The organism is Thermanaerothrix solaris (genome assembly GCF_032334255.1).
Taxonomy (GTDB): domain Bacteria; phylum Chloroflexota; class Anaerolineae; order Anaerolineales; family Anaerolineaceae; genus Thermanaerothrix; species Thermanaerothrix solaris.
On sequence record NZ_JAUHMF010000001.1, the window covers coordinates 1,263,644 to 1,320,784 of the forward strand.

The 57,141-nt window shown below is 54.5% G+C and carries 54 protein-coding genes and 1 pseudogene (2 of these 55 only partly in view); 28 read left to right on the forward strand and 27 right to left on the reverse strand.

What is annotated here, in order from left to right; all coding sequences use genetic code 11:
- On the forward strand, positions 1-817 hold the 3' portion of the coding sequence (locus QYE77_RS05865) for a vWA domain-containing protein (RefSeq protein ID WP_315624442.1). The gene continues 560 nt to the left of window position 1, outside the view; 817 of the gene's 1,377 nt are visible here — the last part of the coding sequence; its start codon lies off the left edge, out of view; the stop codon is at positions 815-817.
- Here QYE77_RS05865 and QYE77_RS05870 read toward each other — a convergent pair.
- Positions 814-1,941 (reverse strand): aminotransferase class I/II-fold pyridoxal phosphate-dependent enzyme, encoded by a 1,128-nt coding sequence (locus QYE77_RS05870; RefSeq protein ID WP_315624443.1) that lies wholly within the window; start codon positions 1,939-1,941, stop codon positions 814-816. The two genes, QYE77_RS05865 and QYE77_RS05870, sit on opposite strands and share 4 nt — an antisense overlap.
- Before the next feature lie 382 nt (positions 1,942-2,323).
- Between QYE77_RS05870 and QYE77_RS05875 the strand changes: the two genes are divergently transcribed.
- On the forward strand, positions 2,324-2,836 hold the full coding sequence (locus QYE77_RS05875; protein WP_315624444.1) for a LysM peptidoglycan-binding domain-containing protein: 513 nt from the start codon (positions 2,324-2,326) through the stop codon (positions 2,834-2,836).
- Between the two features lie 27 nt (positions 2,837-2,863).
- Here QYE77_RS05875 and QYE77_RS05880 read toward each other — a convergent pair whose 3' ends face one another.
- On the reverse strand, positions 2,864-3,184 hold the full coding sequence (locus QYE77_RS05880; protein WP_315624445.1) for an AzlD domain-containing protein: 321 nt from the start codon (positions 3,182-3,184) through the stop codon (positions 2,864-2,866).
- Positions 3,181-3,873: an AzlC family ABC transporter permease gene (locus QYE77_RS05885; RefSeq protein WP_315624446.1), complete on the reverse strand. Its 693-nt coding sequence runs from the start codon at positions 3,871-3,873 to the stop codon at positions 3,181-3,183. Before QYE77_RS05885 ends, QYE77_RS05880 begins: the two co-directional genes overlap by 4 nt.
- A gap of 94 nt (positions 3,874-3,967) precedes the next feature.
- Between QYE77_RS05885 and rsmI the strand changes: the two genes are divergently transcribed.
- Positions 3,968-4,696 carry a 16S rRNA (cytidine(1402)-2'-O)-methyltransferase gene (gene rsmI, locus QYE77_RS05890; RefSeq protein WP_315624447.1) on the forward strand — a complete coding sequence of 243 codons (729 nt, stop codon included), beginning with the start codon at positions 3,968-3,970 and terminating at the stop codon, positions 4,694-4,696.
- On the opposite strand, the gene QYE77_RS05895 is transcribed toward rsmI, so the two are convergent.
- Positions 4,693-5,418 carry a queuosine precursor transporter gene (locus tag QYE77_RS05895; RefSeq protein ID WP_315624448.1) on the reverse strand — a complete coding sequence of 242 codons (726 nt, stop codon included), beginning with the start codon at positions 5,416-5,418 and terminating at the stop codon, positions 4,693-4,695. The two genes, rsmI and QYE77_RS05895, sit on opposite strands and share 4 nt — an antisense overlap.
- 82 nt (positions 5,419-5,500) lie before the next feature.
- Between QYE77_RS05895 and QYE77_RS05900 the strand changes: the two genes are divergently transcribed.
- Positions 5,501-6,241: an RsmE family RNA methyltransferase gene (locus tag QYE77_RS05900; RefSeq protein WP_315624449.1), complete on the forward strand. Its 741-nt coding sequence runs from the start codon at positions 5,501-5,503 to the stop codon at positions 6,239-6,241.
- Here QYE77_RS05900 and QYE77_RS05905 read toward each other — a convergent pair.
- From QYE77_RS05905 to QYE77_RS05920, 4 genes are read right to left on the reverse strand one after another with little or no spacing between them, the layout of a single operon-like run.
- Positions 6,238-7,737 (reverse strand): tRNA pseudouridine(55) synthase TruB, encoded by a 1,500-nt coding sequence (locus QYE77_RS05905; protein ID WP_315624450.1) that lies wholly within the window; start codon positions 7,735-7,737, stop codon positions 6,238-6,240. The genes QYE77_RS05900 and QYE77_RS05905 overlap by 4 nt on opposite strands.
- Positions 7,734-8,555 (reverse strand): class I SAM-dependent methyltransferase, encoded by an 822-nt coding sequence (locus QYE77_RS05910; protein WP_315624451.1) that lies wholly within the window; start codon positions 8,553-8,555, stop codon positions 7,734-7,736. Before QYE77_RS05910 ends, QYE77_RS05905 begins: the two co-directional genes overlap by 4 nt.
- Entirely contained in the window at positions 8,552-9,379 is an 828-nt protein-coding gene (locus QYE77_RS05915; protein ID WP_315624452.1) for a class I SAM-dependent methyltransferase, read from the reverse strand. The genes QYE77_RS05910 and QYE77_RS05915 overlap by 4 nt, the downstream gene beginning before the upstream one ends.
- The gene (locus tag QYE77_RS05920; RefSeq protein WP_315624453.1) at positions 9,366-10,484 is read right to left on the reverse strand and encodes a tRNA-ribosyltransferase family protein; all 1,119 of its coding nucleotides are present in this window, start codon (positions 10,482-10,484) and stop codon (positions 9,366-9,368) included. Before QYE77_RS05920 ends, QYE77_RS05915 begins: the two co-directional genes overlap by 14 nt.
- Positions 10,485-10,627: 143 nt before the next feature.
- On the opposite strand from QYE77_RS05920, the gene hutU reads away from it, so the two are divergent.
- The 4 genes from hutU (at position 10,628) to QYE77_RS05940 (ending at position 14,138) form a co-directional block, all read left to right on the forward strand.
- Complete coding sequence (gene hutU, locus QYE77_RS05925) at positions 10,628-12,289, forward strand: urocanate hydratase (protein ID WP_315624454.1); 1,662 nt, start codon at positions 10,628-10,630, stop codon at positions 12,287-12,289.
- A gap of 2 nt (positions 12,290-12,291) precedes the next feature.
- Positions 12,292-12,651 (forward strand): hypothetical protein, encoded by a 360-nt coding sequence (locus QYE77_RS05930; protein WP_315624455.1) that lies wholly within the window; start codon positions 12,292-12,294, stop codon positions 12,649-12,651.
- Positions 12,648-13,541, forward strand: coding sequence for a hypothetical protein (locus QYE77_RS05935; protein WP_315624456.1), 894 nt, complete (start codon positions 12,648-12,650; stop codon positions 13,539-13,541). Before QYE77_RS05930 ends, QYE77_RS05935 begins: the two co-directional genes overlap by 4 nt.
- Positions 13,542-13,616: 75 nt before the next feature.
- On the forward strand, positions 13,617-14,138 hold the full coding sequence (locus QYE77_RS05940; protein ID WP_315624457.1) for a phosphoribosyltransferase: 522 nt from the start codon (positions 13,617-13,619) through the stop codon (positions 14,136-14,138).
- A gap of 12 nt (positions 14,139-14,150) precedes the next feature.
- Here QYE77_RS05940 and QYE77_RS05945 read toward each other — a convergent pair whose 3' ends face one another.
- From QYE77_RS05945 to QYE77_RS05955, 3 genes are read right to left on the reverse strand one after another with little or no spacing between them, the layout of a single operon-like run.
- The gene (locus QYE77_RS05945; protein ID WP_315624458.1) at positions 14,151-15,194 is read right to left on the reverse strand and encodes a glycosyltransferase family 4 protein; all 1,044 of its coding nucleotides are present in this window, start codon (positions 15,192-15,194) and stop codon (positions 14,151-14,153) included.
- Positions 15,175-16,344: a non-hydrolyzing UDP-N-acetylglucosamine 2-epimerase gene (gene wecB / locus QYE77_RS05950; protein ID WP_315624459.1), complete on the reverse strand. Its 1,170-nt coding sequence runs from the start codon at positions 16,342-16,344 to the stop codon at positions 15,175-15,177. The genes QYE77_RS05945 and wecB overlap by 20 nt, the downstream gene beginning before the upstream one ends.
- Positions 16,337-17,620: a nucleotide sugar dehydrogenase gene (locus tag QYE77_RS05955; protein ID WP_315624460.1), complete on the reverse strand. Its 1,284-nt coding sequence runs from the start codon at positions 17,618-17,620 to the stop codon at positions 16,337-16,339. The genes wecB and QYE77_RS05955 overlap by 8 nt, the downstream gene beginning before the upstream one ends.
- Before the next feature lie 136 nt (positions 17,621-17,756).
- Between QYE77_RS05955 and QYE77_RS05960 the strand changes: the two genes are divergently transcribed.
- The 3 genes from QYE77_RS05960 to QYE77_RS05970 are packed head-to-tail and all read left to right on the forward strand — an operon-like array spanning position 17,757 to position 24,660.
- On the forward strand, positions 17,757-19,490 hold the full coding sequence (locus QYE77_RS05960; RefSeq protein ID WP_315624461.1) for a response regulator: 1,734 nt from the start codon (positions 17,757-17,759) through the stop codon (positions 19,488-19,490).
- Between the two features lie 6 nt (positions 19,491-19,496).
- A complete protein-coding gene (gene polA, locus QYE77_RS05965; RefSeq protein WP_315624462.1) occupies positions 19,497-22,277 on the forward strand; it encodes a DNA polymerase I in 2,781 nt (926 codons plus the stop codon).
- A gap of 31 nt (positions 22,278-22,308) precedes the next feature.
- Positions 22,309-24,660 carry a tetratricopeptide repeat protein gene (locus QYE77_RS05970; RefSeq protein WP_315624463.1) on the forward strand — a complete coding sequence of 784 codons (2,352 nt, stop codon included), beginning with the start codon at positions 22,309-22,311 and terminating at the stop codon, positions 24,658-24,660.
- 49 nt (positions 24,661-24,709) lie between these two features.
- Here the strand turns inward: QYE77_RS05970 and QYE77_RS05975 are convergent, their stop codons facing one another.
- The 3 genes from QYE77_RS05975 to QYE77_RS05985 are packed head-to-tail and all read right to left on the reverse strand — an operon-like array spanning position 24,710 to position 27,817.
- Positions 24,710-26,440, reverse strand: coding sequence for a rhodanese-like domain-containing protein (locus QYE77_RS05975; RefSeq protein ID WP_315624464.1), 1,731 nt, complete (start codon positions 26,438-26,440; stop codon positions 24,710-24,712).
- A gap of 24 nt (positions 26,441-26,464) precedes the next feature.
- Positions 26,465-27,571 (reverse strand): hypothetical protein, encoded by a 1,107-nt coding sequence (locus QYE77_RS05980; RefSeq protein ID WP_315624465.1) that lies wholly within the window; start codon positions 27,569-27,571, stop codon positions 26,465-26,467.
- A 9-nt stretch (positions 27,572-27,580) separates the two neighbouring features.
- Complete coding sequence (locus QYE77_RS05985; RefSeq protein WP_315624466.1) at positions 27,581-27,817, reverse strand: hypothetical protein; 237 nt, start codon at positions 27,815-27,817, stop codon at positions 27,581-27,583.
- Between the two features lie 159 nt (positions 27,818-27,976).
- Here QYE77_RS05985 and QYE77_RS05990 point away from each other — a divergent pair, with 159 nt between their 5' ends.
- Positions 27,977-28,975 (forward strand): LysR family transcriptional regulator, encoded by a 999-nt coding sequence (locus QYE77_RS05990; RefSeq protein WP_315624467.1) that lies wholly within the window; start codon positions 27,977-27,979, stop codon positions 28,973-28,975.
- Here QYE77_RS05990 and QYE77_RS05995 read toward each other — a convergent pair.
- Positions 28,919-29,695 carry an SdrD B-like domain and LysM peptidoglycan-binding domain-containing protein gene (locus QYE77_RS05995; RefSeq protein ID WP_315624468.1) on the reverse strand — a complete coding sequence of 259 codons (777 nt, stop codon included), beginning with the start codon at positions 29,693-29,695 and terminating at the stop codon, positions 28,919-28,921. The two genes, QYE77_RS05990 and QYE77_RS05995, sit on opposite strands and share 57 nt — an antisense overlap.
- A gap of 258 nt (positions 29,696-29,953) precedes the next feature.
- Between QYE77_RS05995 and QYE77_RS06000 the strand changes: the two genes are divergently transcribed.
- The 3 genes from QYE77_RS06000 to QYE77_RS06010 are packed head-to-tail and all read left to right on the forward strand — an operon-like array spanning position 29,954 to position 34,033.
- The gene (locus QYE77_RS06000; RefSeq protein WP_315624469.1) at positions 29,954-30,949 is read left to right on the forward strand and encodes a hypothetical protein; all 996 of its coding nucleotides are present in this window, start codon (positions 29,954-29,956) and stop codon (positions 30,947-30,949) included.
- Positions 30,950-30,983: 34 nt separating this feature from the next.
- Positions 30,984-32,897 (forward strand): DNA topoisomerase (ATP-hydrolyzing) subunit B, encoded by a 1,914-nt coding sequence (gyrB, locus tag QYE77_RS06005; protein WP_315624915.1) that lies wholly within the window; start codon positions 30,984-30,986, stop codon positions 32,895-32,897.
- Positions 32,898-32,923: 26 nt separating this feature from the next.
- Positions 32,924-34,033, forward strand: coding sequence for an Ldh family oxidoreductase (locus QYE77_RS06010; protein ID WP_315624470.1), 1,110 nt, complete (start codon positions 32,924-32,926; stop codon positions 34,031-34,033).
- 35 nt (positions 34,034-34,068) lie between these two features.
- Here the strand turns inward: QYE77_RS06010 and QYE77_RS06015 are convergent, their stop codons facing one another.
- Positions 34,069-35,673 carry a glycoside hydrolase family 13 protein gene (locus QYE77_RS06015; protein WP_315624471.1) on the reverse strand — a complete coding sequence of 535 codons (1,605 nt, stop codon included), beginning with the start codon at positions 35,671-35,673 and terminating at the stop codon, positions 34,069-34,071.
- Positions 35,674-35,704: 31 nt separating this feature from the next.
- Positions 35,705-36,673, reverse strand: a complete 969-nt coding sequence (locus QYE77_RS06020; protein ID WP_315624472.1) for a hypothetical protein — start codon at positions 36,671-36,673, stop codon at positions 35,705-35,707.
- Positions 36,674-36,884: 211 nt separating this feature from the next.
- Here QYE77_RS06020 and nusA point away from each other — a divergent pair, with 211 nt between their 5' ends.
- The 9 genes from nusA to QYE77_RS06065 all read left to right on the forward strand — a co-directional run bounded on the left by nusA (position 36,885) and on the right by QYE77_RS06065 (position 46,392).
- Positions 36,885-38,828, forward strand: a complete 1,944-nt coding sequence (nusA, locus tag QYE77_RS06025; protein WP_315624473.1) for a transcription termination factor NusA — start codon at positions 36,885-36,887, stop codon at positions 38,826-38,828.
- A 25-nt stretch (positions 38,829-38,853) separates the two neighbouring features.
- Positions 38,854-39,195 carry an RNase P modulator RnpM gene (gene rnpM / locus QYE77_RS06030; RefSeq protein WP_315624474.1) on the forward strand — a complete coding sequence of 114 codons (342 nt, stop codon included), beginning with the start codon at positions 38,854-38,856 and terminating at the stop codon, positions 39,193-39,195.
- Positions 39,196-39,267: 72 nt separating this feature from the next.
- Positions 39,268-41,055, forward strand: coding sequence for a translation initiation factor IF-2 (gene infB / locus QYE77_RS06035; protein WP_315624475.1), 1,788 nt, complete (start codon positions 39,268-39,270; stop codon positions 41,053-41,055).
- A gap of 27 nt (positions 41,056-41,082) precedes the next feature.
- Entirely contained in the window at positions 41,083-41,505 is a 423-nt protein-coding gene (gene rbfA / locus QYE77_RS06040) for a 30S ribosome-binding factor RbfA (RefSeq protein WP_315624476.1), read from the forward strand.
- Positions 41,502-42,485, forward strand: a complete 984-nt coding sequence (locus QYE77_RS06045; protein WP_315624477.1) for a DHH family phosphoesterase — start codon at positions 41,502-41,504, stop codon at positions 42,483-42,485. The genes rbfA and QYE77_RS06045 overlap by 4 nt, the downstream gene beginning before the upstream one ends.
- A gap of 15 nt (positions 42,486-42,500) precedes the next feature.
- The gene (gene truB / locus QYE77_RS06050) at positions 42,501-43,415 is read left to right on the forward strand and encodes a tRNA pseudouridine(55) synthase TruB (RefSeq protein ID WP_315624478.1); all 915 of its coding nucleotides are present in this window, start codon (positions 42,501-42,503) and stop codon (positions 43,413-43,415) included.
- Positions 43,416-43,553: 138 nt separating this feature from the next.
- Positions 43,554-44,483 (forward strand): bifunctional riboflavin kinase/FAD synthetase, encoded by a 930-nt coding sequence (locus tag QYE77_RS06055; protein ID WP_315624479.1) that lies wholly within the window; start codon positions 43,554-43,556, stop codon positions 44,481-44,483.
- The gene (locus tag QYE77_RS06060; protein WP_315624480.1) at positions 44,473-45,888 is read left to right on the forward strand and encodes an FAD-dependent thymidylate synthase; all 1,416 of its coding nucleotides are present in this window, start codon (positions 44,473-44,475) and stop codon (positions 45,886-45,888) included. The genes QYE77_RS06055 and QYE77_RS06060 overlap by 11 nt, the downstream gene beginning before the upstream one ends.
- Before the next feature lie 21 nt (positions 45,889-45,909).
- Positions 45,910-46,392, forward strand: coding sequence for a DinB family protein (locus QYE77_RS06065; RefSeq protein ID WP_315624481.1), 483 nt, complete (start codon positions 45,910-45,912; stop codon positions 46,390-46,392).
- Between the two features lie 16 nt (positions 46,393-46,408).
- On the opposite strand, the gene QYE77_RS06070 is transcribed toward QYE77_RS06065, so the two are convergent.
- Complete coding sequence (locus QYE77_RS06070) at positions 46,409-47,020, reverse strand: inorganic pyrophosphatase (RefSeq protein WP_315624482.1); 612 nt, start codon at positions 47,018-47,020, stop codon at positions 46,409-46,411.
- Positions 47,021-47,223: 203 nt separating this feature from the next.
- Between QYE77_RS06070 and QYE77_RS06075 the strand changes: the two genes are divergently transcribed.
- From QYE77_RS06075 to QYE77_RS15345, 3 genes and pseudogenes are all read left to right on the forward strand, one after another.
- Entirely contained in the window at positions 47,224-47,574 is a 351-nt protein-coding gene (locus QYE77_RS06075; RefSeq protein WP_315624483.1) for a hypothetical protein, read from the forward strand.
- A gap of 220 nt (positions 47,575-47,794) precedes the next feature.
- The gene (locus QYE77_RS06080) at positions 47,795-48,040 is read left to right on the forward strand and encodes a hypothetical protein (RefSeq protein WP_315624484.1); all 246 of its coding nucleotides are present in this window, start codon (positions 47,795-47,797) and stop codon (positions 48,038-48,040) included.
- Positions 48,041-48,234: 194 nt separating this feature from the next.
- Positions 48,235-48,496 (forward strand): annotated as a pseudogene (locus QYE77_RS15345) (HEPN domain-containing protein); the annotation flags it as partial.
- A gap of 188 nt (positions 48,497-48,684) precedes the next feature.
- On the opposite strand, the gene QYE77_RS06085 reads toward QYE77_RS15345, so the two are convergent.
- Positions 48,685-48,951 carry a hypothetical protein gene (locus QYE77_RS06085; protein WP_315624485.1) on the reverse strand — a complete coding sequence of 89 codons (267 nt, stop codon included), beginning with the start codon at positions 48,949-48,951 and terminating at the stop codon, positions 48,685-48,687.
- On the reverse strand, positions 48,944-50,224 hold the full coding sequence (locus QYE77_RS06090; RefSeq protein ID WP_315623481.1) for a hypothetical protein: 1,281 nt from the start codon (positions 50,222-50,224) through the stop codon (positions 48,944-48,946). Before QYE77_RS06090 ends, QYE77_RS06085 begins: the two co-directional genes overlap by 8 nt.
- A gap of 456 nt (positions 50,225-50,680) precedes the next feature.
- Between QYE77_RS06090 and QYE77_RS06095 the strand changes: the two genes are divergently transcribed.
- Positions 50,681-52,060 carry a TrpB-like pyridoxal phosphate-dependent enzyme gene (locus QYE77_RS06095; protein ID WP_315624486.1) on the forward strand — a complete coding sequence of 460 codons (1,380 nt, stop codon included), beginning with the start codon at positions 50,681-50,683 and terminating at the stop codon, positions 52,058-52,060.
- A gap of 121 nt (positions 52,061-52,181) precedes the next feature.
- Here the strand turns inward: QYE77_RS06095 and QYE77_RS06100 are convergent, their stop codons facing one another.
- The 7 genes in view from QYE77_RS06100 to QYE77_RS06130 are tightly spaced (at most 19 nt apart) and all read right to left on the reverse strand, a layout consistent with a single transcriptional unit that may run on beyond the window.
- A complete protein-coding gene (locus tag QYE77_RS06100; RefSeq protein WP_315624487.1) occupies positions 52,182-52,796 on the reverse strand; it encodes a ribonuclease H family protein in 615 nt (204 codons plus the stop codon).
- A 19-nt stretch (positions 52,797-52,815) separates the two neighbouring features.
- On the reverse strand, positions 52,816-52,989 hold the full coding sequence (locus QYE77_RS06105; RefSeq protein ID WP_315624488.1) for a hypothetical protein: 174 nt from the start codon (positions 52,987-52,989) through the stop codon (positions 52,816-52,818).
- A gap of 12 nt (positions 52,990-53,001) precedes the next feature.
- Entirely contained in the window at positions 53,002-53,700 is a 699-nt protein-coding gene (ccsA, locus tag QYE77_RS06110; RefSeq protein ID WP_315624489.1) for a cytochrome c biogenesis protein CcsA, read from the reverse strand.
- A gap of 18 nt (positions 53,701-53,718) precedes the next feature.
- On the reverse strand, positions 53,719-54,408 hold the full coding sequence (locus QYE77_RS06115; RefSeq protein ID WP_315624490.1) for a heme exporter protein CcmB: 690 nt from the start codon (positions 54,406-54,408) through the stop codon (positions 53,719-53,721).
- Positions 54,405-55,142, reverse strand: a complete 738-nt coding sequence (gene ccmA, locus QYE77_RS06120; RefSeq protein ID WP_315624491.1) for a heme ABC exporter ATP-binding protein CcmA — start codon at positions 55,140-55,142, stop codon at positions 54,405-54,407. The genes QYE77_RS06115 and ccmA overlap by 4 nt, the downstream gene beginning before the upstream one ends.
- 5 nt (positions 55,143-55,147) lie before the next feature.
- Positions 55,148-57,070 (reverse strand): c-type cytochrome, encoded by a 1,923-nt coding sequence (locus QYE77_RS06125; RefSeq protein WP_315624492.1) that lies wholly within the window; start codon positions 57,068-57,070, stop codon positions 55,148-55,150.
- Positions 57,071-57,141, reverse strand: the 3' portion of a protein-coding gene (locus tag QYE77_RS06130; protein WP_315624493.1) for a zinc ribbon domain-containing protein. Its footprint extends 466 nt past the window's final position; the window shows 71 of its 537 coding nt (coding positions 467-537); the start codon falls outside the window, past its right edge — the gene reads right to left on this strand; it ends in the stop codon at positions 57,071-57,073.

Here is a 57,141-nt window from a genome sequence, read left to right on the forward strand (position 1 = left end):
TGCCATGCAGGCCCAATTGCGTCAGCATGCCGGTGAACGCATCCTCGACGCCATGGTCGAAAACCCTCGCCAGCCTTCGAATGACGGTTTGCTCAACCGCCCCTTACAGCACCTAACCCCGGATGAAATGCATCGTCTGCGGCGCGAGGTGCAACGCTTAGCCACCGCCTTGCGCACCCGCTTGGCGCTACGGATGAAGCGTGCTCGGAACGGTCAACTCGACCCTAAAGCCACCTTGCGCGCCAGCCTGAAGTACGGCCTTATTCCGCTTGAACTGCGTTATAAAGACCACGCCCTCAAGCCCAAACTGGTGGTGATCTGCGACATCAGCACCTCCATGCGCTTTTGCTCCGAATTGATGCTCAGCCTGCTTTACGCGCTCCAAGACCAAATCGGCCATACCCATGCCTTTGCCTTCATTGATCATCTGGAATACATCTCACCCGATTTTGAGCGTCTGCCCCCCGAAGAGGCCATTACCGAGGTGCTCCAACGCATGCCTCCCGGTTACTACAACACCGATTTAGGGTTTGCACTGACCGAATTCGATCACCACTACCTGCACACCTTAGACCAACGCACAACTCTGATTCTCGTGGGCGATGGACGCAACAACTACAACGACCCACGCGCCGATTTACTCGAACGCTTTGCCCGCCGGGCGCGCAAGGTAATCTGGCTGAATCCTGAACCACCCTGGTTATGGGGAAGCGGCGACTCCGACATGCTCCGTTATTTACCCTATTGCACCCACGTCTTTCAGGTCGCCAACCTGAACCAACTCACCGCCGCCGTGGATCACTTACTCACGCATTAAAGCGTTGGTAGGGATTTAGGTACTTGCAGAAACGATTCTAATAATTCCAATGCTTCAGGCACATAGCGCCGCCCCAACCCGATGCGGAAGTGATTGCCCCGATCTTCAAATAAGGAACCAGGTGCCAGTAACACGCCAGTCTTCATCACCAGGGCATCGCAAAATTCTTCGACATCCCCTTCTAGCAAACGCGGAAAAGCCACCGAGCCGGCCTGAGGCGGTACCCAGGCAAACTGATCGCTGTGGCGCTGAAAGAACTCCGTCCAATGCGCCAGATTTTGGCGCAGGATGTCCCGATTGCGTTCCAGCAGAATCTCCCGATGTTTGAGAGCCACCTCAGCCAGCACCTCAGCCGGTGCACTGTTGCAAATGGTGAGGTAATCCTTGACCACAGCCATCGCCTGGAGCACATCCGGGCGATGCGTGGCGATCCACCCAATGCGCAACCCCGGCAATCCGTAGGCTTTCGACATGACTCCAAGGGACACCGCATTGGGGTTAACATCACATGCCGCCGGCAACCGCCGAGTCGGTTCATATTCCAATTCCCGATAGACCTCATCCGAAAACAGGATCAACCCGTGTTTTTGGGTGATGCGATGGACTTCCTCAAAGACCTCACGCGGCATCAGATAGCCGGTGGGATTGTGGGGCACGTTGATCACCACCGCCCGCGTGTAAGGACGGATCAGGCGCTGCAAATCACGGGGATCGAGCGCCCAGCCCTGTTTTTCATCCGCCTGCCAGAAAGAAACCTGACATCCTAACCCACGCGCCACTTCGGCCAGGGATTGATAGCAAGGGGCATGCACAATGATGTGATCTCCCGCCTTCAATGTGGCGACCATAAAGGCAAAAATGGCCTCTTCTGCGCCACTATGCACCAAGATCTCATCCGGGGATATGGTGGTATATAAGCCGGCAATGGCTTGGCGTAAACTTGGCGCCCCCGCCGATTCGGTATAACCCAGGCGTAAATCCAAGCAACGGGCTTCCGCCTCGGGTTCCAGGGCTAAAATCTCGCGCACGGTGAAAGTCTCGCAGTCTGAGGCGCACAGCACATATTGCACATTGAACTCATAGCGGGCAAAAAAGCGTTCGAGTTTGAAGGGAGAAAGTTTCATAAAACTTGTACCTTTACGACAGGTTTTTAATTTTTTAATGAAAATGATCTATTATTGACATGACTGGACAATAGTATATTCTATGCCAATAATAATGCTCTTTCTTCAAGTTGCACTCGTTGCTGGTGCCACCTCAAACCTTGTTCTTGCCAACAATGCCTCACCTAAATACGTTTGTGATTATTGCAACCTTATCTTTGAGCCTGTTCAGTGTAACGCTTCCATTTACTGCCCAAGTATCCTGTGTCCAGATGCTATGATAAGGGGATATCATTGCTGTGACTGCCAAGGCCGCTGCTGGAATGAATCTCACTACATCTGCACATATGATTCTAATTGTCACTAACCCCCTTTTCCCATAGCTCTTAGGAGGAACAAAGTTATGAAACCGTATCATGCTTTACTTCTTATCTGCACTGCCCTCATATTATATGCCTGCCAACAAACTCCTACTCCAACCAATGTGGTCTCTCCCACCAGTTCTCATACTCTTGTGATAACCCCAACCCCCACCCCCACATTCCTCACCTACACCGTCCAGCCTGAAGAGACCATTTTTAGCATCGCCGAACGATTTGGGTTGCGCGCAGAAACCATCCTATGGGCTAACCAAGCCCAACTTCACGATAATCCCCACCGCCTCAAGGCCGGGATGGTCTTGCGCATCCCGCCGGTAGATGGTTGCTTCCATATCTGGCAATCCGGAGATACGTTGGAGCAAGTTGCCCAAACCTACGGGGTCAACATAGAAGAAATTGTGAATTGGGCAGCAAACGGCCTCGATCCACAAAACCCCGCTGCCTCGCTTGCGCCGGGCAAAGAACTCTTTATTCCGGGTGGGCGACCGCCTTTTGGTCAAGTCACGTTTCCCACCCCGGCAACCCCCCAACCGTGACAGCGGCCCTTGGGTGATTTGCTGTGATTATGCGCCAGGTAATAGCCATCGCAACAGCCAGTAGGCCACCATCCCTACCAGGATGGTCAGGAAGACATTACGGGTGCGATACGCCACACCAACCGCTATGGCTCCGGCCAGTAAGCGCGGATTAGAGAATGAAAGGGCGAGATGCTGATCATAGGTCACCAGTTCTGGGGTAATGATGGCGCTGAGCACGGCCACCGGGACAAAGTAAAGCGCCCGTTGTACCCATCCTGGCAATCTCAACCGCCCCCACAGCACAATAAACGCTAAACGGATCAGATAAGTTAATCCCCCCAGGATGAAGATAATAGCCCAAATCATTGTGTCCGCCCTTCCAACCATAAGCCCACCCCAATCGCCATCAGGCTGGAGAGCACCAGCCCCAGTTTAAACGGCAACCCCATCAACACCACGGCCAATCCCCCAGCCGCCAGTGCCGTTAGCCCATCAGCCCGGTGGCGTAGACCGGGAACCACCAGCGCGATAAAAGTCAATGGCAAGGCAAAGTCCAATCCCCAGGATGACGGGATGACCGCCCCCAGCAGAATACCCACGGCTGTGCTGACTTGCCAGGTTGCCCAAAGAGCCAGCCCCGCTCCCAGAAAGAACCAGTGCTCGCCATCCCGCTGCCCATTCTGGCGGTAATTTACAATTGCCACCGCATAGGCCTCATCGGTCAGCAAATAAGCCAAGAGCGCTTTCCAGCGCAAAGACAATCCCTGCACCCAGGGCGCAATTGAAGCACTGTAAAGCAGATGGCGCAGGTTGATCACAAAGCCGGTCAAGACAATCACCAGTGCCGGGGTGAGACTGGCGATCAACTGCACAGTCATGAACTGCGCCGAGCCGGCAAACACAACGCTCGACATCACCTGCGCCTGGAGAGGCGATAGCCCTGCCTGCAACGCCAAAACCCCGTAAATCATCCCAAACGGTGCAACCCCCAAAAGAAGAGGCACTTCACTGCGTACCCCAGCCCAAAAGCGTCCCCACGGTTTTGACTTCTGCATCGCTGTCCTCCTTCATGATCGGCTGCGGTTTCGCTATTGGGGCGTATTATACCTGGCCTCAACCGCAGTCTTAGGATTTGAGATACAATTCGAATTGAGCAACGTCATGCTTTACCTGGTCTCCACCCCTATCGGCAACTTGGGCGACATCTCATACCGCGCCTTGGACACCCTGCGTCAAGTGGATTATGTGGTCAGCGAAGATACGCGACGCACCGGTGTGTTACTGAAGCACTTCGATATCCACAAGCCCCAAATCTCATTCCGTGAAGAAAACGAGAAAAAGGTCCTCCCTCGCTTGATCCGCCTGCTACAAGAGGGTAAATCTCTAGCCCTGGTAACCGACGCCGGTACGCCGGGCATCTCCGACCCCGGTTATACGTTGGTGCGCGCAGCCATTGCCGCTAATATTCCCATCACGGCCATCCCCGGACCAACCGCACTCATCCCCGCCCTGATCCTCTCAGGTTTGCCGGTGCATTCCTTTACTTTTCGCGGTTTTCCGCCGCGTAAACCCAACGCGCGCCGGCGTTTCCTGGACGTGGATCGCGACAGCCCGCATACACTGATCTTCTACGAGAGCCCCTATCGCCTGCGGGAATTTTTAGACGATGCTCTGGCTGTCTACGGTGACCGACCCGCAGCCATTGCAAACGATCTCACCAAGATGTTCGAAACCATTTACCGCGGCAGCCTTTCGGAACTTAAAGCCCGTTTTGAGACCGAACCTCTGCGCGGTGAGTATGTCGTAGTCATTGCCGGCAAGGGCTATGCCGGGACGGCTTCAAACACAAGTGATTCCGAGGATGAAGCCACATCCTAGGTCAGTGCAAACGGGTTAAAGCGGGTATGGATGTCGTAGTAGTCCTCATGCTCTGCCCGCTTGAGCGCATTAACGACCTGGTAAGTTAGCGGCGTCATCACCACCTCAACCCCCACCTTGAACAAATAGTTGGTCAACGCCAAAGTACCAAAAAGCGACCACGGGAAAACACCCGTAAGAGTCGCTACCAGGATAAACACCGCCGTATCCACCCCTTCCCCTACCAACGTACTGCCGATGGTGCGCGTCCACAACCAACGCCCGCGCGTCAGCACTTTCATGCGCGCCAGGACAATGGAATTACTGAATTCACCAGCCAGGTAGGCGATTAGGCTGGCCAGGACGATGCCCCCGGTGAACATGCCTCCCAGAATCGCATCATAAGCCCGCTGGCCGGCATACTGCTCCCAAGTGGCCTCCCCGGGCAGCCTGCGGATGATCCAGAACATCAATGCGCTCAATCCCAGCATGGCAAAACCGGTCCAGATGACACGACGTGAACGGCGGAAGCCATAGACTTCGGTCAGGACGTCGCCAAAGATGTAACTGATCGGGAAAAGCAACGTCCCGGCATCAAATGCCAGGCGCACGCCGAAGATTGAGATACCCCAATCCACAATCTTAGCGGATGAAGCGATATTACTCACAATGAGCACGGTCACGAAAAGTGCCGTAATCAGATCCAGATACCGATAGGAACGCTCACCGTTCGTCTGTTTCATCAACTTACTCCTGAAACCAGCCAGCAAAAATCGCGCTCCAAGTATAATCCAAGTAGCCGAAATTTCCCCAGAGCAAATTCGCATGCACCGCTTTTTCCTCCCCCCGGAAAACATTGGCAAGTCCCGTGTTCGCTTTCCTGCCGAGACTGCGCATCAGATTCACGCTGTCCTGCGCTTGCGCCCCGGCCACGAGGTGATCGTCCTCAATAACGGTGGACAGGCATTTCGGGTCCGGCTGGAAGATATTCGGCCTGCCGCCGTAACCGGTATCATCCTGGATGAAATCCCCCTCACCGGTGAACCTAAAACGCATCTGACCCTTTTTATCGGTCTGACCCAACGGGAGAAATTCGAATGGGTGCTACAAAAAGGCACCGAGGTCGGCGTGAGTGCCTTTATTCCCCTGATCACTCGTCGCACCCTGGTGCGCGAGATCGAAACCGCACACAATAAACAAGGCCGCTGGCAGCGCATTGTGCAAGAGGCAGCAGAACAATGCGGGCGCGGGCGCATCCCAGAAGTGCATCTCCCGCTCGAACTGCCTCAAGCCCTAGATTATCCCTGGCCAGGCCCAACGCTTCGCCTTGTGGCATGGGAAAATGAAACCCAAAATGGATTGCGGCAAATCCTTCAGCACCTACCGGAGCAACCTCAACAAGTGGCATTGATGATCGGGCCCGAAGGGGGGTTGAGCCTGGACGAGATAACTCAAGCGCAAGAAGCGGGGTGGGTAACCTGTTCGTTGGGCACTCGAATTCTGCGCATGGAAACAGCGGCCATTGTAGGCGCTGCGCTCACCCTGCATGAACTCGGTGATCTCTAAACCACAAATGAGGTGCGTTGTAAGACTAAACGCCGCGGGAGAAGGTTTTTCAGGCGATCCCGCAATACTCGTCCTCGCCCCAGGATGCGCCCCCGTTCATCCGTAACCAACACCACCCGATTTGACGGCAGGGGCAGGGAAGGGACAAAAGGAACATCCTCACCCTGAAGCCAAGTAGCAACCCTGTCAGAGGGAAGTTGTACCCGCCCATGGGTACAAAAACGCCCAAAGCGCGCGATCCAATCATGGGTGGGCACCCATCCCTCTGGGGAATCCTCGGCCACCGCCAGGCCCAGGCTTAACACCGGCAAATCTCCAAAATGACGTTCAAACGCAAGCGGAACGGCATATAACGTTCCGTCTCGCCGGATCAGCCCGGCCTGATGGGCTTCCAAGATGGCTTCCAAATCCATCCCATACGCCTCACGAAAGGCTTCAGCGACTTGATTAACATTAGCCGCTTTCATCCAGCGCCATGATTCGCGGCGACGTGGCCGCGGTAACTGCTTTTCCTCGACAGGAAACGACGCTAACTTGCGCAACCGCGCGGCGAAAAATCCTGCCGTATGAAACCGATGCGGCCACAGTCGCACTGCATACTTCACTTGAGGGTGATAGGTATATCCCGGCACAGATTCCAAAGCCGGCGCAGGGGCCGGCAAACGATCTTCCACCGATTCAATCTCAAATAGCCCTGGATAGTGACGCAAGGCAAGGTCTAAAACGCCCTCATCCTCTTCAGGGGCTAACGTGCAGGTTGCATACACCATCTGACCACCCACCTTGAGCGCCCTCAGGCCGCTAAGTAGTAGTGCCACCTGCCGCTGAGCCAGGCGCTGTTGTTCGCCTGGCGTTATTGGGCGCATGGGATGGCTTTCCAATGGACGCAGAGACTGCATACTACACGGTGCATCAAGCAAAACGGCATCAAAGGTCTCCGCATACCACCCACCCCAATGTTCCCCCGGGAAACCCGTCACTGCAACATTAATCGCGCCCCAGGATTGCAAAACCAGGCGCAACGCCGTCAACCGATCCCGCGAAGAATCGTTGGCCAAGACCAAGCCGCGATCTTCCGTTCGCGCGATCAGGTGGGTCGTCTTACCGCCAGGCGACGCTGCCATGTCTAGCACCAGCGGGCGCGAACCGGCGGGAAAGTCAAACAACTCCACCGGCAACATTGAAGCCGCTTCCTGGATATAGTAATATCCCAAGCGATGCTCAATGGTCTGACTGATCGGTGTCGCGGCTTCCACCACCCACCACCCCATGGGGCAAAAAGGAATTGGCTCTAAACGCCAGCCATACCAGCCTGCCCAGGTGTAAACATCCTTGGGTTCAGCCTTGAGGGGATTAAGGCGGATCGCCGGAACGGGCGGACGTTCCAGTTCGGCCAGCAAGGCGTGCCATTCCTGAGGCGAGAGCAAAGGCCGTAAACGCGCCAGGGCATCTTCCAGAACTTGTGCCGTCGTGAGCGAGGCTTTTTTAGCATTCATCCTTTATCCACGCAGAAGACCACTTCGTTCTCAAACAGGACTTCTTGCACGTTCCAACCCAGCCCATCCAGGATGCGGTTCATCAGCCGCCGGTGGATGGGTAAGAGATCACGCTTTTGGCTCAAACTGCGCGTGGGAAGCGAGATTAGCAGCCAGCGCGCCGGGATTGCCTGGAGAAAAGGCCGCGCACACCCCGGCTGGCGTTCCTCAAAGCGATGAATTTCCTTGAAGAAAAAGGCCACCTCAGCCTGATCCCGAGGGGGTTCAACCAAAATATCTCGATGGAAGGCTTGGCCATGAATTCCCATCAATTCAAAGAAGCGGCGAATCAACTGTACACGAGGGTTATGGATATCAAAGGCAAGGTAGCGGATTTCGCGCGGCAAGCCCATCCAGGGCCAAGCCAGAGGATTCAGCCCACAGGCCAAATCTAGGATCGTGGCTGGCACGCCGGTTACCCCGAACAGGCGCTGATAAAACGCCTCCAGAAAAGGCAGCCGTTCACGCGTTGAGGCATGCTGTTGGAGCAAGTGCCAACAAACCTGACGCACGGCTTCTTCCCCTTGCCGTGCCGCGTTTTCTAACGCCTGCACTGCCTGAATATAATCCGGATCACCCAGATAAGGGGCAACAACTTGATGCAATATTCGTCGTGCTGCAGCTAATGCCTGGGCAGGTTTGGTATAACGTTTAAGAGCATGCGTCATAATATCCGTAAGTAGAGTCTCAGGCAAATCCAGAGCGCGATATTTGGGAGAATGGCGCGCCCATTGAACGAATTGCGCCACCCAGCGCTGCTCTTCCTGCACCGGCTTCATGACCCTGGCCTCCCCTTACGGATCAGGAATGCCAGTTCGGTGGGAAAATCATAACGCCAAATGGTCCAAGGTTTATCCGCCACCAATTCCTCAAAGTGACGGGCATAGTTAACCCGCATGCCCTTACCACGACCACCCAGGCTGAACGTAGGAAACGAGACCAATAGATACTCGGCCTGAAGCGTTTCCAGCAAACGCCGGCCCAGCGATTTATCAAGTTGTTCCAAGCAGGGGATGGCTTTCAGCAGAAAAACCACCTGAAACGGCTCTTCTGGAACTGCTGAGGTTAAGTCTCTTTGCTCCGCTTGACCTGCCAAATTCAAATGGACAAAAAAGTGGTTGAGAAACGCGACCATGTCGGCATAAATTTCCCACGCAACGATCCTTGCCCCCTCAGCCAGCGGAAGCCAGGGCATGGCTAGGGGATTTAACCCACTGGCAAGGTCTAGCAGGGAATGGATTTGGCCAACCGGTGCCAACGTCTGTTGATAGAATGCTTCCAGGTAAGGTAAGCGCTCACGCGTTGAAGCATGCAAACGCATCATCTCCAGGCAAAATACTTTCACTTCGGGGTGTGTCCGCTCCGTCGGAAGTGAACGCAATCGCTCCAGCCAAGCGGCGTAATCTATCGGTCGTTCTAAATACGAGGCCGCAACCTGGTGCAGTTTACTGCGCACGGCTTTAACGGCTTCGCGAGATGAACGCCCTTTAGCCAATTCCTGCTGAGCCAAAGCCCTGATCAACCCCTGCGCCAGGTGCTGATACCGTTCATAGGCCATGACCTGTCGCACCACATCCTCAAGTAATCCTTCATCCTGCGTCATGTTCCCCACCTTGGCGGAGCAGCGTGCTTAATTGGTGCATAAAACGCAAGTTGTGGATCGTCGCCAAGCGCTGATAAAGCCCATCTCCTAAAAGATACAAATGGCGCAAGTAACCTGCGCTGTAATGACGGCAACACAACGCATCACAATAGGGCGAAATAGGCTGATCTTGGCGTGTCAGGCGGTCGCTATCCATGTGCACAAACTCCCACCAAGACCCATCCTCGGGATCAGGTCGAGGGGGCCAGGATGTAAAACGATACAGTCGGCCATGGCGTGCATCACGCGTGGGCATAGCACAATCGAAAAGCCCGTAACCCAAATGATAACCACGGACCAGGTTTTGGGGATGACCGATGCCCAATGCATGCAAGGGAAACTGCGGGGGCACGCACTCGCGTACCCAAGCCAGAATTTCGGTCAACAAGCGCCCTTGGCGATCCAACGGCCATCCCCCAAAGCCAAAGCCATCAAAACCGATGTCTAACAACGCCTCGGCACACTGGCGGCGCAATTCTAATGAACCGCCCCCTTGGATAATGGCGAAAATTAAGGGTCGTTTGCCCTCCTTAGGGGGATGGTAATCCCACCAGCGCTGGTAAGCCACCTTGCTGCGCCGTGCCCAGGCTACCGTTAGATCTACTGCCTCACGCTGCGCCGACAGGGGGGCATCCACATGAGTACAAACATCCAGACAAAAGATCACATCACTCCCAAACCGCAATTGCCATTCCACCACCTTCTCAGGGGTCAAAAGAAATTTACGCTGACGCCCCTCCGGTAGATAATGAATCCCTTCAGCGGTGATCTTTCCCCGTTGAGGTTGTTGTTGGATTAGCGAATAAGCCTGAAACCCTCCCGAGTCGGTAAAGATTGGTCCGGACCAACCGCTCATTCGGTGCAATCCACCCAGGGCATTGACCACCATCGCCCCGGGTTTCTGCACCAAATGGAAGGTGTTCATCATTAAGGCAGGGGTCTCAATCGCCATTAAATCAATGGCATCTATCCCCCGTACAACCCCCCAGGTGGCATCGGGCAGAAAGGCCGGAAAACTCAAGCGGCCATGTGCTAATTCCAGAGCGTTAGGCAGGGCATCTTGCATCGTTTGGATTATGCCCTGAGATGGCTCAGAGGGCAAGGTTGACCTGACGCGCTCTTTCGGTTCTGATGTAAAATGAGTAATGTCCTCAATCAACCTTAATCGGGCCGGGAAAAACCTGTCCGAAAAATCCAGGAGGTAGGATTATGGCTCAACCGCGCGTTGTTCGCGCCCCGCGTGGTACCCAACTAACGTGTAAGTCCTGGCAGACCGAAGCTGCTTATCGCATGATTCAGAACAACCTCGATCCCGAGGTTGCCGAACGCCCGCAGGATTTGGTTGTTTATGGTGGACGAGGGCAGGCTGCTCGCAACTGGGAAGCCTTTGAAGCCATTTTAGCCTGCTTGCGCGACCTTGAGAACGACGAGACCTTGTTAGTGCAATCGGGCAAGCCGGTGGCGATCTTCAAGACCCATCCTGATGCGCCCCGTGTCCTGATCGCCAATTCTAACCTTGTTCCCCATTGGGCCACCCAGAAGCATTTTGACGAACTGGTCGCCAGAGGTCTGATGATGTTCGGTCAAATGACCGCCGGTTCATGGATTTACATTGGCACCCAAGGGATACTCCAGGGCACTTATGAAACGCTGGCAGCGGTTGCCCGCAAACGGGGCTGGCCTTCACTGAAAGGCAAATTCGTTCTCACCGCCGGCTTAGGAGGTATGGGTGGCGCTCAACCCCTGGCCATTACCATGAACGAGGGAGTTGGTTTAATTGTGGAGGTGGACCCCGCCCGTGCGCGCCGCCGCCTAGAAATCGGTTACGTGGACGAGGTTGTGAACGACCTGGAAGAGGCTATGACGCGCGTTGAAGAATGCCTGGAGAAAGGCGTCCCCCGTTCAATTGGGTTGATTGCGAATGCTGCTGATATTTACCCCGAACTGGCCTTGCGAGGTGTTACTCCCGACGTAGTCACCGACCAGACCCCTGCCCATGACGTCCTGATGTACATTCCTAGCGGGTTAAGCGTAGAAGAAGCCGCTGAATTACGCGTAAAAGACCCCGGTGAGTATGAGCACCGCGCAATGGCTTCCATGGCACGTCATGTAGAGGCTATGTTGGAATTTCAACGGCGTGGCGCCGAGGTGTTTGACTATGGCAACAATCTACGCCAGCGTGCTTATGATGCGGGGGTCAAAGAGGCGTTCAACTTCCCCGGATTCGTTCCGGCCTATATTCGCCCTCTGTTCTGCGAGGGGAAAGGCCCCTTCCGCTGGGTTGCGCTCTCTGGCGACCCCGAAGACATCTACCGCACCGATGAAGCAATCATGGAACTCTTCCCCGAGGATGAGCATTTGCACCGCTGGCTGCGCATGGCGCGGGAGAAAGTGCCCTTCCAGGGATTACCGGCGCGCATCTGTTGGCTGGGCTATGGAGAACGAGCCAAGGCTGGCCTTAAATTCAACGAGATGGTCGCCCAGGGAATCCTCAAAGCCCCGATTGTGATCGGGCGCGATCATTTGGACGCCGGTTCGGTAGCCTCGCCAAACCGCGAGACCGAGGGCATGCGAGACGGTAGTGATGCCATCTCTGACTGGCCCATCCTCAACGCCCTGGTCAATACCGCCGCCGGCGCGACCTGGGTATCGTTCCATCACGGCGGGGGTGTTGGAATTGGTTTTAGCCAGCATGCCGGGATGGTCGTGGTCGCCGATGGGACACCAGAAGCAGCACGGCGCTTGGAGCGCGTCCTGACCACCGACCCGGGAATGGGCATCGTACGCCACGCTGACGCTGGCTATCCCGAAGCCATTGCCGCCGCCCGCCGCCATGGTCTGCGTATCCCCATGCTCAAGGAGACCCCTTAGCGGTGCGAATCTGGCGTCTGCTGGGATTCCTGTTTACCTTGGCAATTGGACTAGGCCTGGGATTGTACCTGGGATGGGGTATCCTGGCTGCTCAGCCCAACGATACCTCACCGGATAGCCTGCGTGCGGATTATCGAGCTGACTATGTGCTTATGGTCGCCGAAATATACCAACACGAAGGCGATCCTGACGCCGCCATTCAGCGCCTAGCCTTGTTAGGCGAATCACCCCTGCGCCGTGTCCAAGAGGCTATCCTAACCGCCCAACAATTGGGATATGCGCGGCAAGATATCGAAACTCTGGCCCGGCTCTTCCAAGCCCTCCAAACACACCCTGTGCCCACTGTTACAGAGATGCCATGACCTTTGAACTAGATGATGACGATCTCCACGAAGAGGCACCTCCACAACCACCGCTGTATCTACTTACCGGTTTGATTTTGGGGCTACTGGTAGGAATATTTATTGCGCGGGTGGTTAGCCCATTACAGTATGTGGATACTGCTCCGGCCACACTGGCCGAATCCTACAAAACAGCCTACCGCCTGCTTATTGCACAGGCTTACCAGGCTAATGGCAATCTGGAGCGAGCACGTCAGCGCCTGTATTTGCTCGATGGTGATCAGGCGAAGGATATCCTATCCCGCCAAGCCCAACAATGGCTGGCCACGGGGAATAATTTGAATGCCGCGCGGGCGCTGGCCCAATTAGCAGCCGATTTAGAGCAACCTAACCCATCCACACCACCGATATCCGCCCCCACTCTTGAAATGGGTGCCATCTCAACCCCGCCACTTTCAACGCTTGACCTCCATCAGGCTATTGCCACACCTACGCCGTCCCCTTCACCCACATTAACCCCTACCCCTTGGCCAACATTTACGCCCCGACCTTCACCTACGCCGAATACAGCCGTTCAATCTCCTTTCAAATTGATTGAACAACGTCCATTGTGTGAACCTGGCGTTCCTCAAGGATTGTTGCAGGTTTTTGTGAGCGATCGCAACGGCCAGCCGTTGGCTGGTGTGCCCATCGTCCTGCTCTGGAGCAGCGGTCAAAACGTATTTTATACCGGCCTCTACCCGGCAATTAGCCCGGGCTACGCAGATGCCTTTTTAGAACCCGATACCGTATATGATGTCCGCGCCGGAGATTTCGGCGAGACCGTGCGTAGCCTCCAAGCTCCTCAGTGCAAAACGCCCGATGGACAAACTTTCATCGGTGGTTGGCGGTTAGAGTTCAGTCAACCGTGATGTGATCATTCAAAGAGGGCTATAATTAGTGCGCTACTTAAGATAACTTTATCTAATTTGAACAGGGAGCCAGGCATGCGGCGTGAGGTTTTGACCTGGAATGATGTTGAACAATTGATTGATCACCTCATCCCTCAATTTGAAGTTGAATTTGACGCTATGGTAATGATCACCCACGGCGGGATTATTCCGGGCGGATTACTGGCCGAGGCATTGAAAATGAGCATCATCCTCACTGCTTCGGTGGATTTTCCTGCCGAACTTGAATACGAGAATCTCAAGGAAAAAGATAAAGACAAATCGCGCCTTTTGGCCTGGCCTAAATTCTTGCAGTTTCCGGAAGATCATCTCCTGCGCAATCGCCGCATCCTGATTGTGGATGACGTATGGGGGTCAGGACGCACCATTACCGCGGTCAAGAACCGCGTCACTGGCGCGGGGGGAATTCCCTATACCTGCGTCTTGCACTTTAACCCCTACCGTAGTTTGTTTGGCACCGCTCGCCCGGATTACTATGCGGCGATCACGGATGCCTACATCGTCTACCCCTGGGAGATTACCCGTGGTACGCAAGGATTGATCCTGGGCGGTTTGTAGTGGCTTGACCCTTTATTCCAAAATGGCTTGAAACGCTTCCAGGTAGCGGGTGGTCATCATCTCCAACCCAAAGGCGGCCTCTGCCCGCTGGCGTGCCCCTCTTGAGAACGCCTCCCAACCGGCTAAGATTTCCCGACTGGCCGTAACCAGCGGCTCAACTCGAGGGGGCTGCAAACGCCAAGGGTCAGCACCGTATGGTACAACGCGTCCCGTCGAAGGGACGACGATTTCAGCCAGCGCCCCGGTATCGAATCCCACCACCGGCAAACCGCATGCCAGTGCCTCGATCACCGCATTCGGGCAAGCCGGATGTAACTCGGCAGAAAAGAGCAAGTGGGCCGAACGATCAAGGTAAGCAATCCGTTGAGCCGAGACAACCCCCGTCCATGTGAGGCTCACGTCCTGCGCCAGAGAGGTAACCTGTGCCCGCTCCGCCTCGGGCACGTCGCCGGCAATCCACAACTCCACCGGGCGCGTTTCCTGCGCTTGCAAGGCGCGCACAAAGTGAATCGCATTCTCCAAGCCCAGCGCACTGCCTCCGCGCAAGTGGCCTTCTACTACCATTACCCGCCAACGGTCGGCGGGGCGTTCATGCATACCATAAGGTGCAAACGTAGCCAAATCCACACCGTTATAAATGACTTGCTGCCAGCGCTCCCCACCCCCATAAACCCGTTGCCACCAGGTACGGGCAAACTGGCTTTGATAGATTACACCATCGGCCAAAAAGCGACGGATAAACGCCAGGTTGAGGTTTGCATACTCAGCCCGTAAGGCATAGCGCAGCCCCATGAACCGCCGCCGATGTAACCAATTCATACCATCCAAGCGCTGGAGAATGCGGATGCCGCGACGTCGCGCCCGCCATAACACATCCAAGTAGCGCGTTCCGCCAATCAAAAGGATAACCTGGCAATCCGGATCCTCGGGATTATGGTGAACCTCGACCCCCTGCGCCCGCAAACCGGCCATCAAGCGGCGCTGGAACGAGGTCGGACCGCCCAGGCTATCCAATTTCGGCCAAAGGCATACGTTCTTAATGGCCCTCGCTATCATCGGTCATGCTCAATCCAGGTTCTCGGAAAGCCAACAAGGCGCGAACAATCCGTTCCGCCGCATGCCCATCACCAAACGGGTTGGCCGCGCGCGCCATTGCGGAATAAGCCCGTTCATCCTCTAAAAGGCGCGCCGTCTCACGCACGATGACCTCTGTATCTGTGCCCACCAGTTTCAGGATCCCCGCCTCCACACCCTCAGGGCGTTCGGTGACGGCGCGTAACACCAGTGTTGGGATGCCCAGACTGCTGGCCTCTTCTTGGATGCCTCCCGAATCAGTAAGCACCAGCGTCGCCTGACGCATAAGATGCACCATGGGCAAGTAGTCCAGTGGCGGGATTAGCGTGATATTGGGCACCCCGGCTAAACGCTCATACACCGGACCTTGTACATTGGGGTTGAGATGAACCGGATAAATAAGGTGAACCGAGTCGGCATAAGACTCGGCAACCTGGCGCAAAGCCCGACAGATATTTTCAAGCGGACGGCCAAAGTTCTCGCGCCGATGGGCGGTTACCAGGATGAGCCGTTTTCCCCCGGCACCGATCCCCAGGCGATCCAACAGGGTGCGAACTTCAACCGGCATGGGTTGACGCACAATCTGGTTCAACGCATCAATGACCGGATTGCCGGTCACCACAATCCGCCAATCCGGCACGCCCTCGGCTAGAAGGTTGCGCCGGCTGTGTTCGGTAGGGGCGAAATGGAGATCCGCCACTACACCGGCGATACGGCGATTGATTTCTTCGGGGAAGGGCTGCCATTTATCGCCGGTGCGCAAACCGGCTTCAACATGTCCCACGCGAATCCGGCGGTAATAACACAATAGCGCCGTTGTCATCACCGTTGTGGTATCGCCCTGGATCAATACCCAATCCGGACGTAACGAATCCAATACCGGATCCAAGTGGGTCAGGATATCCGCCGTTAATTGGGCCAGAGTCTGATTCGGGCGCATCAGGTTCAAGTCAATATCCGGCTGAATGTTGAATACCGCCAACACCTGATCCAGCATTTGACGATGCTGGGCTGTAACCACAACCCGCGATTCAATGTCAGGGTGCGCCGCCAGGGCTTGAACCACCGGCGCCATCTTGACCGCCTCAGGTCGGGTGCCAAAAATAGAAACCACACGCAATTGCTTAGACATCCCCACGCCCAACTCCCAAACGCCACACCTGAAAGCCGGCCTTTTGCCACTGAGTCTGATCCCAGCCGTTCACCGCATCAAACACCAGACGCGCCGACGTTTGCGTCCGCACTTCCTCCGGGTTCAACTCACGCAGACGAGTATGACCTACCAACAAGAGCAGGATTTCGGCATCTTGTAGGGCATCAGCAAGCGCGGTCACCGTGGGGACAGCGGGAATTTGGGCTTCGGGCTTGAAAGGCTCAAAGGCCCGCACTTGGGCCCCGGCCTGCACCAGGCGCAGTGCAACTTCGATGGCAGGGCTCTCACGCAAGTCGTCCACATCCGGCTTGTAGGCCAGCCCCAATACCGCCACTCGACGTCCTTCCAGACGCCCCAAGGTACGTTCCATCCACTCAACGACAAAATCGGGTTGGGAGTCGTTGACTTCCCGCGCGGCGCGAATCAGGCGCGTGAGATCGGGGGCAACCTCAACCAAAAACCAGGGATCAACGCTGATACAATGCCCGCCCACCCCCGGCCCAGGGCGCAGGATATTAACCCGTGGATGGCGATTGGCCAGGGCAATGGCCTCCCATACGTCAATCCCCAACCGATCTGCCAGCCGGGCAAATTCATTCGCCAGGGCAATATTGACATCGCGGAAGGTGTTTTCCATCAATTTGACCATTTCCGCGGTTGTACAATCCGTTAACACGATGTCACCGCGCACGAAGGTGGCATAAAGATCGCGCGCCGCTTCTGCCGAAGCCCGATCTATCCCTCCAACCACGCGGGCGTTTTCAATCAATTCCCTTAAAATTTGCCCCGGCAAAACTCGCTCAGGTGAATAAACGAGATAAAAATCACGCCCGGCTTTTAGCCCCGAACGTTCCAGAATAGGCGCCACAACCTGGCGAGTGGTCAGGGGAGGTGAGGTGGACTCCAGGATCACCAAATTCCCGCGTTGCAAGTAGGGCACAATAGCCTCACTGGCCGCACGCACAAAACGTAAATCGGCACGCTTATCCTCTAGAAACGGCGTCTGAACGGCAATGATGAAGGCATCCGCAGGTTCCGGAGTATCCTGCACCACCAGATTACCCGAACGCAGAGCCGCCTGCACCAATGTGCGCAATCCTGGCTCATAGAGGTGAAGTTTGCCATTCTGTAACCCCTGAACAATCTGAGGGTTAACATCTACCCCCACAACTTGAAGCCCATGGGTTGCCAGGGTGCTGGCCGTGGGTAGGCCGATGTATCCTAAACCCAACACACATACTTTTTTGAACTTCACGCCATTTTCCTCAATTCAAAAATTGCCGAGCCAGCCTTGAATTATCCCATAACCCAGAGGGGTTGCCAAGATAAGGAGAGAAGTTTTAGGGGGATGGCGCTTGCCCAGCCTTTTCAGCCGTGATAGACTTAAAAATATGCTCGCGGACGTAAAGAAAGTTCTTGTTTACAGCCCCCAACTCGAATTTTCCGAGTATCTTCGCCTCAGCCTGGAGGAAACCGGTCTTTATCAGGTGACCCTTTGTGATTCTGCCTCAGAACTCGCCGCTCTTATCGCTCAACCCGTCTTCGATATCCTCGTTGTGGATTTTCCCGGCGGCGACACCAGCCTGGGGGAAACGCTGGAACAGTTTACCCGGAACCTTCCTGATGTCCCCCTCCTGCTCTTTCCACCCGAAAATAACCCCCATCACCGGGAAATTAATGCCATTTCTGCCTGGGCTTACCTTTCCAAACCCTTCTACCTACCCAACCTGTTACTGGTCATGGAAACTCTTTCTAGAGGCGAGAAAATTTTTTCTCCCTCTCCTCAGATGCCTAAGGCATTAGAAGTACTTCAACAACAATTGCAATCCTTTGTGGATCAGGAAGATGCCCTCGCCGCCTGGATACTCAGCGCTGGACATCCACTTGCCGAAGCAAAACACCTCGAAAGCGATCTAAGCCAAGATGTGTTAGCATGGGCAGAACAACGGTGGCAACGTTTGCTGAACAATGGTGAATGGTTGCATTATAAGAAGTCCACAAGTCCAGGTGGTGTGGTTCTGCTTTATGCTACTCCCATTACTTCCCAAACGTTGCTCCTGGTGGCTTATCCCACGATACTGCCCCTGGCACAAGCCCGTGCCAAAGGGTGTTCATTAGCCACCGCCCTTAAAGCCTCCCCCTGGTTGACGTCTGAACTGGTGTTAGCCGAAATCCAGTCTCCTTCCGCGGAGATTCTGCCTGTTGAGGACATAACCTCGCTCCATGATCTTCATGCTTCGGATGACGACGCACTGGTCAACATCCTGGATGAGGAAGCCTGGTCTACTTTAGAAGAGGAGGAAGAGGAATCCCCGCCCCCGGATTTTAGCCTGCTTGAACAATGGCTACGTGAAGCCCCTCCCCCCAATCCCTCTCACGCCGTGCCAGAAGAAAGGACGAATATTCAGCCCGATTGGCTGCCCGAAACAGCCATTGTTCCTGAAACCTCTCTTTCCACAACCGCTCCTTTCGATAGCGACTCTGAAGCCGAGGCAACCTGGGAGTTCGAAGCGGGTGAGGTGGAATTTGAAGCCACCGAAGAAGACCACACAGGTAACTTCGAACCCCCTGCGGACTTCCTTGAAGCCCTGGCAGTAGCAACCGAATCCCTGTCTTCCGCTCCACCCGACACTATGCCACCTCCCATAGGGGATGAAATTGGAACCTCGACCTTAGCGCTCACGGTTGAAGATACCCAACCTCTTTCATTGCCCTCCTCTGTTCCATCTCTTGAGGCGAAGGATCTCCTATTGACTTACACGGCGGTACTTATTACCTCATCCCCAAACGCCCTCCAAAATCCGCGCGCAACAACCGAATTATCCCGCTGGATGCCGCGCTGGTGCCAACGCCTAGGCTGGGCACTCAAACGGTTGGTCATAACCCCTAATTACCTGCTTTGGACGGTTACGGTTCCTTCGTCAATGCCACCCAGCCGTATGGTTGAGGCTGTTCGCCACCATAGCGCCTGGCGGCTTTTCCACCACGTTGGTGAGGCCATAGCCGAACAAGAGCCTGAGTCGTTCTGGGCGCCAACACATCTGGCGCTGGCCGGGGAATCGCCGCCTTCAAATGGCGAAATTGATGCCTTGATATCCCTCAATCGCTCCAACCCCAGAGGATAAAGTCCTATGCCCCCCACATTATATTTGATTGACGGTCATGCTCTGGCTTACCGCACCTACTTTGCCATCCTAAAAGGCGGTCAGCATTTGATGACCACCAAAGGCGAAATTACCACCGGCATTTACGGTTTTTGCAGTGTTTTGTTGCGTCTGCTGGATCAGGAACAACCGGAATTCCTGGCTGTAGCCTTTGATACCGGGCGGACTTTTCGCAACGATCTATTTGCCGATTACAAGGCTACCCGTGCCAAAATGCCGGATGAACTGCGTCCACAGATTGACCGCTTGCACGAAATGGTCGAGGCATTTGGCTTGCCCATCCTGGAAAAAGAAGGCTATGAGGCGGATGACGTCCTCGGAAGTGTAACCCAGCAAGCGGTCGCCAGCGGCCTGGGGGTCAAGATCATTACGGGCGACCGTGACCTGCTTCAACTAGTCAATGACCGGGTCATCGTCAACCTGGCCGGAAACAAACTCTCTGAAGCCAAGGATTATGGCCCTCAAGATGTTGTCGCTTTACTGGGCATTTACCCCTGGCAGATTGTGGACTACAAAGCCCTGGTGGGAGATACCTCAGATAATATCCCCGGTGTGCACGGCATCGGTGAGAAAACAGCCGTTGAATTATTAAAACAATTTCCCACGTTGGACGATATCTATGCGAATCTCGATAAACTGCCCCCACGCATTCGGACGCTCTTGGAGAAAGGACGCGAAGCAGCCTACCTTAGTCGCGATCTGGCGCGGATCCGCACGGATGTCCCCGTTACCCTGGATTTAGAGCGTGCCCGTACCCAAAATTTAAACTTTGCCGCTGTGGAGCAGTTCTTCCAAGAATTAGAATTTCGCAGCCTTATCCCAAGGCTCAAAGCCTTGCAACAGAAAACACCGCCGGCCAGTACACAACTCTCGCTCTTTGGCCTGCCCCTTACCCAGGTTGGCACCCCCGCTGCACCTGAAACGCGTTATCACATCGTCAACTCCCCATCCGCTCTCGATGCCCTCTGCGAACGCCTAGAACAAGCCACAGACATCGCCTTTGACACCGAGACCACACATCTGGACCCCCTGCGCGCCGAGTTGGTGGGGATTTCATTGGCCATAGAACCCGGTGAAGGCTACTATATTCCGCTTGGTCACGTTGGTAGTGAACCTCAATTGCCTTGGGAACTCGTGCGTGAACGCCTTCGCCCCTATCTTGAACATCCCCGCAAACCCAAAGTGGGGCATAACATGAAATACGATCTGCTGGTGCTGGCTGAGCACGGCCTGTGGGTCTCCCCGCTTAGTTTCGATACTATGATTGCCGCTTGGCTGCTCAATCCCGAAGGATATAACTTCAACCTCAAAGGGTTGGCCGAAGCCTATCTGGGAATTCAAATGACCCATATCGAAGAATTAATCGGCAAAGGCAAGCAGCAACGTTCTATGGCTGAAGTCCCCGTGGAAATGGTCGCCCCCTACGCCGCCGCCGATGCCGAAATATGCCTGCGCTTAAAACCATTGCTCGAATCACGCCTGAAAGAGGTCAATGGTTTGCGCCTGTTTGAAGATATCGAAATGCCATTGGTGCCGATATTAGCGCGTATGGAACAGGCTGGCATTGCGCTGGATGTGCCCTTCCTGCGCCAGATGTCGCGGGAATTGCAACAGCGAATGGCTGAAATCGAAAGTCAGATTTTTGATATTGTGGGTTATCCCTTCAACCTTAATTCCACCCAACAACTTTCACGGGCACTCTTTGAAACCCTCCGATTGGAGCCACCGGACCGGCGCAAACGCACCAGTAGCGGGCACTACTCTACCTCGGCCGAAGTGCTCGAAGAGATGCGCTCGACCCACCCGATCATCGAAATGATCCTAGAGTACCGCGAGCTAGCCAAACTCAAATCCACCTACGTAGATGCGCTGCCCGAGCAGGTCAATCCAAAGACCGGTCGTGTGCACACATCCTTCAACCAAACTGGCTCGGTCACCGGCCGCCTGGCTTCGTCGGATCCTAATCTGCAGAACATCCCAGCGCGCACCGAAACCGGGCGGATGGTGCGGCGGGCTTTTATTGCCGCGCCCGGCAAAGTGCTCATCTCGGTGGATTATTCCCAAATTGAACTGCGCATCGTTGCCCATATCTCCGGCGATGAAGCCATGATCAACGCCTTTCTGGCTGGACAAGATATTCATGCCGCCACCGCTGCCGCGATTTACGGCGTTCCCTTAGACCAGGTGACCAAGGAACAACGTCGTCATGCCAAAGCAATTAACTTTGGCTTGATTTACGGGATGAGCCCCTATGGGCTAACCCGCACCACCGACCTCACCCTGGCCGAAGCCGAAAATTTTGTCCAGGCCTATTTCAAACAATTTCCCCGCGTCAAGGATTATATCGAGAACACGCGGGCGCTGGCCGCCCGCCAGGGTTATGTTGAAACGCTCTTAGGGCGTCGGCGTTACTTTCCCAATCTTAAAAATCCCCCTAACCCTGCCGTCCGTCAGCGTGAAGAACGCGAAGCCATCAATGCCCCAATCCAGGGCACAGCCGCCGATATCATGAAAATTGCCATGGTGCGCCTGCCATCGGCCTTGGAAGGGGCCGGACTATCTGCTCGCCTGCTACTGCAGGTACATGACGAACTGGTGTTAGAATGCCCCACCGAGGAGAAAGAGAGCACCGCGCGCGTGGTGAAAAACGTAATGGAGAATGCCTACACGTTAGTGGTGCCCCTTCTCACTGAGGCGCGGTGGGGTATAAACTGGGGCGAAATGGTTGCATTTGAAAATTTAAGTTGAGATACCGACAATAAGTAAGAATGAGGGAAACGTGGCCGGGAATCGCGAACTTTATCACCACGAAATGAACGAAGGGCATTCAGCCGCCTGGGACCAGAACTGGGAACTGGCCGCTCAGCATTACCGCCGCGCCTTGGAAGAATTCCCCGAAGATCCGCAGGCGCTCAGCAACCTGGGGTTGGCCCTTTTCGAATTACAACAATTCGATGAAGCCCTCACCGTTTACCAGCGCCTGGCCACGCTTCAACCCGAAGAGCCGCTGGCCTACGAAAAAATGGCCCGCATATATGAGCGGCTGGGACGACTCAAAGAGGCTGTGCGGCTGGGTCTGCAGGCAGCAGACCTTTACCTCAAAAATCGCGAGGTTGAAAAAACCATCACCAACCTGATCCGCGTGCTTAGCCTGCAACCCGAGAACCTGACCGCGCACAGTCGTCTAGCGCTCATATACGAGCGTCTGGGGCGCAAGGCAGAGGCCGTAGAAGCCTACCTGGCAATGGCCAGTATCCTGCAACAGAACAACGATGTAGCCAAGGCAATCCAAACTGTGCAGCACGCCTTGAAACTACTTCCCGGGAGCGCCGAAGCCACCCAAGCCCTCCAAGCCCTGCGCACCGGCACGCCGTTACCTAAGCCCGCTCGTCCCCGTGGCGGTACCGGGCCGGTGCGCCTGGCCGAAATCCTGCAAGCAGATGCCGAAGATGAAGAGCGCGCACCCCTAGATCCCATTAGCGAAGCGCGCCAGCAGGCCTTGATCCAATTGGCAACCTTGTTATTTGACCAGGCTGAACATGCCGCCACCTCCAGCACGGCCTCTTCGTCACGGCGAGGTCTGAGTGCCCTAACCCGCGGCAGTGGCACCGTGCTTCCCACCAACCAAACCGACCTGACACGGTTGCTACTTCACCTTAACCAGGCCATCGAATCCCAAACCCACGGCGACGATGCCCAAGCCCTGCAGGAACTGGAACGTGCAGAAAAGTTAGGGCTGGTGCACCCGGCCCTTTCCTACAACTTGGGATTATTGCTAGCCGAACGCGACCCCGCCCGCGCTCTGCAATACCTTTATCGTGCCACGGCTCACCCTGATTTTGCGCTGGCAGCCTTCCTATTAATCGGACGGGTGGCTTCTAAACTGGGCAATTTGAGTGAAGCCGCAGTGGCTTTCTTGCAGGCCTTGCGTTTGGCGGATGCCCAAACCGTCCCTCCCGCTCAGGTGGATGCCCTGAACCAGACTTATGAATCCATTATCGAGGCACAACGGAGCGAGAAAGACGCCCAAAAACTTAAGGCATTGTGCGAAAGCATTGAAAGCCAATTAGCCCAATCCGGCTGGCGCGAGTTACTCCAAAAAGCCCGCCAGCAATTGCAACAACAAGCGCCTGACAAAACGTCTCCCCCACCCCTCGCCGAGATGTTGCTCGAAACCCGTAGTACGCAAGTCATTGAAGCCCTTGAGCACGTACGCCAACTGGCAGCCCAACAAAAACTCTACTCGGCCATGGAAGAAGCCTTCCGCGCGTTAAGTTTTGCACCCACCTATCTCCCTTTACATGTCCAAATCGGCGACCTGATGATGCAAAAAGGGATGACCCAGGAAGCGGTCAACAAATACCGTCTGGTAGCGCGCTTATATCATCTACGTGGCGAAACCGGCCAGGCGGTGACCTTGCTTCAGCGCAGTGTGCAAATGGCACCCATGGAACTTTCGATCCGCCACTACCTCATTGAACTGCTACTGCACCAAGGGCGTACCGATGAGGCGGTGCAGGAAACCATGGCACTGGCAGACATGCATTATCACCTGGCAGATCTTGATCTCGCCCGCCAGACTTACTTGAAAGCCCTCCGCATCGCCCAGCAATCACGGGAGTATCGCCAGTGGGCCCTGCTCATCCTGGGTAAGGTCGCCGATCTCGACCAGCAACGCCTGGATTGGCGTCAGGCCGTAAATACCTATGAACAAATGCGAACGCTAAAACCCGACGATCGTGACTTACGCGCAAAGATTGTAGATCTCTATTTTCAACTGGAAGAAGATACCGCCGCCCTCAATGAAATTGACAACTTTATCCATTTTCTTATCAGTGCCAATCGTATTGAGGATGCCATCCAATTCCTGCAGGATTTGATCCTCGAATATCCTACAAAAAAGTTGCTTTTACGCTATCGCCTCGCCCATCTTTACCGTCAGATTCAGCACGTGGATCACGCCGTGGCTGAACTCGATGCCATTGCCGATGGCTACATTGAACTTGGTGACACCCAGCAGGCAGTGCGCATTGTGCGTGAGATCATTGCCCTCAATCCCCCCAACAAAGCCGACTATGAATTGGCTTTACGAAAATTGTTGAATAGCCTCCCCCCCTCCCCCCGGGAATAAAAAATTGGGTGGGGTAGTCCCCACCCAATTTTTCCACCCATCCATACACTTACTTCACAACGGGTAATTGGGCTGCAATCCAGGCATTAATGCCACCGGCGAGGTTGCTGACATTCGAGTACCCAATCATCCGCAGCGCCATCATGGCCAGCGCCCCACGATGACCGGACTTGCATAACACAACAATCGGTGTCGCCTTGTCCTGCGGTAACTCGCTCATACGGGCAAAGAGCTCGTTGACCGGAATGTGGACAGAGCCTTCAATGTAGCCATCCGTTTTCAATTCATCCGCGGTGCGCACATCCAAGATAAAAGGCTTATTCGCCTCCCCCAAGGCTGCTTGCAGATCAGGGGCTTTGATGGTGTAGAAGTTTTCCGGCAAGTTGCTAAGAAAATCGTCCAGACCTTTGAAAAGCGCCTGATTTTTGATCTCCGGTGCCGTACCTGCTGTTGGCGCTGCGGGCACATTTCCAGTCACCACCGGCAAATTGGCTTTCTTCCAGGCATTCAAGCCACCGCCCAGATTACGCACATCGGTATAGCCTAACAGGCGCAGTGCTGCCATGACCAGCGCACCGCGATGACCTGAAGCACAGTAAATCACAATCGGCTGATCCTGAGCCGGGAGTTTATCCAGATTCTTCAAAACCTCACGCACAGGAATGTGAATCGCACCCTCGATGTAGCCATCCTTCTCCAGTTCGGCGGCTTCGCGCACATCCAGCAAGAAGGGCGGTTTATCAGCCAGGGCTGCATTCAGATCAGCCGCAGAGATGGCGTAGAAGTCTTTGGGCAGGTTGGTCAGAAAATCGTTCCAGGTCGCGTTCCAATCCACCGCACCTTCGACGGGCAACTGCGCCGCTTTCCAGGCGTTCAGGCCACCGGCCAGATTAACTGCCTCATAACCCAGCAGACGCAACCCCATCATGATAATGGCGCCGCGGTGCCCCGATGCACAATAAATCACCAGCGGCGTGTTGGTAGGCAGTTCATTGAGATGGCTCATGAACTCACTAAACGGCAGTTGAATCGCCCCTGCGATGTACCCTTCAGTTTCAACCTCTTTGGGGGTACGCACATCAACTAGAACTAACGTCTTGCCCTCAACCATATCGGCATTGAGTTTATCCGCCTTGACGGTATAGAAACCCTCGGGCAAGTTGCTTAAGAAATCGTTCAACGTCTGATAAAGGGCTTGGTCTTTGATTTCCGGTGCCATCCCGGCCTGAGGCGCAGCAGGCATCGAGCCGGTCACCACTGGAAGATTGGCTTTCTTCCAGGCCCCCAGACCACCTCCCAGGTTGCGGACGTTGGTATAGCCCAGCAATTTGAGCGCGGAGAGAACCAGCGCACCACGATGCCCAGACGCACAGTAAACGACAATAGGCTGATCAGGTGCAGGTAACTTATCCAGGTTCTTCAGCACTTCGCGCACCGGAATATGCACTGCCCCCTCGATGAAACCGTCCTTCTCGATCTCAGCCGCCTCGCGCACGTCGAGCAGGAACAGTGGCTTTTCAGCGAGTTCCTCGTTCAATTTGACTGCGCTGACCGTACCAAATCCTTTTTCTGCCGGAAGATCAGCGATTAACTGCGTCCACAGCGCTGCAATATCCGGCTTAACTTCGACCGTGGGACTAGGAAGCGCCGTCGGTTCCTGAGTCGGTGCTACAGTTGGCTCAACGGTTGGCGTGACGGCAGGTGCAGCAGGCGCACAGGCACTCAGTACCAGGCTGAGCACAACCAACAAAATGAGAGGTGTGGAAACCTTACGAACCATTGTAAAATCCTCCAAAATATAGATTTACTTTATAAAGGGGAGTGTGGCAGGTACATCTTCAACAATCACGTTGCGATTGGCCTCCAATTCTTCGGGTTTGACTTTATCAGGGGTCAAAAAGAGTGAAGCATTCCCATGGCACGAGTTACACGAGCGGTTTTGTGGGGTCTGACGTTGAATATTATGCGGTGTGGTGTAGGTCCAGGTTGGTAATAAATTGTAGTTAGGCAATAGATCCGGGCCGTAATATTCAAAACTGGTCGGTGCAACCGGTACGTGGCGCAGAAGCACATACTCATACGGCCGTTCACGACTGGGCCAGGGGTTGCGCCCAATCATGAAGGAAAGGTAGGTGGCCTCGGTCTTGAAAAACGGATTTCCCGTTTTATCGCTTATAGCCACATGGCAACCATCGCAACTGGTGTATTCCACAGCATGACAAACCTGGCAGGCCACCTTGTCGCCGTGAATGGTATGTTGAGGGATAGGATCGTCTGCCCGGCCTACTTGAGCATGACAATCCTTACATGCCGGTTGTTGTTTACCCCAGTAGCGGTGTTTGGCAGCGTCACCCTCGGCGGTGTGCAAGTCGTCTCCAGAATGGCAAGCCATGCAGTTCATGCGGCCTTCGCGGAAGTGAACATCGCCGGGAATGTCCTCATGTTTGCCTAAATATTCTGCGCCCACGCGAGTGCCATGGCATGCCGTGCAGGTGCGCGTCATCGGGGGCGTCTTCTCAACCTGGTGCCCATTAAGCAAACCACCACCCACGGATTTGGGCTGGCTGATATGACAATCACCACACGTCGTATGGCAGGACGAACAATGGTTCTGCATGGCGGTTTGAAGAGCGGGGTGATTCTCGGGCAAACTGCGAGAATAGACAACCGTCCGATAACCCTGCAGAGAGGCATGCAAACTGGTGGAGAAACCATCCACAATTTCTCCGTGGCAGGCCCCACAAATGCGACCGGCGTCCTGGCTGGGATCAGCGATCAAACCGCTGTGAGCCGTGTCCTTATCCGGCGATTGCCGTCCACCATGGCAAGCAATGCACCCCGCCCGCCCATGGATAGAGTTAATGAAGTCCGCATTGACCAAAACTTTCTCCCAAGGCTCCAACGGAGCCACATCACCCCCTCAACCCACCCCTTCAGACTCGCTGGGCGCCTTTTCTTCAGGTTTAGCGGTTTGTATGAGTGCATTCTTATCGGTATGACATGATACACAGTAATCTACCGAACTCTGGGGGGTATAAACTGCCGCAGGAAGAGTCGGTGTGGGCACTGCGGTAGGCGCAGGGTTAGCCTGAGCCGCACACGCTCCCATTAACATCCCTATCCCGAGCACAATGATTACCTTTAGCATCCGTTGCATGTTCTCTCTCCCAAGTGGGACAAAATCCTTTTAATCTCCCCTTCATTTTACGGAGTTGACCTCAAAACAATTAGTGCCTTTTATCACAAATACTGCAACGAATTGATTATGGCTTATAATTAGAAAAACTTATCACAACTCAGGGAGAGAGACCAAATTATGCTCAACCCCTACCAATTACAAGTCTTCCTGACCGCTGCCGAAACACTGAACTTCTCCCGAGCCGCAGAGAAACTTGGCCTTTCTCAACCCTCGATCACCCAGCACATTCATCAGCTGGAAAGCCAGTTAGGGGTTACCCTATTCATCCGCAAAGGGCGCAAAATGGCCCTCAGCGAAGCGGGTATGGCCTTGATTCCTCTGGCCCGGCAAATCTTGTTGGTGAACTCGCGGGCAGAAGAATTGATGCAGAGTTTACGTGGCGAGGTCATCGGGCATCTGACCATTGGCTGTAGCACCACACCGGGCAAGTATCTGCTCCCACTCATCCTGGCGCGCTTCATGACTCAACACCCACGGGTGCAAGCCACCGTCCATGTAACCCCACGCGCGCTGGCGCTAGAAATGCTGCGCAAAGGAGATGTAGATTTCGCTTTCTCCAGTAGTTTTGACGAATTGGATCGGCACATCGAATTTCGGCCTTTCTACCGCGAACCGGTGGTGCTGATCGTTCCCCCTGAGCATCCGTGGGCAGCCCAAGGCGAAATTTCACCCCAAGACCTCACGAACGAGTGCTTCGTTATGCGTGAGGAAAGCGCAGGAACTTACCGTGTGGTCCGCAACGCCCTGGCTAGACACGGCTTGCATGTACACGACCTACGCATCGTCCTGACATTGGGAAACTCAGAGGCTATTGTGATTGCCGTGCAAAGAGGGATCGGCGTAGGATTTGTGCCTCATTCCGCCGTTGAGCAGGTGGGAAAGGGGAAAGTTGTGATCGTTCGGGTGCGTGATATGGAATTAACCGAGGATATTTTCTTTTGCCGCTATCGCCTGCATCCCTTGGGTAGCGCGCAAGAAGCTTTCTGGAATTTCTTGGCTCAAGTAACGCCAGAGGACCTGGCTATCCAAACACCTGAACGTGGATTATGCGAAGAACGCTCAGCGGCGCAGCAACAGGCGGGCATAGATCCCCAACCCAATCCCCACTACCAGTAAAATGGCACCTAAAATGGCCAACAACGGAGAGCGAGGGGTTTCCGCCACTTCGCCGGGCTGGGCGCGGGCGCTGAGTTGAGCCCCAAAGTCCAGCGTAGTGGTATCCCCGGCGCGCAAGGTCAACGCGTAATTCATGCGTGTGGTGGGGTTATACCCTTCCGGGACCGCAATGCTGATGTTGTAATCACCCTCTGGTAATTCATCAAAGCACACTGGATCTGTTCCGCTCTGACTTGTCCCCTCACGAGAAATCTTTCCCAAGCGGTCAGTAATGCTGATCGCCCCACCGGAGATGCCTTCCTCGCCATTTTCAACCTGTGCATTACCGTTTATGTCATTGAAAAGGAACACACAAATGCGGCCGTTCCCCTGGAAAGGTGTGGGGGAAGGCAGGATCGGTGTGGGTGTTGCAGTAGGGCCAAAGGGAGTAGGTGTTGGGGCCACAGTACCCAGCAGAAGGCTTTGCCCTTCGCGCAATGTGCAGTTTGCATCCAGGCCGTTCAACAAGCGGAGATCGTCAATCGAAACCCCGGTGAGCAGTGAGATTCGGATACAAGTATCTTGGGGTTGAACAATGTACAAAATTCGACCATCCGGCAAAGCAGTTGGGGTGGCATAACTCACCTGCGCCGGTGGATGTGCCGCTGGGGATGGCCAAACCGCTGCCATCAAAAGAATGGAAAGCCCTGTTAGAAGAAAAAGTCCAGTGATGCGTCTCATGGGTGCGTTGGGCAAATTATATCATACCCCCTTAAAAGCCTTTTAAATGATAATGACGGTGTTGCAAAAACCTCGGCATCCAAGAGATAGCGTACTACGGTAAATCACCTTAGAGAATTGGGCACACGATGCTGGGATGACATTGGAATACTTTAGACCCATAATTGTAAACCCGAGTACGAAAATCACCACCACAGAAAGCTGTCGGCGATTCTTTTAGCAGGATCGGGATAAGGCCTGTGGTAAAATGTAACACGTATGGCTGGTCTTCAGGAATCCGTTCAAGAGCAACCGCCAGGCATCATGGCGGCTTTTATTGCCGGTTTTAATACCGTGGCAGGGCATCTCTATTTAATCCTGCTACCGTTAGGGGTGGATTTGATATTGTGGTTTGCGCCGCGCTTGCGCATCGAGCAGTTACTTACCCCCTACTTTCAAACGGCAACCACGCTCCTGGAGCGCTCGGGGACGCCAACCACCCCTGTACCCCTTAGCGAATTGTGGCAACCCCTGCTTAAAGGGATTAACCTGTTAGGTTTACTCAAGACCTTTCCCATCGGGGTGCCCAGTTTGCTCACCGGGTTCTCAGACGCCACGCATCCCCTGGGAACTGCACCCAACGTGCAAATCAGCAGCATGGGAGCGCTATTAGGGGTTAGCATAGGGTTGATGGTAGTGGGTTTTACCCTGGGCTGCATTTATTTTGCCTTGTTGGCTAGTGCTACGGCTGAGGATAACCGCATCAACTGGCAACTGTTCTTTACCCGACAAATGCCCTCAGCACTATTATTTTGCGTTCTGTTTTACCTTATCCTCGCCCTCATGAGCGTACCAAGCCTATTTATCTTGGGGTTCGTTTTATGGCTACTGCCCGGGGCGGGAAACATTGCCTTCTTCGTGGTCACCATACTCATTTTCATGGTCTTGTTTCCCTTGATTTTCACCCCTCACGGGATATTTGCTTTGAATCTCAAACCCATCCAGGCCGCCCTTAAAAGCATGGTCTTGGTTCACCCGTTTTTACCCCGGTTGCCCCTATTTGTCCTTGTGGCGTTAACTTTGGGCCAAGGTCTGGATTTATTATGGCGCTCCGCTCCACCCGACTCATGGTTAACCCTGGTGGGTATCCTCGGACATGCGTTTATCTACTCCGCCATTCTCGCCGCCAGTTTCATCTACTATCGTGGCGGCATTCAATGGATGGAATTTTTAGTTCAACGTACGACAGCCAAGATGACGGCCGAAAGCAAATGACGTTACAAGGTATTTGGAGGTAAGCGTGGCACAGATGAGTGCAACGACAAGTTATGGCGCTAAGGACATTCAGGTTCTAGAGGGACTTGAAGCGGTACGCCGCCGCCCGGGGATGTACGTCGGCGGTACCGATTTGAAGGCATTGCATCATCTCGTGTACGAGGTGGTAGACAACTCCATTGACGAAGCCCTGGCCGGGGCATGCAATCGCATTGTGGTGACCATTCATCCCGATAGCAGCGTTACCGTAGAGGATAACGGGCGCGGTATTCCGGTAGATATCCACCCCGAAAAGAAAAAATCGGCCCTGGAAGTGGTAATGACCACCTTGCACGCAGGGGGAAAATTCGGTCATACCAGTTATAAGGTCTCCGGCGGCTTGCATGGCGTGGGCGTCTCTGCCGTGAACGCACTTTCGGAATGGTGCGAGGTTCGAGTCAAGCGCGAGGGCAAAATTCACTTCCAGCGTTATGAGCGTGGTATTCCGCTAGAACCGGTTAAGGTCATTGGTACCTGTGCCCCCGAAGACACCGGCACCATCACCACGTTCAAATTTGACCGCGAAATTTTCAAAGGGGATGTGGATTACAAGTTTGAGACGCTGGTACAGCGCTTCCGCGAGATGGCTTTCGTCACCCGCAAGGTCGAAATCCGGCTGGTGGATGAGCGTACCCAGCGTGAGATGACCTTTTATTTTGAGGGTGGGATAATCTCGTTTGTGCACTACTTGAATCGCAACCGCGAGGTACTTCACCCCGTTTTCTACGTCGAGAAAGAGGTTGAGAACATCGGCATTGAGGTCGCCATCCAGTACACTGACGCTTACGCTGAATCGGTGTATTCCTTTGCCAATACCATCAACACGATTGACGGTGGCACGCACCTCACTGGATTGCGCACTGCCGTTACCCGCGTCCTCAATGATTATGCCCGCCGCAATGGTCTGCTCAAAGACTCTGACCCTAACTTCACCGGGGATGATACGCGCGAGGGCATGACCGCCATCGTCAGCATTAAGCACCCCGACCCGCAATTTGAAAGCCAGACCAAGGTCAAACTGATGAATCCCGAGGTACAGACCTACGTTCAGCAGGTCGTGGGTGAGGCGCTGGCAACCTTTCTCGAAGAAAATCCGGCAGCCGCCAAAGCCATCATTCAAAAGTGCCTGACCTCTGCCCGCGCCCGCGATGCGGCACGTAAAGCGCGCGATTTGGTTATCCGCAAATCGGCATTGGAAAGCCTGACCCTGCCCGGTAAACTGGCCGATTGCTCGGAACGCGATCCTCAGAAGACCGAACTCTTCATCGTTGAGGGCGATAGCGCAGGTGGCTCGGCTAAACAGGGACGAGATCGCCATTTTCAGGCTATCCTACCCCTGCGGGGAAAAATTCTCAACACCGAACGTGCCCGCCTAGATAAAATCCTCTCAAACAATGAAGTTAAAGCCCTGGTTTCGGCTTTGGGCACCGGGATCGGCGAGTCCTTTGATCTAAACAATCTGCGCTACGGGCGTGTCATTGTTATGACGGATGCCGATGTGGATGGCAGCCACATCCGCACCTTACTGCTGACCTTCTTCTTCCGTTACATGCAACCTTTGATCGAAAACGGTCACCTCTTCATCGCCCAGCCCCCGCTCTACCGCATCGCCTACAAGGATCTTGTCCGCTACGCTTATACTGAAGCCCAGAAAGACCAGATCCTCAAAGAGTTGGGCATTCCCGCAGAGAAAGCCTCCATCCAGCGCTATAAAGGCTTGGGCGAGATGAACCCCCAACAATTGTGGGAGACCACCATGAATCCCCAAAATCGCACCCTGATGATGGTGACAATTGAGGATGCCGCAGCCGCCGACCGCACCTTTGACATGCTGATGGGCGAGGCAGTACCTCCTCGAACGCGATTCATCCAAACGCACGCACGACTGGTGAAAAATCTCGATATTTAGCCGTAGGGTCTTACTGGAGGTTGTCCATGCCACGGGTTTTGCTTTTTCGGGCTGAGGCGCTAAAACACTACATGGAGCGCTTTTTTACCCACTTGGGCGTCCCCGCCGAGGACGCCCAAATTGCTGCCGACGTGTTGCTGGCTGCTGACCTGCGCGGAGTTGCCTCACACGGCATCATTCGTCTTCACACCTACTATGGCAACCGGATTCGCAAAGGATTGATTGATGTCCGCTCTCCCCTGCGCGTGGTACGTGAATCACCTGCCACGGTACTGTTGGATGGCGGACAAGGCTTAGGGCAAGTGGTTGCTTATCGCGCCATGCAACGTTGTATTGAGAAAGCGCAAGAGGTGGGAATGGCCATGGTTACGGTGCGCAACAGCAACCACTACGGCATTGCCGGCTACTACGCCATGATGGCCCTTCCCCATGATATGATCGGAATCAGCCTGACCAATTCACAGCCACTGGTGGCGCCTACCTACGGCCGTAAAGCCATGCTGGGCACAAACCCCATCGCGGTCGCCGTACCTGCCGGCCAGGAGCGCCCCTTCGTCCTGGATATGGCGACCAGCATTGTCCCGATTGGCAAGATCACCGTCTATGACAAAGCCGGGTTACCGATTCCCGAGGGCTGGGGAATTGATGCCCGAGGCAATGTGACCACCGATCCTAAAGCCGTGTTGCAAGGTGGCGCCTTGCTTCCCCTGGGCGGCACCGCTCTAATGCGTGGCTATAAGGGATATGGGTTGGCCATGGTGGTTGACATTCTATCCGGCGTGCTCTCGGGTGCAGCATACAGCATTGATGTAGCCCGTCCCGGTGAGGGCCAGGCGGCGAATGTTGGCCATTTCTTTGCCGCCATCCGCGTGGATGCCCTGCGCCCGGTGGATGAATTCAAAGCCGATATGGATCGTTTGATTCGCATGATCAAAGACTCCCCCAAAGCTGAGGGTGAAGAACGCATATATATCCACGGTGAAAAAGAATTCGAGAACGCCGAAAAGTACGCCCGTGATGGTGTGCCCTTGCTGGTAGAGGTTGTCAAATCGCTCCGTGAAGGGGGTGAACAAGTCGGGGTGCCGTTTGACTTGGAGCCACTGGGCGAGCGCGAGGCCGATCTAGACAGTGAGTAGCCAGTATTTTCTCATAGGCTCACACCAATTGCGTCCTAAGCCTCGCGTTCTAGAATTACTGCTTCATCGCCGCGCAGAGTGAGGAAACCATCCCGCGGCATGAGCGGCTCATCCCTGGTTGAGATCAGTGGCCGCCAGCGAAAGGCACTCAGCGTTCTCCCCATGGCTAAACGCACCGGGCGCGAACTGAAATTAAGCGCCACCAGGATGGTTTGATGCTCATCTTGACGTAAATAGGCCAACAAGCGCCGTGGCTCAAATGTCAGCGGCTGGAAAAGACCGCGTCTTAGCGCCGAATTTTCCTTCCTTAACCTCAGTAGACTCCGATAGTAATTTAGCAATGAATGCGCATCTCGGCGTTGGGCTTCCACATTGCGGTGACGATAATTAGGATGAACCGGAAGCCATGGGTGGCCAAGGGTGAAACCCGCATGAGGCGAATCATCCCACTGCATGGGTGAACGGCAACCATCACGCCCTTTGTAAAACGGCCAGTAACGTTTCCCAATGGGATCTTTGATTTCCGATCGCGAAACTCGAATGTCGCGCATGCCGATTTCTTCCCCATAATACATGAATGGCGTACCCCGCAGAGTTAATAACAGGGTTGCCGCCACCTTGAGACGCGCATCGTCCTCGCCGCGTCCATAGCGAGTAGCAGCACGGGGATTATCGTGATTATTAAGCACGTAGGTTGGCCAGGAGTCATCCCCAAGAGCTTGCTCCCAATCCTGGATCGCACGCAAAAACCGCTCCGGCCGCCAAGGGGAATGAAGAAACGTAAAGTCAAACGTCGCGTGCAATAAGCCAGGAGCACAATAGCGGGCGGCCTTTTGGGGGGTGCTCAGAAATGTTTCTCCCACCGCATATCGCTCGGGATAAGCATCTAAGATCTGACGTATTTCACGCAATAGAGGGAACATTTCCGGCTGGTCAATATCGTAAATATGCTGCTGGCGGTCAAAAGCACGTAACCCTAAACGAGGGGGGTTATCCGGAAAATCAGGATGCTTGAAATACACATTGAACACATCCAGGCGAAAGCCATCCACTCCCCGCTCTAACCAGAAGCGGAAGACATCAAGGAGGGCCTCGCGCACTGTTGGATGACGCCAGTTTAAATCAGGTTGTTCCTTGTAGAACATATGAAAGTAGTACTGGCCACGTTGAGGTTCATACTCCCATCCCTTGCCCCCAAAAACCGAAGCCCAATTGTTGGGCGGTCCACCGCCGGGGCGGGGATCGCGCCACAAATACCAATCGGCGTATGGATTATCGCGAGATTTTCGTGATTCCTGAAACCAGGGATGTTGATCTGAGGTATGGTTGAGCACCAGATCTAGAATAACTCGAATGCCACGGCGATGCGCCTCAGCCACGAACCGATCAAAGTCCTCCAGACTCCCAAAGCGGGGATCAATGGCCAAGTAATCGGCAACATCATAACCGAAATCCACATCTGGAGAGGGGAAAATGGGTGAGAGCCAGATTGCGTCTATGCCCAAATCGGCCAGGTAATCCAAGCGCGCTGTTATGCCCGGCAAGTCCCCCAGACCATCACCATTGCTATCCGCAAACGAACGGGGGTAAATCTGATAAATGACCCCATCACGCCACCAGAGAAAGTCCGTTGAAGGCATGTAGGTGTTTCCTCCATGAAGGAATTTTTATCTATGGCTCCCATTGAAAATGAATGAGCGCAAAGAGATAAGGATTATTCTCCACGTATTCCACTCCTACCAACCAAATGCGCCAATCCAAGTCTATCCCCGGCGTTCCTGGTTTGAAAATTTTATAAACGTTGATGTTACGATAACGCGCCGGCCAGGCATACTCTTCCGCAACGCCACCAACGGTGCGGTCGTTACACCGGATCTCATGCGGATTTTGGATCGCATCGCGTAAGACCGGTAGGACAGCCTCCTGGAAGGACCCCCGAGTATCTAACCCGCTGGCCGGATTGGCACCCCAATTATGAACATAGGTGCTGTTAAAAACCCACCGCGCATGTGCCGGATCAAAGTTGATAACGCGACCACTACGCCAAAGCCAGATATCTACCCCATGGACAGGGCTGACCAGCGTTGCCAACAGACGGCCATCGGCCTGGCGTATGGCTTGTTCGAACTGCTCAATCAGGCTCGCGGTTTCGGCATTACAAAAAGCCTCTGGTGGCACATACTGGGTCAAAAAGCGTCCGTTAACCCAACCCCGGAGCGGGGATTCCGAGAGCCACTCTATCTCTTCCCAGGTGATATTTTGCGCCTGGGCTCTCTGGCCCGTCAAATGGATTTGGGTTGCGTCATAGGGTAAGGTGCCAACCACATCATAGTTCACCCCTGGTCCAGAATGAACACTCAACCCCTCGTCAGGCTCCACCCCTACTACAGCATAGGTATACAAACCCTCCGTTGTGGGTGTTGGCTTAGGCAGAGTTGCGCTAGGTGTCGTAGATGGAATGGGCACCGTTGTTGGTGTGATCACTGCGGTAGTAGCCGCAGGTGTTGGTAACAATGGCGATGTCGGTGTAGGTGCTGGTAATGAAGCCGTGGGAGTAGAGACAGGTGTACGCTGGCATCCCACCAGAACCATCCCCGCGATCAATCCTCCAAGGACAACGTAAGTGTAAATGGCTTTCATTCGACCCTCCTCTCATGAACCCAAACCCCGTTTGTATTATAAATAGCAACGCTGCCCTTGTCACCCCTAAAGAGATGTGTTAAAATGTAAAGCGTCAATGCCGCCACAGAAAGCGCAAGCACTGAAAAGTGGGCCAGTCCCACTTTTCTGCTTATAGTAGTACCTATTCATCCTAATCCTGTTACGTGAACATTTGGGAGAGCGAGCAAGCATGAAGAACGAATTTACCCTGGCCTTCAATGAGGTTCTGGAAGAGAAGCAACTGCCGAAAGAGGTTATCCTCAAGGCGCTGGAATCGGCCATGGTCTCGGCCTACCGCAAAGCCGTGAACGCTTCCGGTGCTCAGCACATTGAAGCCAAAATTGACATCGAGACCGGTAAAGTTACCATCTTGGCCGAGAAGGAAGTGGTGGAAACGGTTCAGGATCCCCACACCGAAGTCTCGCTGGAAGAGGCGCGCAAGATTGACCCTAATGTGGAGATCGGTCAGACGATCATCGTAGACAGCACCCCTAAGGACTTCGGGCGCGTTGCAGCGCAGACGGCGCGGCAGGTCATCCAGCAACGCATTCGGGATGCTGAACGCCAGATGCAATTGGACTACTACCAGAAGCAACTGGGTGAAATCGTTAGTGGCATTGTTCAGGCCGTCACCCCCCAGGGATTAACGATTGGGCTGGAATTGCGCGCCGAGGGCACCATGCCGCGCAAAGAGATGATCCCGGGCGAGCGCTTCCGGGTGCATGATCGTGTGCGCGCATTGGTGGCCGAGGTTAAGGATACACCGCGTGGACCCCAGATAATCCTCTCGCGCACCCACAAGAATTTTCTACGCCGCCTGCTAGAAACCGAGGTGCCTGAGATCTATCATGGCATCGTTGAAATCCGCTCTATTGCTCGTGAACCCGGCGAGCGGGCTAAGGTAGCCGTTTCCGCCACGCAACCCGGCGTGGATCCGGTCGGCGCCTGTGTTGGAATTCGCGGCGTGCGTATTCAGGCTATCGTGCGCGAACTTCACGACGAGAAGATTGACGTCATTGAATGGAACCCGGATCCGGCGGTGTTCATCGCCAAAGCCCTCAGCCCGGCCCGGGTGACTGGGGTGTACCTGGATGAGAAGAACCCACAGGGCAAGACAGCCACCGTGGTTGTCCCCGAGGATCAACTCAGCCTGGCCATCGGCCGCGATGGTCAAAACGCCCGTCTGGCCGCGCGCCTGACCGGTTGGCGTATTGACATCAAGAGCCTGACCGAAGCCGCTGCGGATGCACTACACAAGTTGCAAAAAGACCCGGCTTACGCCGTATTGGCTGAACAACTGGCCGACCAGATCCCCCAAATCGAAGATATGCTGGCGCGCAAGGCTGAAGGACGCCCGTTAACGCCTGAAGAGTACGACACCTTAAGCCGTTTTGTGGACCGAGTTGAGCGCCGTGTCATTGCAGGTGTAGGAGCCCCGGAGACGGCGACGAAAGCCCTGGCCAGCGATAAACTGGCAGAAATTAAAGCCCAAATTCCGCCGGAAGCCTTCGAAACCAACATTCTGGACAGCGGCCTACCTGAACACGTGGCTTACATCTTGCAAGAGGCCGGTTATACTACGGTAGGCGAAATGGCGGTGCAGATGAAAGTGCGTCCCGAAGAAATCTTCCGCCTCAATGGTATTGGGCCTCGTGCCATGCAGGAAATTAACAAATTGATGGCACGCTTAGAAGAACAAATGCGCACGGCCGAAGTTGCGGTTGAACCAACAACCGAGACCGAGGTTGAATCACTCCCAGCGGTTGAAGCCAGTGTTGAGGAAACTGTCGTTTCCGAACCCTTAGCAAGCGCACCTGAAATTGAAGCCACTCCTGAGATTGAACCTGTGGCTGAAACAACCGTTGAAACGCCAATGGAAACCTTTGAGGAAGAACCTGAGGAAGAGATTTCCTTCGATCAACTCTTCACCCTCAAGAGCGATATCTTCAGCAAGGTAGCGCTCGATGAAGACGAGGAAGAGGAAGAAGAGATCACCGCACGGAGTAAAGGGAAGAAAAAAGCCAAAAAGAAAAAGAAACCCGTGGCGTTGGAATATGATCCGGATCGGGATCAGATGGTGATTCGTAAGAAACACAAACGTGAAGACGAAGATTGGGATGAATGGGAACTCTAAAAAACGTGACGGAGGGTAGAGAGCGGTGGCTAAAGCCAAACCCCGGCGCACCAAACATGTACCCCAGCGCACCTGCGTGGGATGCCGGGAGGTGCTCCCTAAACGCAGCCTGATTCGCCTGGTACGAACACCTGAAGGGGTCAAGGTAGATCCTACCGGCAAGGCGCGGGGGCGTGGCGCTTATCTTCATAACCAACGTTCCTGTTGGGAGCGGGCACTCAAAGGTGCCCTGGCTCAGGCGCTGCGGACAGAAATATCTCCCACCGACCGGGAGCAGTTATTGGCCTTTATGGCAACTCTCCCCGAGGAAGAGGTCACCTCTCAACCCCATACTGAGTCCCGCGATTCAGGAGCACCGCCTGGGTAGTCACATCCCCCGCGGTGCCCACCCCGATCGCTCGACCACCGCAGGAAACCAACTAGAAAGAGAGGATTGTCTATGAGCGATAACGGGTCGAAAACCATCGAACTACCGGCAAGTTTGACCGTCCGCGAACTGGCCCAACGTATGCAGGCCAGCCCGATACAGGTCATTCGTATCTTAATGGATAACGGTGTCATGGCCAACATCAACCAGATGGTGGACTTTGACACCGCCGCAATCGTCGCCTCAGAATTGGGCTTTGAAGCCAAACTCGAGGTGCATGAAGTAGAAGAAGAGAAAGAAACCGGCGAGGTGCCTCTGTGGCGACAGTTAATTGCTAAGGAAGATCCGCGCTTTTTACAACCGCGCCCGCCGGTGGTAACGATTTTGGGCCATGTAGATCATGGTAAAACAACTCTTTTGGATGCAATTCGCCACACCAATGTGGCCGCAGGCGAGGCAGGCGGCATCACTCAGCATATTGGCGCCTATCAAGTGGAGCACAAGGGGCGCCTGATCACCTTCTTAGACACCCCAGGACACGCCGCTTTTACCGCCATGCGTTCACGCGGAGCGCAAGGGGCCGACATTGTGGTTTTGGTTGTCGCCGCTAACGATGGCGTGATGCCCCAAACCAGAGAAGCCATCGCCCACGCCCGCGCTGCACGCGTGCCAATCATCGTCGCCCTCAATAAAATTGACCGCCCCGATGCCAATCCCGATTTCACCAAGCGCCAGTTAGCAGAAGTTGGGCTGGTTCCGGATGAATGGGGCGGGAATACCATTGTTGTGCCAGTTTCGGCCAAATTAAAGCAAGGAATCGAAGATCTGCTGGAAGCCATCCTATTGGTCAGCGATAGTCTGGACATCAAAGCCAACCCCAACGGGCAGGTCTTTGGCACGGTGATTGAAGCCAAGATTGACCGTGCCCGCGGAGTCGTGGCCACCCTCCTGGTTTATAACGGGACCCTTGAGGCCGGCGATATCGTGGTAGCCGGAACGGCCTACGGTCGCATCCGCGCAATGTTCGATTTCCGCGGACGTAAACTCCGCAAGGCTGGCCCTTCTACTCCGGTTCAGGTCATGGGGCTCAATGAAGTCCCCGACGCTGGTGAACTCTTCCGGGTGTACGCAAACGAACGGGAAGCGCGCCAAGTCGTTGAAGAGCGTTTGCTCCAACGTCAACAACGGCGCCAAGCCCTGCCCAAAGCCTCGCTGGAAGATCTCTTTAGCAAGGTGCAAGCCGGTGAGACTCAGGAACTCCGCCTGATTATCAAAGCCGATGTACAAGGATCGCTGGAGCCGATTATTTCCTCGCTAAACGACTTGAGCAAAGAAAGCGAGATTCGCATCAACATCCTCCATGCCGAAACCGGCAATGTCAGTGAAAGCGACGTTATGCTCGCCTCAGCCTCACATGCGATCATTCTGGGCTTTAATGTCCAGGCAGATCATGCCGCACGTCGCCTGGCAGAAAGCGAAGGGGTTTCCATTCGGCTATACGATGTGATTTATCGCCTAACCGAGGATATAGAAAAAGCCCTCAAAGGCATGCTGGAGCCGATGGAAAAAGAAGTCACCATTGGTAAAGGCACTGTCTTAGCCGTGTTCCACATCTCCAAAGTCGGCAATGTGGCTGGTTGCCGCGTTTTACAAGGTGAATTTCGCCGCGGTGCCCGCGTCCGCATCCGCCGCAAAGGTGAGATTGTTTATGAGGGAGAGTTTGCTTCCCTAAAACACGAAAAGGATGATGTGCGGGAGGTACGCGCCGGCATGGAATGCGGTGCCGGCTTCAAGGGCTTTGATGACATCCAGGTTGGGGATGAAATTGAATGTTATATTATCGAACGTAAGACGGCCTAGTTTGTGAAGAAAGTCGGGTAAAGAACCATGCCAACACCTCAACGTTTACAACGGATTGCGGAACGTATCCAAGAAGAAATCTCGGAAATGCTGGTGATGGGCGAGATTCGCGATCCCCGCCTGAGCGGCGTAACCATTACCGGCGTCAAGGTGGATCGGGAATTTGCCTTCGCAGATATCTATGTTTCGGCTGTAGAAGGTAGCCAACGGGCGCCCGAGATTCTGGAAGCCTTTAACCATGCCAGTGGTTACATTCGCCGCTTATTAGCCGAACGCATTGAATTGCGCGTGTTTCCACGGCTGCGGTTTCACTGGGATCCCACCCCAGAACGTGCCGATCGCATCGAACGTCTATTGGCCTCTTTGCGCAGCGGTTCCACGCCATCTGAGGCCTCGTCGTCATCCTCCACACCTTCCGCCAAAAGCGACGACACGGACGAAGCACCATGACCTCGGCTGACGTGGATGCTACCATCCGCCAAATGCTCTATCAGGCGCAGCACATCCTGATCACGACCCACATTCGCCCGGATGGTGATGCGGTAGGTTCCCTGCTGGGCTTGGGCTTGGCGTTACAGCACGCCGGGCAATCCGTACAGATGGTGCTCCCAGATGGTATGCCTCAGGTCTTTCGCCATTTACCCGGCAGTGATCAGATTCGGCGTGAAGTTCAACCACCGTTCGATTTATTTATTGTGCTGGACACGGCAGACATTCCGCGCATTTCGGCCTCGATGAATGGTTTCCAGGTGGATTTGTGCATTGATCACCACGTGACCAACCCGGGCTTTGCACGAGTTAATTTGATTGACCCTGAAGCTGTCGCCACCGCCGCCATCCTGGCTGAGCACCTTCCGGCGTGGGATTTGCCCATCACGTCTGATGTTGCCAGCGCCTTGCTAACTGGCATCATTACCGATACAATTGGATTCCGAACGTCCAATATGACCCCCAAGGCACTGCGCCTGGCAGCCGACCTGATGGAGCGAGGGGCTAACCTGCCTGAACTCTACAAACGTGCGCTCATCCATCGTTCATTTGAAGCCGCACGCTTCTGGGGTTACGGATTGGTTAATTTGAAACGCCAAGGTCGGCTGATCTGGACCACGCTTACCCAGGCCGATCGGGCTGCCGCGGGTTATCAGGGGAACGATGACGCGGATCTCACAGATATACTCTCGGGTATTGAAGATGGTGACATTGCCGTGCTTTTCATCCAGCATGCAGACGGACGAATCAAGGTGAGTTGGCGCGCGAAACCCGGTTGGGATGTCTCAACTCTAGCCGCTCGCTTTGGCGGGGGCGGGCATCCTGCCGCCGCCGGCGCTGATTTTTATGGAAACCTGGAAGAAGTTCAGGAAACGGTTCTCAAAGCCACCCAAGAACTGTGGGAGCAGCAGGCAATTAATTTGAATTCCGCCAGAGGTTGATCAGAGGAAGCAAGCATGAATGAACGATCCCGTCAATTTGACATTAAAAATGCCATTTCAGGCGTCCTGGTGGTGGATAAACCGGTTGGCTTGACCTCTCATGACGTGGTGCAAATTATTCGGAAGGGAACAAACATCCGCCGTGCCGGGCACACCGGAACCCTCGACCCTCGCGCTTCGGGGGTGCTGGTGGTTTTGATCGGACCGGCGGTACGCCTGAGCGAGTACGTTTCTGCCTCTGACAAACGTTACCAGGCCGTCATCCGGCTGGGAGAGGCCACGGACACCTATGATTCAGAAGGACGAGTCGTTAGCACTTCACCGGTCAACATCACCGAAGAGCAGTTTGTTGAAGCCTTACAGCAGTTTGTCGGTGAGATTGAGCAAGTTCCGCCTCCGTATTCTGCAGTCAAAGTCCAGGGGCGGCGCGCCTATGAAATGGCCCGTGAAGGGGAAGAGGTAGACCTGCAACCGCGCAAAATTAAAGTCTATAGTCTGGAACTGTTGGAATGGGCGCCACCTGAAGCCGTAATTGATATTCACTGCTCCTCGGGCACCTACATCCGTTCATTGGCCAACGACCTGGGACGCGTCTTGGGATGTGGGGCTCACCTGGTGGGTTTGCGCCGCACTCGCAGTGGACGCTTCACCCTGCGCGATGCCGTTCCCTTGCGTAAATTGCGCGAAGCCTTTGAGAACGGCACTTGGTATCAATACCTCATCCCTGCCGCCGAGGCTTTGGCCGATTGGCCGGCGGTTGAACTGGATCACGAACAGGTCGAACTGATCCGGCACGGCCATCGCATCCCAGGCCAACCCGGGATTGGCAAAATGGTGCGTGCTATCAACGAACAAGGGGAATTAGTTGCCCTGTTAGAGTACGATGAAAACACCAACGAGTGGCAACCCAAGAAAGTGTTCTTCTCGTAGTGGGAGATCTTTTCTGTGGGAAACCCAACACCGAGGATTAAGGCATGGAACGCAGCAATCACCACAACGGGGTTGCTGCGCTTTTTTGATCACGAATGTTGGCCTTATCTTTTGGAACGCTAAAACGGATAAATCACCATGACCCATGTGACTTCTCTGAACGGGCTGGCATTACACAATTCATGGGTGACCATTGGAACATTTGATGGTGTTCACAAAGGACATCAAGCCCTGATTCACACCCTGGTCGAAGGTGCTCACCGGCACAATCAGCCTGCAGTTGTGGTCACCTTCTACCCTCATCCAGCGGTCGTTCTGGGCAAAGGTCCTTTCCCCGGTTACTTGACCAGTCCAGAGGAACGTGCACGCTACCTAAGTGAATTGGGTGTAGACTGGGTGATCACGCTGACATTTGACCACGCCATGTCAAGCCTGAGTGCACAGGACTTCATGAACCAATTAGCCAAACATCTGGGTATACGTTACCTGGTCATCGGATACGACTTTGCCCTTGGGCGGGGACGTGAGGGCAACCCAGAACGGTTACAAGCCATTGGGCAACAGTTGGGATACGAAGTTATTTTAGCCCAACCCGTTCAGGCCGGAGAGCAGCCTATTTCATCCAGCCAAATCCGCCAATTCATTCAACAAGGCAACTTGGAAACCGCCAACCAATGGTTAGGGCGGCTCTATGCCGTTGAAGGCATCGTAGTACGCGGTGATGGGCGAGGGCGCGTGTTGGGGTTTCCCACCGCTAACCTATCCTACTGGCCTGAAAAACTTCTCCCTGCAAATGGCGTTTATGCCACCTGGGCCTGGGTAGGCAAAGAACGCCTGGCCGCCGTCACCAACCTGGGAGTACGCCCCACCTTTGCTTCCCCCTTGCATTATCGCTTTCTCGAGGCTCATCTCTTGGATTTTGAGGGCGACCTTTACGAGCAAACCCTCACCCTGGAGTTTGTGGCGCGCCTGCGCCCCGAACAACGCTTTTCCAGCCTTGAAGACCTTAAAGCCCAAATCCAGAAGGATATTCGTACCGCCCGGGAGATTCTTAATCATGTGCCCTGAGCGCCAGGTTTATCTATTAGATCCCCAGTCCTTACCCCCCGAAACCATTGCCGTCACCTTTGCCAAGACCTCCCGCTCTCCCCAAAGTTTCCGCGATATTGCCGCCGAACTCACCGCAGAGAAAAGCGCCGCCTTTCACGAGAAATGGGTGGTGGGTTACGGGCATGCCTCGGTTGCCGAACACGCAGTACTTCATATTGCTGTAGAGAATGCCTCACGCTTGGCCATTGAAACCCTTGAGTCCTGCCGCCTGGCCTCCTATACCGAGAAGTCTACCCGCTATCAGAAATGGGGATCTGAGGATTTCTTCCACCCACCTGAATTGGCTGGCCATCCACTGGAAAATCGCTACCTGGAAACCTGCCGCACCCTATTTGAGCATTATCAACAGGCCCTTCCCAAGGTGCGCGAGGTGATCGCCAGCGAATATCCGTGCCAACCCGATGAAGACGAGGCTACCTGGGAGCGCCGTATCCGCTCGAAATACGTGGATGTCTGTCGCTTTTACCTCCCTGCCGCCGCGCTGGCCAATGTCGGGGTTACTATTAACGCCCGCGCACTGGAGCATACCTTGCGTAAGATGCTCTCACACCCTTTAGAAGAAGTGCGAGCACTGGGTACCGAGATAAAAAACGTGGCGCGAAGTGTTGTGCCCACCCTGGTCAAATATGCTGATGCTGTGCCTTACCTTCAGGCCCTTCCCCCCTTTCTAGCCCAAGAGGCAGAGGGTACCCCCATCGCTAGTGATGATTGGTGTCATTTGATTGCCTGGGATGCAGAGGCTGAAACGCTCGCCCTTGCCGCTTGTCTTTTCCGTTACTCTCATCTAACCTTTGAGCAAGCCCGAAAGAAAGTCGCCGCACTTACCGTGGAGGAAAAAACTGCGCTGGTTCAGCGCATCCTGGGCAACCTGGATCGCTTTACGCCCCCCATTCGGGAATTAGAACATATTGGTTATACCTTTGAGGTAACACTGGATCAGGGGGGGTATTTCGAACTGAAACGCCACCGCATGATGACCCTCAGCCCCCAGCCGCTGAGCACCTATCTGGGTTATACCATCCCCCGCGCCATCGAAGCTGCCGGACTTTATGACTCTTACAATCGCGTCATGGAAATGGCCGACCAAACCTACCGCGCACTGGCGGTGTGGAATCCCGAGGTGGCGGCGTATGTGGTACCTAACGCCTTCCGCCGCCGAGCCCTCATTCGTCTCAATTTTCGCCAAGCCTGGCACCTTATCGCCCTCCGCAGTGCCGCCAATGCCCACTTCTCTTTGCGGCGATTGGCGCAACGCATGGCAGAACGGATTCAGGCGGTCACACCCCTGCTGGGACAGTTTTTGTTAGTCAATCCTGATGAAACCTGGCAGCAGATTGAAGCCCGTTACTTTTTACGAGCATGATAGATAGATGGAGCTATCAGCGTGAAGAAGAATGAACTCTTCCAAGCCCTGAACCATAGCCGGGAGCGCCTCTTAAGGGCCATCGAAGGTTTAGATGCGACTCACCTCACTCAGCCCGGCGCTGTCGGGATATGGTCGGTGAAAGATGTATTGGCTCACCTGGCCATGTGGGAAGCCCAAACAGTTACCCTGCTCTATCAGGTACGTCAAGGGATGAAACCCACAACATTGCACCTGAAAACTTTCGATACCGATCAACAAAACGCCCAGTGGTACGAACAAGCCAAAGATCGGCCCTGGGAACAAGTTTGGGCAGATTTCCAGGGAGTGCGGGTGCAAACCCTGCGTCGCCTGGACGCTTTTAACGAGGATGAACTAAGTTCCCCCACTCGTTTCCCCTGGTTGGGAATGAGCCTGGCTGACCTGGTCTATAAGTGGGTCGTCCAGCACGAAGAGGACCATGCCGCCGACCTGGAAACGTGGCGCCAGCGGCTAGAAGGGTGATCCTCACCCATCGGTATTACCCGCCATACATATCAATATAATCCTGGATGGCGGCTTCGATCACCCGCATGGCGTGTTGGACATCGTAAATGCGCTCAATAAAAGTCGTGGATTCCTTGCCGGGCACCAGTTTATAGGTGCTGAAATAGTGACGCAATCGTTCTACCAGCACATCGGGAAGATCATTGACATCGTTGGCGTTTTCCCAGAAGCGATCATTGGCCAGAACGGCAATGATCTTATCATCCGCATCCCCATTGTCAATCATCAACATCCCGCCGATAACGCGCGCGGTTAAGATCACCTCCGATTTGGCAATCGGTCGTTCGCTGATCACACAGATATCCAGCGGGTCACCATCTCCGCGATAAGAACCCGATGCCAATGCTCCCACCCGAGTTCCGCAATACGTTCTCGGTATGAAACCATACAAGGTCGGCGGTTGAGAAGAGGTACGTTGAGGTCGGTCTACCTTGAGGTAACCGGTCGTTTTTTCAACTTCATATTTGACCAGGTCAAACGGCGTTAACTCGATATACGCATATACCAACTGCGGGGGGTTAGGGCCAATTTCTAAACCGTGCCAGGGATGTGGACGCCAGCGATAAAAGGGATTTGGAAAAGACAAGGTTCCCTCCTTGAAAGGATTTTGACAATATAGTGGCTAATCGGGATAGCCAAGCGCTCTAATTTTAAGCCTTCTCTCTTTATCGCGCCAGCGCCACATCTTTACCGCGCCTGCCAAATTTCACCAGCACTAGAAGGGTTTAGGTGTTAAAATGGTTCCATCCTCGCGATGAGGTGAATCATAACAACCAAGGAGTTATAACTGTGGAAACAACCCCCGATTTATCTGAAACCGTAGAGAACAATGAGCCAGTGCTATATAGTAGCAGAACGCTCGCGCTGATCACGACATTGCTCAGTGTTTTTTCGTGGGTCGTGCTTGTTGCCTTTATAGCCGATGCCGTGGCCCAAGCGGTTAATGTACAAATTACCCTCACTCAACAAAGTTTGAGTCTGGCAGAAGTGTTGCGTCAGCCTTCCGCGGTCTCATTCCTGATCACCAATATCAGCACTCCTCTCTTCACCGGAATCGGTCTTTTTCTGGTCATGCAGGGTGGCGCTCTCGGGTTAAATGTCTTACGTGAGATGGATTTGATGAATCGTAACGCGCTTTAAGACGCCGCCTTCTGATCAATCCAACCGACTGCATCTCAATGCCCCGGACACATAAGGTCTTGGGGCATTGTTGTTTACTTTGATTGTCCATATAGTATAATTATTGCTTATTGTAATTGATAAAATTTTCTTATATAATGAAAGTAGGCACTTGGCCTACACTTTGATCAATAAAGCCTTTCTTGCACATACTCAGGCCAGGTGGGAAAGGGAGGTCACAATGTATTACGTGGTTGTGTTACTATGGGCGATTGCTTGTGTGGCCTGTTATGGTTTGCGGCGGCTTCAGCGCAAGGCTCTCACCATTTCTTGCATCGCCGTTCCGCTGGGTGGTTTGGTCATCAGTCTACTCCTAATGGCAATGGATATCCGCACCACGGCCTATATCCTTTTAGCGATCACGGCTTACCTGTTCATCATCCTGCTCTCCGCGGTGCTGACTCAGCGAACTCACCCCAGCACATAACCGATTCATACTGCTCTTACCATCAGAATTGGCGCGATCGAACCTTTGCCAACAGGAAGAGAACAGTCGGTCTCTTTGGGGATTTAATTGCATTGCTTCGCCTAGTAGTATGGGGCGAGCTTATGCTTTAGTTTGTGATAAAAGGACATGCATCTTATACCTAATCGTGCCCTTGGTTGGCGTTGAAATAGACCGAGCGCGCCCCAGAACAGGCTGCCGACTCAAGGCATTCCGGACGCCACGAAGGGGCCTGTTTTGCAGCCCATCAGGCCGCTGAGAAAGTCATTAAGGCGCTCCACCTTTTTATCGCTAAGAAGCATGGGGACATGTGGTGGCTCATCTGCGCATTGAACTACCCACAACGTAAATATCCCCACCGACCTTATTGAAAAAGCGCGTGTGTTGGACAATTTTTACATCCCCACCCGCTACCCGAACGGCCATCCTGAAGGAGCACTTTGGTTCTTATGCCAGAGGAGTGTGGAGGGGTTGGCAAGTGATCTAGATGTCGTTGTCGTGATTAGTGCAACAAACCAATCCTTACAACAACGTGCCTTTCCTTGGGATACATTGGCTTTACCCATTCCGGTAGACCGGTTGGTGTCTCCCTTGCCAAATGGCAAAACGGCGTGCACCAGGGTCAATTAAGCCGGATTGCAAACGAAATAAATTTGGCTTACGACCGTGAAGCCCTTGATACGTTGACAAAATTGTGGTTTTGGGCTACGTGTCAAGCCAAAAGATAATGTTACCGAACGGCTATTGTTCTGCCAAAAGATAATGTTACCCAAGCGGCCACTCCTTTCAGGGAAGGTGGGATGGAAAAGCTGAATGTCAAAGAACAATCTGGCCAGTTGGCCTTCGGGGGTGCCACACAAGCGCTGATAGCCAACGACCAGCCGATCAGACATGTGAATGCTCTGGCTGTTGTAAGGTCAGGCGGACATCCTCCACCTGACCCTCTGGAGCACAGGGCAGGTGGGCGAGGCGGTCAACCAGCGCCTGGATCTCTTCACGCAAGCGCATGGGATTGGTTTGCTCACGCAGGGCCAGGCAGGCCGCCTGTTTCTCCGGGGAGAGTGCACCGGCCTGGATGAGCCGTTCGAGAGGCGGGATGGCAGGAGCGTACATGCGTTTGACTTTGGCAGGCGTTTGTTCGGAGCGGATGCGTTTTTCTTGCAGGCGCAGGACGGGCTGGAAGAAGTTATGGTATAGCCAGAGTTTGTCATAGAGTTGGTTGAGCAAATGGGTCTGTTCCACCGTGTCCAGCCGACCATAGCCGACATAGGCGCGCACCAGCGAGAAGTTGTTTTCTTCCACAAAGCGATTGTCGTTCTTGTGAAAGGGACGGCTGCGCGAAACGTCTGCTTTCACTTTGTCCTTCCAGTAACGCAGGAGATGGGCGTTCAGGAACTCGCTGCCGTTATCCGGGTGCAATTCGCGGATTGCGAAGGGTAAACGCTGGCGAATGCGCTCAAAGCCGTCCTGCATGACCAGCCAGGAGCGTCCCAGCACTGCCACACACTCACTCCAGCCACTGGCCACGTCCACCAGTTGCAGGGTGTGGACGTATTGTCCCTGGGAGCTTAAGCCGCAGTGGTGCACCAGGTCGACTTCCAGGTGCCCGGGCTGACGTTCCTCCCAGGCAATGCGCCGCATCGGGATGAACGACCTCACGCTGGAAGTCGGGGCCGGGCGTCCCACCCGATGCGCCAGGCGCTGGGCAGCCCGTTGCGAAGCCGGCAAGCGCCGCCGCACACTGGAAATGCTGATCTTTCCCAGCAATTCCAGCGTTGTCTCGCTCAGGAGCAATTCACCGTGCGCTTGCAAGTGCCTGGCCATCCAGACCAGGTTCGGTTGCAGACGTTCGGCACAGGGATAATCCAGACTGCGAGCGATCACCGCAATCGCCGCATCTACCTCCGGCCCATACCTCTTGCCGCGCTCCCGCTTACGCCGCTTGCGTCCTAGCTCCCCATTCAGCAAACGGATCAGCGATTTGCGGTGCAGGCCGGTCACGGCCTGGGCTTCATCCAGCAGACGGCTGCGCTCTTTGCGCCCTTCCGCCCGCCAGTACCGCAGCCGTATCTTGTGTAAGTACTTGCGACGCTCATCTACGGTCATTGGATCGGTTTCGGCCATCTCGTTCACTCCGGTAACATTTTCTTTTGAGTGAACGATCATACCTCGGTAACATTTTATTTGATAGAATGCGGGCTATTGACAAATTGGGTAAACCTCGTATAATCAGGCCTAACAAAATACCCGAAAGACGATGAAGAGGACGAGTAAGCAGCGCTAAGGCGCTCCAGAGAGCAGGGTAAGGTGAGAGCCTGCGCGTACAGCACTGCCGAATGGACCTCGGAGTCGCAGGGTGAACCCCTCAAGTTTTGAGGGCAGTAGCCTGAGCCGGAGTTGCCACCGTTATCAGGGCAAAGGGTATCGTGGGTAACCACCGTACCCATAACGAGTGAGGCTGGCTTTTCCCCTGTGTGCTTTCACCAGGGGTTTTTCATTAGCAAAGCCGCCTAATCGGAGTGGCACCGCGGACACCAAAGCGTGTTCGTCTCCCATCGAGACGAGCACGCTTTTTGATTAATCGCCAAAAATCCGTTCTATAGATTCCAAAGGAGGTATACCATGTCCGAACAAACCCGTTTTATTCTCAGCGAAAATGACCTGCCCCGCTTCTGGTATAACATTTTGGCCGATATGCCCGTGCCCCTCAGCCCACCTCTCCATCCTGCCACCGGTCAGCCCTTAACCCCCGATGCGCTCAGCGTGCTTTTCCCTATGGACCTCATTCTGCAAGAAGTCAGCCAGGAGCGCTACATTGAGATCCCCGAACCGGTGCGTGAAGCCTATAAACTTTACCGCCCCACGCCCTTGATCCGCGCCCGCCGTTTGGAAAAAGTGTTAGGAACTCCCGCGCATATCTACTATAAATACGAGGGGGTTTCGCCCTCTGGAAGCCACAAGACGAATACGGCTCTGGCGCAAGCCTTCTACAATAAAGTGGCAGGAACTCACGCATTGACAACCGAAACCGGTGCCGGGCAATGGGGTTCGGCGCTGGCAATGGCCTGCCGTTTCTTTGACCTTGACCTCGAAGTTTACATGGTCAAAGTCTCCTATCAACAAAAACCCTATCGCCGTTTCCTCATGGAAACCTATGGCGCTCAGGTTTTTGCCAGCCCCACTGACCGCACTCAAGCCGGACGTGCGATTCTTGCGGCCGATCCCGAAAGCCCCGGCTCTCTGGGCATAGCCATCTCCGAAGCCGTTGAAGTGGCGGCAACTTCTGGTGGTAAGAAGAAGTATAGCCTGGGGTCAGTGCTTAATCACGTCGTCTTACATCAAACCGTTATTGGAGAAGAAGCGCTGAAACAAATGGACATGGCTGGTGAATATCCCGACATGGTGATCGGATGTATCGGCGGTGGTTCCAATTTCTCTGGCATTGCCTTCCCCTTCCTGCGCGAAAACCTGCGCAACGGACACCGCACTCGCCTGATCGCCGTAGAGCCCACCGCAGCCCCCTCCCTGACCCGCGGCGTCTATGCCTACGACTTTGGCGATACTGCTGGCATGACCCCCTTGATGAAAATGTATACGTTGGGACATTCGTTCGTCCCGCCAGCCATTCATGCCGGTGGCCTGCGTTACCACGGTATGGCGCCTACCTTGTGTGCCCTCTATGACGCCGGTTACATTGAAGCCGTGGCCGTGCCCCAACGCGCCGTTTTTGAGGCCGCAGTGCTCTTTACCCGCACCGAAGGCATCTTGCCCGCCCCCGAATCAGCCCATGCTATCCGGGTCGCCATTGATGAAGCCCTCAAAGCCAAGGAAACGGGAGAAAAACGGGTGATCCTCTTCAACCTGTCCGGCCATGGACATTTTGACCTGAGCGCCTACAACGCCTACATTAATGGGCAATTAGAAGACCTGGCTCTCCCCGAGGAGGAAATCGCCGCCATCCCATCACGTTTGCCTCGGATTCCCCAAGACCAAACAGCCTAGAGACACGCGCAAAATCGGACCTCTCCCGGACCTACGTTTTTTGAAGCCACACCCCCTGAAAATGCATCCAACGGGACATCTAAACCCCCGTTGGATGCATTCATTAATGCCCATCATCCTGCTATTTGCGTCCAAAATCTGCTGGGTTCTCACCCCAAAGCGCCGTCTCCCACTTGAGTAAGGGATTAACAAAAGCGTTATTCTGCAGCCAATGTTCAGCCCGCCGGATACGCTCAAAAAGCGCCGTATATTCCGGACGGGGAGGGATACGGGTACGGCAGCGTTTGAGCGTGACCCACAGGAGTGCAATCCGCGAATCCGAATAAACCGGTGCTGCATCCCCGCGTTCTTTTAGTAACATGAGCGTTTCCACTATGGCCAGAAACTCGCCGATATTGTTGCTTCCATCCGGTAGTGGCCCGACTCGAAAGATCTCGCGCCGGGTGGGGAGTTGAACACAGCGGTATTCTAAACGGCGATGAGCCGTATCGTAAGCCGCGTCCACGCAATAACCCTGGGTCGGTTTGGTATGGGGTTGAAGCGGTTGTGGTTGGCGTTCTGCCAATACCTCGTGGTACGGCCTCTGGAGGGCTTGTTCCGCAGCCTCTCGGGTCTCAAATCCTAAATACTGCGCCCCCGGAAAGCCGTCCACTTGTTTCCGGCACGCCTCCCAGGAGTCAAAAACCCCTGGCCGACGCCCCCGCCATACCGCGTAATACTTGGGTGATTTTCCCATTATTTCTCAGATTATTGGGTCATTCATCGGCACGAGGGCGCTGTTGCTCGGCTTCAAGTTGCATCAGCAGATCCTCATCCTGGCGCAAATTGCGCCAACGCACGACCAGGCTGATCAGGTAAGCCAGCATGGCACTAAAGATGACGATATATCCCGCAATAAAATAATTCACTGTGTTAGCCGGTTGATCCATGGACACCGTCCCTCAAGACTGTAATTTAAGGCGAAGTTGCTCAACCCGTTCTCCCAATTTGCCCAGCCGCACCCGGTGCCAGAGCAAAGCGACGAATAAGAGCGAGAATGCCGCCAGACTGACCATCAGCGTCTGGGTCATGCGCGGGGTCATGCTGAAGGTACCCGTCACCGTCGGATCCCCTCCCCCCAACACCACCGGGTGAATCGTGCGAAAGATGCGAATCGAAAAGAAGGTTAGCGGCACACTCAGAAAGCCCACAATGGCATAAACGGCGCTGAAGCGCGCTCGCCGTTCTGGCTCTTCAATGCCCTGGCGAAGCATTAGGTAGGCAATATACACCAGTTCCATGATGGTGGCCGTGGTAAGGCGTGGATCCCAAGTCCACCAGGTGTTCCAAATCGGACGCGCCCAGATCATCCCCGTAACCACATTGATCAAGGTAAACACCAAACCAATCTCAATCGCAGCCACGCCCAACAGATCCCAACGTCCCTGGCGGGTGACAAGATAGGCGATTCCCGCGATAGCGGCCAATCCAAAACCCAGCATCCCAACCCAGCCGGCGGCAACGTGGAAATAAAACACTTTTTGAACCGCCCCCATCACCCGCTCAAGGGGCGCATATAAGAAGACCATACCGGTCGCAACTGCCAACGCCAGACCAGCAATAACATCCATCACCACTAATGTGCGGGGAGTTGTTCCCATTATTACCTCCTTACAACGTTATTCTTCCAAAATCGAGTCGAACACCATAAAGGCCACCGAGGTGAAAATCACATCATAAACCACGAGTAAGTTTAACCAGGGCCGGATTTCTTCCATCGGCAATGCTTGCAAATACCCGCCCGTGGCTTTGACCGCCGCCACGACGACCGGAATCACCACCGGGAATAATAAGATGGGCAATAGGATATCTCGAGTGCGGGCCTGAACGGCCATGCTGGCCAGCAACGTACCGACGGCAACATATCCCTCCGACCCCAGCAGAACCACCAGGATAACCCCGGGCAAAATCAGCCCGGTATTATAGAAAAGCCCAAAGAGCGGCAGCATAATCACGGCCACAATCAGCATAAACGCCCAGTTCGCCAGGGCCTTGCCGGCATAAATGGCTACCCGATCCACCGGGGCAAGCAGCAACCCATCCAAACAGCCCCGATCTTTTTCCACTGCTAATGAACGGTTGAGGCCAAGCGTCCCAGCGAACGTCAGGGTCACCCATAGCACCCCAGCGCTCAGGCCGGCACGCAATTGGGTTTGCAGTTCGAGGGCAAAGTTGAAAATAAAGATCACCAACAAAGCAAACACCAGCATCGCCGAGAGCATCTCGCGGCTGCGCCATTCAGCGGCCAGATCTTTCCAAAGAACCGCTAAGGTCGCTTGCCAGAATGACACCACCCCCGCTGCCTTCATGCCTGCGCCCTTTCTGAAACCACGTTAGGATCAGGGATCAATGCCTGACGATAAAAGGTCAGTAAGGCATCACCCGCGAGGTCCTCACGCCGCGCGCTAGCCTGAATCCGCCCTCCACTGAGTACATCAAAGCGTGAAGCCAGGTCAGCAGCACGCGCCAGATCATGCGAGGTCATGACGACGGTGCGTCCCAACGCCGCCACCTGACGCAAGAGATGATCAAGCATATCGCAAGCTTCTTGATCCAATCCGGTGTGGGGCTCATCAAGCAAGAGCACCTCCGGATCATGCAGGATCGCCCGCCCGATTGCCAGACGTTGCTGCATCCCGCGCGAGAAAGTGCGCACCAAATCGCGCCGCCGCGCCCATAGTCCCACCAGATTCAAGATTTCGCGAACACGTGCCTCGGCGTTTTTCAACCCGTAGAGCCGGGCATAAAAACGCAGATTTTCCTCCGCGCTCAAATCACCATAAAGCAACGGTTGATGAGAAACCACTCCCAAACGCCGCCTCACCCATGCCGCCTGGTCGCTTAAGCGGTAACCGGCAATCCATACCTCTCCCAAGGTCGGTTTGGAAAGAGAGGCTAAAATGCGCAATAGCGTGGTTTTGCCAGCACCGTTCGGGCCCAGTAATGCGACAAACTCACCTTCTGCCACCGATAAATCCAAGCCACGGAGGACCACCTTTGGACCAAAACGTTTGGTGAGATGGCGCACTTCAATGATCGCCATACCGTTCACCCTTCACGCGATTTCAAAGCGCGTAAGCGTGCTTTCAATTCCTCACGGCGTGTACGATACGCCTCTTCCGGCAGTTCACCAGCCCGGTAAAGATCATCCAGGGCGATAATCGCATCCAGAATAGCCGTTGCATCATCGGTTTCTACCTCAACCGGCTCTGGCTGCCGCGTAAGACGCGTCTGGCGCCAATACCACCATCCCAAACCCACGGCTACCAGGATGAACACTGTCAGTCCCAGGATCAGACCACTGCCTGTGGTTAAGTTTAGGCGCCAGGGAAAAGTTTGCCGCAACCCCAGAGTGAGGTTCAATGTACTTCCGGCTTCCAAGGCCGAGGCGGTGTAGACTTGGAGGGTCATTCCCTGCACCTGACGCGTGCCCATCGCCTGTAACCGTGGCCCGCTCAGCGTAACCCCCTCCTGGGGTGCCATGACCACCACCGCCTCAACTGACATCGGCACGGGAATCGCCAGCGAAACTTGACGGGTTAATGGCAACTCATAGGCAAATAATAGTTGATTGTTCATCCCCGGGTAAACCGGTTCGGTATCCCCGAAGCCGTTTGAGGTCTCTACATAACGTTCACCTAGCAAGCCATCCTGAAATTGCAAGTTTTCCGCACCCGTCGGCAATGCAACGGTGAAAACGGGATCACCGGGTTGTGCAGCCACCAACACCCGGTCCCCGGCGTTGGTATAGAGCAGAAGTTCAACCACCTGCAAACGTTCCTGATTCAAAATATCCAGAAATACATGCATCCGTTCGGCCTGCAACACCGTGGGATCGGTCGTCGTCTCATACACCGCAACGGAGAGATCAATGGGTTGGTCAGGCGCGGCCAAATCCTGATCTTGGACATGGTAGGCTTGGGATTCAAAAGAGAGCCCTTGATACTTCACCGTTGCCAGTAAAATGCGGCTCGGCTGAACCTCTACATCGGTAAAAATGAAGCGACCCTCTGAATCGGTGCGGGTGGAACGTTCAAAGACTGTGCTCATGCCATCAAAGGCCAGCAGATGCACCTCGACATCCGATAAAGGCGTTCCCAAAGTTGCGTTATTGACCTGACCTTTAACCGTGAGGAGTGCCACGGAGGATGGCGGGGTGGTCAATGGGGTAGGGATCACCACACTTTCGGGCGTTCCAGATACGGTGGGGGTATCGGCTTTAGTAGGCGCGGGGGCTACGGAATCCGAGGCAAATGAGAGGTAACGCACGTACTCTGCCGCCGCCCATATATCGGCTTCACTCAAGGTTTCGCCAAAGGCGGGCATGCCCGTTGTCGTGCCATTCTGAATCCTTGCAAACATGTCGCGTAGGGAATACCCTGCCAAAATTCCTGGTTCACTGCGCCAATCTGATATCTTCGTACTCAATGCTACAGCCTGAGGGCCATTCCCTCTTCCCTCAGGACCGTGGCAGGATTGACAATTCTGAGCATAAACCTCTGCCCCACGTTTTAATGAGGAGGAGGAGAGACTCAATGAGAGCACATAAGCCACGACATCCCACCGCTGTCGTTCGCTCAGTGAGCGAAAACCGGGCATGTAGCGTTCAATGTTGCCTTCAGTGACCATTCTAAACCAAGCCACTGGATTAGCCTCACGAGCCCGCTTAGGATCGGCCAGAGCAGGCACGGGAACAGGCAGCTGGGCTGCCTGAGGACCATCGCCCATCCCTTGCTCGCCATGGCAAGGGGCGCACTTTTCTCGATAGATCGTTTCCCCCTGACGCGGGTCTGGTGGAACAAGCGGAAGCGCTTCGCCAGTCGGGGTGGGTTGAGCAGCAAGGAACGATTGAGCATCTGGAGGAGGGGTGACATCCGCTGCCAGCGAGCACCCGGCCAGGATTAGAGCTAGCCATCCCCCAACAAGGACACCCAAAACTACCTGAGTGCGGTGATTCTTCGATGCGCTCATTCACCCCCCCTTCAACGCCATACCACACTTCGGGCAAAACCGGTCTTCTTGCCGCACCGGCTGACCGCAGT

What these genes read in the sequence shown, in the direction of transcription:
- QYE77_RS05895 (WP_315624448.1), bottom strand. Translation starts at nt 5,418, where the DNA reads ATGAAACAGACGAACGGTGAGCGTTCCTATCGGTATCTGGATCTGATT.
- infB (WP_315624475.1), top strand. Translation starts at nt 39,268, where the DNA reads ATGAGCGATAACGGGTCGAAAACCATCGAACTACCGGCAAGTTTGACC.
- QYE77_RS05870 (WP_315624443.1), bottom strand. Translation starts at nt 1,941, where the DNA reads ATGAAACTTTCTCCCTTCAAACTCGAACGCTTTTTTGCCCGCTATGAG.
- hutU (WP_315624454.1), top strand. Translation starts at nt 10,628, where the DNA reads ATGGCTCAACCGCGCGTTGTTCGCGCCCCGCGTGGTACCCAACTAACG.
- nusA (WP_315624473.1), top strand. Translation starts at nt 36,885, where the DNA reads ATGAAGAACGAATTTACCCTGGCCTTCAATGAGGTTCTGGAAGAGAAG.
- QYE77_RS05960 (WP_315624461.1), top strand. Translation starts at nt 17,757, where the DNA reads ATGCTCGCGGACGTAAAGAAAGTTCTTGTTTACAGCCCCCAACTCGAA.
- QYE77_RS06015 (WP_315624471.1), bottom strand. Translation starts at nt 35,673, where the DNA reads ATGCCTTCAACGGACTTTCTCTGGTGGCGTGATGGGGTCATTTATCAG.
- QYE77_RS05995 (WP_315624468.1), bottom strand. Translation starts at nt 29,695, where the DNA reads ATGAGACGCATCACTGGACTTTTTCTTCTAACAGGGCTTTCCATTCTT.
- QYE77_RS06085 (WP_315624485.1), bottom strand. Translation starts at nt 48,951, where the DNA reads ATGTCTGATCGGCTGGTCGTTGGCTATCAGCGCTTGTGTGGCACCCCC.
- polA (WP_315624462.1), top strand. Translation starts at nt 19,497, where the DNA reads ATGCCCCCCACATTATATTTGATTGACGGTCATGCTCTGGCTTACCGC.
- QYE77_RS06080 (WP_315624484.1), top strand. Translation starts at nt 47,795, where the DNA reads ATGTATTACGTGGTTGTGTTACTATGGGCGATTGCTTGTGTGGCCTGT.
- ccsA (WP_315624489.1), bottom strand. Translation starts at nt 53,700, where the DNA reads ATGGGAACAACTCCCCGCACATTAGTGGTGATGGATGTTATTGCTGGT.
- truB (WP_315624478.1), top strand. Translation starts at nt 42,501, where the DNA reads ATGAATGAACGATCCCGTCAATTTGACATTAAAAATGCCATTTCAGGC.
- QYE77_RS06095 (WP_315624486.1), top strand. Translation starts at nt 50,681, where the DNA reads ATGTCCGAACAAACCCGTTTTATTCTCAGCGAAAATGACCTGCCCCGC.
- QYE77_RS06090 (WP_315623481.1), bottom strand. Translation starts at nt 50,224, where the DNA reads ATGATCGTTCACTCAAAAGAAAATGTTACCGGAGTGAACGAGATGGCC.
- QYE77_RS06060 (WP_315624480.1), top strand. Translation starts at nt 44,473, where the DNA reads ATGTGCCCTGAGCGCCAGGTTTATCTATTAGATCCCCAGTCCTTACCC.
- QYE77_RS05885 (WP_315624446.1), bottom strand. Translation starts at nt 3,873, where the DNA reads ATGCAGAAGTCAAAACCGTGGGGACGCTTTTGGGCTGGGGTACGCAGT.
- QYE77_RS06010 (WP_315624470.1), top strand. Translation starts at nt 32,924, where the DNA reads ATGCCACGGGTTTTGCTTTTTCGGGCTGAGGCGCTAAAACACTACATG.
- QYE77_RS05920 (WP_315624453.1), bottom strand. Translation starts at nt 10,484, where the DNA reads ATGCAAGATGCCCTGCCTAACGCTCTGGAATTAGCACATGGCCGCTTG.
- QYE77_RS05880 (WP_315624445.1), bottom strand. Translation starts at nt 3,184, where the DNA reads ATGATTTGGGCTATTATCTTCATCCTGGGGGGATTAACTTATCTGATC.
- QYE77_RS05915 (WP_315624452.1), bottom strand. Translation starts at nt 9,379, where the DNA reads ATGACGCAGGATGAAGGATTACTTGAGGATGTGGTGCGACAGGTCATG.
- QYE77_RS06020 (WP_315624472.1), bottom strand. Translation starts at nt 36,673, where the DNA reads ATGAAAGCCATTTACACTTACGTTGTCCTTGGAGGATTGATCGCGGGG.
- QYE77_RS05875 (WP_315624444.1), top strand. Translation starts at nt 2,324, where the DNA reads ATGAAACCGTATCATGCTTTACTTCTTATCTGCACTGCCCTCATATTA.
- QYE77_RS05940 (WP_315624457.1), top strand. Translation starts at nt 13,617, where the DNA reads ATGCGGCGTGAGGTTTTGACCTGGAATGATGTTGAACAATTGATTGAT.
- QYE77_RS06125 (WP_315624492.1), bottom strand. Translation starts at nt 57,070, where the DNA reads ATGAGCGCATCGAAGAATCACCGCACTCAGGTAGTTTTGGGTGTCCTT.
- QYE77_RS06100 (WP_315624487.1), bottom strand. Translation starts at nt 52,796, where the DNA reads ATGGGAAAATCACCCAAGTATTACGCGGTATGGCGGGGGCGTCGGCCA.
- gyrB (WP_315624915.1), top strand. Translation starts at nt 30,984, where the DNA reads ATGAGTGCAACGACAAGTTATGGCGCTAAGGACATTCAGGTTCTAGAG.
- QYE77_RS05945 (WP_315624458.1), bottom strand. Translation starts at nt 15,194, where the DNA reads ATGATAGCGAGGGCCATTAAGAACGTATGCCTTTGGCCGAAATTGGAT.
- QYE77_RS05935 (WP_315624456.1), top strand. Translation starts at nt 12,648, where the DNA reads ATGACCTTTGAACTAGATGATGACGATCTCCACGAAGAGGCACCTCCA.
- QYE77_RS05910 (WP_315624451.1), bottom strand. Translation starts at nt 8,555, where the DNA reads ATGAAGCCGGTGCAGGAAGAGCAGCGCTGGGTGGCGCAATTCGTTCAA.
- QYE77_RS06000 (WP_315624469.1), top strand. Translation starts at nt 29,954, where the DNA reads ATGGCTGGTCTTCAGGAATCCGTTCAAGAGCAACCGCCAGGCATCATG.
- QYE77_RS05975 (WP_315624464.1), bottom strand. Translation starts at nt 26,440, where the DNA reads ATGGTTCGTAAGGTTTCCACACCTCTCATTTTGTTGGTTGTGCTCAGC.
- QYE77_RS06045 (WP_315624477.1), top strand. Translation starts at nt 41,502, where the DNA reads ATGACCTCGGCTGACGTGGATGCTACCATCCGCCAAATGCTCTATCAG.
- QYE77_RS06105 (WP_315624488.1), bottom strand. Translation starts at nt 52,989, where the DNA reads ATGGATCAACCGGCTAACACAGTGAATTATTTTATTGCGGGATATATC.
- rbfA (WP_315624476.1), top strand. Translation starts at nt 41,083, where the DNA reads ATGCCAACACCTCAACGTTTACAACGGATTGCGGAACGTATCCAAGAA.
- QYE77_RS05985 (WP_315624466.1), bottom strand. Translation starts at nt 27,817, where the DNA reads ATGCAACGGATGCTAAAGGTAATCATTGTGCTCGGGATAGGGATGTTA.
- QYE77_RS06055 (WP_315624479.1), top strand. Translation starts at nt 43,554, where the DNA reads ATGACCCATGTGACTTCTCTGAACGGGCTGGCATTACACAATTCATGG.
- QYE77_RS05900 (WP_315624449.1), top strand. Translation starts at nt 5,501, where the DNA reads ATGCACCGCTTTTTCCTCCCCCCGGAAAACATTGGCAAGTCCCGTGTT.
- QYE77_RS05905 (WP_315624450.1), bottom strand. Translation starts at nt 7,737, where the DNA reads ATGAATGCTAAAAAAGCCTCGCTCACGACGGCACAAGTTCTGGAAGAT.
- wecB (WP_315624459.1), bottom strand. Translation starts at nt 16,344, where the DNA reads ATGTCTAAGCAATTGCGTGTGGTTTCTATTTTTGGCACCCGACCTGAG.
- QYE77_RS05990 (WP_315624467.1), top strand. Translation starts at nt 27,977, where the DNA reads ATGCTCAACCCCTACCAATTACAAGTCTTCCTGACCGCTGCCGAAACA.
- QYE77_RS06115 (WP_315624490.1), bottom strand. Translation starts at nt 54,408, where the DNA reads ATGAAGGCAGCGGGGGTGGTGTCATTCTGGCAAGCGACCTTAGCGGTT.
- ccmA (WP_315624491.1), bottom strand. Translation starts at nt 55,142, where the DNA reads ATGGCGATCATTGAAGTGCGCCATCTCACCAAACGTTTTGGTCCAAAG.